General features: G+C 73.3%; 42 protein-coding genes and 1 riboswitch (1 of these 43 running past the window's edge). Of the genes, 20 read left to right on the top strand and 22 right to left on the bottom strand.

What is annotated here, in order from left to right; all coding sequences use genetic code 11:
- From ACIRSU_RS07635 to ACIRSU_RS07650, 4 genes are all read left to right on the top strand, one after another.
- A protein-coding gene (locus ACIRSU_RS07635; protein ID WP_403789799.1) for an adenylosuccinate lyase family protein crosses the window boundary here: on the top strand, window positions 1–697 show its 3' end. Its footprint begins 830 nt before the window's first position; 697 of the gene's 1,527 nt are visible here — the last part of the coding sequence; its start codon lies beyond the left edge, outside the window; it ends in the stop codon at window positions 695–697.
- Window positions 698–714: 17 nt separating this feature from the next.
- Window positions 715–2,088, top strand: coding sequence for a cation:proton antiporter (locus tag ACIRSU_RS07640; RefSeq protein ID WP_403790211.1), 1,374 nt, complete (start codon window positions 715–717; stop codon window positions 2,086–2,088).
- A gap of 109 nt (window positions 2,089–2,197) precedes the next feature.
- Complete coding sequence (locus ACIRSU_RS07645; RefSeq protein WP_403789800.1) at window positions 2,198–2,968, top strand: SDR family NAD(P)-dependent oxidoreductase; 771 nt, start codon at window positions 2,198–2,200, stop codon at window positions 2,966–2,968.
- A 41-nt stretch (window positions 2,969–3,009) separates the two neighbouring features.
- A complete protein-coding gene (locus tag ACIRSU_RS07650) occupies window positions 3,010–5,121 on the top strand; it encodes a BTAD domain-containing putative transcriptional regulator (RefSeq protein ID WP_403789801.1) in 2,112 nt (703 codons plus the stop codon).
- Window positions 5,122–5,193: 72 nt separating this feature from the next.
- Here ACIRSU_RS07650 and ACIRSU_RS07655 read toward each other — a convergent pair whose 3' ends face one another.
- From ACIRSU_RS07655 to ACIRSU_RS07695, 9 genes are all read right to left on the bottom strand, one after another.
- Window positions 5,194–6,690, bottom strand: a complete 1,497-nt coding sequence (locus tag ACIRSU_RS07655) for an aminopeptidase P family protein (RefSeq protein WP_403789802.1) — start codon at window positions 6,688–6,690, stop codon at window positions 5,194–5,196.
- 58 nt (window positions 6,691–6,748) lie between these two features.
- A complete protein-coding gene (locus ACIRSU_RS07660; protein WP_403789803.1) occupies window positions 6,749–7,270 on the bottom strand; it encodes a MaoC family dehydratase in 522 nt (173 codons plus the stop codon).
- A gap of 102 nt (window positions 7,271–7,372) precedes the next feature.
- Window positions 7,373–8,743 (bottom strand): hypothetical protein, encoded by a 1,371-nt coding sequence (locus ACIRSU_RS07665; protein ID WP_403789804.1) that lies wholly within the window; start codon window positions 8,741–8,743, stop codon window positions 7,373–7,375.
- A complete protein-coding gene (locus ACIRSU_RS07670) occupies window positions 8,730–9,695 on the bottom strand; it encodes an ornithine cyclodeaminase family protein (protein WP_403789805.1) in 966 nt (321 codons plus the stop codon). The genes ACIRSU_RS07665 and ACIRSU_RS07670 overlap by 14 nt, the downstream gene beginning before the upstream one ends.
- The gene (locus tag ACIRSU_RS07675; RefSeq protein WP_403789806.1) at window positions 9,692–10,582 is read right to left on the bottom strand and encodes an HpcH/HpaI aldolase/citrate lyase family protein; all 891 of its coding nucleotides are present in this window, start codon (window positions 10,580–10,582) and stop codon (window positions 9,692–9,694) included. Before ACIRSU_RS07675 ends, ACIRSU_RS07670 begins: the two co-directional genes overlap by 4 nt.
- Entirely contained in the window at window positions 10,579–11,832 is a 1,254-nt protein-coding gene (locus ACIRSU_RS07680; RefSeq protein ID WP_403789807.1) for an aminotransferase class I/II-fold pyridoxal phosphate-dependent enzyme, read from the bottom strand. Before ACIRSU_RS07680 ends, ACIRSU_RS07675 begins: the two co-directional genes overlap by 4 nt.
- Window positions 11,832–12,698, bottom strand: coding sequence for a cupin-like domain-containing protein (locus ACIRSU_RS07685; RefSeq protein ID WP_403789808.1), 867 nt, complete (start codon window positions 12,696–12,698; stop codon window positions 11,832–11,834). Before ACIRSU_RS07685 ends, ACIRSU_RS07680 begins: the two co-directional genes overlap by 1 nt.
- 59 nt (window positions 12,699–12,757) lie before the next feature.
- Window positions 12,758–13,771: a 4-hydroxy-2-oxovalerate aldolase gene (dmpG, locus tag ACIRSU_RS07690; protein ID WP_403789809.1), complete on the bottom strand. Its 1,014-nt coding sequence runs from the start codon at window positions 13,769–13,771 to the stop codon at window positions 12,758–12,760.
- Complete coding sequence (locus tag ACIRSU_RS07695) at window positions 13,768–14,685, bottom strand: acetaldehyde dehydrogenase (acetylating) (RefSeq protein ID WP_403789810.1); 918 nt, start codon at window positions 14,683–14,685, stop codon at window positions 13,768–13,770. Before ACIRSU_RS07695 ends, dmpG begins: the two co-directional genes overlap by 4 nt.
- Before the next feature lie 427 nt (window positions 14,686–15,112).
- Here ACIRSU_RS07695 and ACIRSU_RS07700 point away from each other — a divergent pair, with 427 nt between their 5' ends.
- The 8 genes from ACIRSU_RS07700 to ACIRSU_RS07735 all read left to right on the top strand — a co-directional run bounded on the left by ACIRSU_RS07700 (window position 15,113) and on the right by ACIRSU_RS07735 (window position 26,359).
- Entirely contained in the window at window positions 15,113–16,378 is a 1,266-nt protein-coding gene (locus ACIRSU_RS07700) for an MFS transporter (RefSeq protein ID WP_403789811.1), read from the top strand.
- 57 nt (window positions 16,379–16,435) lie between these two features.
- Window positions 16,436–17,875 (top strand): hypothetical protein, encoded by a 1,440-nt coding sequence (locus ACIRSU_RS07705; RefSeq protein WP_403789812.1) that lies wholly within the window; start codon window positions 16,436–16,438, stop codon window positions 17,873–17,875.
- Between the two features lie 806 nt (window positions 17,876–18,681).
- On the top strand, window positions 18,682–19,401 hold the full coding sequence (locus ACIRSU_RS07710; protein WP_403789813.1) for a Crp/Fnr family transcriptional regulator: 720 nt from the start codon (window positions 18,682–18,684) through the stop codon (window positions 19,399–19,401).
- A gap of 153 nt (window positions 19,402–19,554) precedes the next feature.
- A complete protein-coding gene (locus ACIRSU_RS07715) occupies window positions 19,555–20,466 on the top strand; it encodes a hypothetical protein (RefSeq protein ID WP_403789814.1) in 912 nt (303 codons plus the stop codon).
- Window positions 20,463–22,853: a hypothetical protein gene (locus ACIRSU_RS07720; protein WP_403789815.1), complete on the top strand. Its 2,391-nt coding sequence runs from the start codon at window positions 20,463–20,465 to the stop codon at window positions 22,851–22,853. The genes ACIRSU_RS07715 and ACIRSU_RS07720 overlap by 4 nt, the downstream gene beginning before the upstream one ends.
- 63 nt (window positions 22,854–22,916) lie before the next feature.
- Entirely contained in the window at window positions 22,917–24,182 is a 1,266-nt protein-coding gene (locus ACIRSU_RS07725; protein ID WP_403789816.1) for a PE-PGRS family protein, read from the top strand.
- Window positions 24,179–24,769, top strand: coding sequence for a Pycsar system effector family protein (locus ACIRSU_RS07730; protein ID WP_403789817.1), 591 nt, complete (start codon window positions 24,179–24,181; stop codon window positions 24,767–24,769). The genes ACIRSU_RS07725 and ACIRSU_RS07730 overlap by 4 nt, the downstream gene beginning before the upstream one ends.
- A 78-nt stretch (window positions 24,770–24,847) precedes the next feature.
- Complete coding sequence (locus ACIRSU_RS07735; protein ID WP_403789818.1) at window positions 24,848–26,359, top strand: M48 family metalloprotease; 1,512 nt, start codon at window positions 24,848–24,850, stop codon at window positions 26,357–26,359.
- 27 nt (window positions 26,360–26,386) lie between these two features.
- On the opposite strand, the gene ACIRSU_RS07740 is transcribed toward ACIRSU_RS07735, so the two are convergent.
- From ACIRSU_RS07740 to ACIRSU_RS07770, 7 genes are all read right to left on the bottom strand, one after another.
- Complete coding sequence (locus ACIRSU_RS07740) at window positions 26,387–28,252, bottom strand: complex I subunit 5 family protein (RefSeq protein ID WP_403789819.1); 1,866 nt, start codon at window positions 28,250–28,252, stop codon at window positions 26,387–26,389.
- 12 nt (window positions 28,253–28,264) lie between these two features.
- A complete protein-coding gene (locus ACIRSU_RS07745) occupies window positions 28,265–28,642 on the bottom strand; it encodes an NADH-quinone oxidoreductase subunit K (protein ID WP_403790212.1) in 378 nt (125 codons plus the stop codon).
- 62 nt (window positions 28,643–28,704) lie between these two features.
- Window positions 28,705–29,433: an MnhB domain-containing protein gene (locus ACIRSU_RS07750; RefSeq protein ID WP_403789820.1), complete on the bottom strand. Its 729-nt coding sequence runs from the start codon at window positions 29,431–29,433 to the stop codon at window positions 28,705–28,707.
- Window positions 29,430–29,852 carry a Na(+)/H(+) antiporter subunit B gene (locus ACIRSU_RS07755; RefSeq protein ID WP_403789821.1) on the bottom strand — a complete coding sequence of 141 codons (423 nt, stop codon included), beginning with the start codon at window positions 29,850–29,852 and terminating at the stop codon, window positions 29,430–29,432. Before ACIRSU_RS07755 ends, ACIRSU_RS07750 begins: the two co-directional genes overlap by 4 nt.
- Complete coding sequence (locus tag ACIRSU_RS07760) at window positions 29,849–30,157, bottom strand: monovalent cation/H(+) antiporter subunit G (protein WP_403789822.1); 309 nt, start codon at window positions 30,155–30,157, stop codon at window positions 29,849–29,851. Before ACIRSU_RS07760 ends, ACIRSU_RS07755 begins: the two co-directional genes overlap by 4 nt.
- 55 nt (window positions 30,158–30,212) lie before the next feature.
- Complete coding sequence (locus ACIRSU_RS07765; RefSeq protein WP_403789823.1) at window positions 30,213–30,533, bottom strand: MrpF/PhaF family protein; 321 nt, start codon at window positions 30,531–30,533, stop codon at window positions 30,213–30,215.
- A complete protein-coding gene (locus ACIRSU_RS07770) occupies window positions 30,530–30,994 on the bottom strand; it encodes a hypothetical protein (RefSeq protein WP_403789824.1) in 465 nt (154 codons plus the stop codon). The genes ACIRSU_RS07765 and ACIRSU_RS07770 overlap by 4 nt, the downstream gene beginning before the upstream one ends.
- 223 nt (window positions 30,995–31,217) lie before the next feature.
- Between ACIRSU_RS07770 and ACIRSU_RS07775 the strand changes: the two genes are divergently transcribed.
- The gene (locus tag ACIRSU_RS07775; RefSeq protein WP_403789825.1) at window positions 31,218–33,041 is read left to right on the top strand and encodes a glycoside hydrolase family 15 protein; all 1,824 of its coding nucleotides are present in this window, start codon (window positions 31,218–31,220) and stop codon (window positions 33,039–33,041) included.
- Window positions 33,042–33,283: 242 nt separating this feature from the next.
- Here ACIRSU_RS07775 and ACIRSU_RS07780 read toward each other — a convergent pair whose 3' ends face one another.
- The 4 genes from ACIRSU_RS07780 to ACIRSU_RS07795 form a co-directional block, all read right to left on the bottom strand.
- Complete coding sequence (locus tag ACIRSU_RS07780) at window positions 33,284–33,781, bottom strand: hypothetical protein (protein ID WP_403789826.1); 498 nt, start codon at window positions 33,779–33,781, stop codon at window positions 33,284–33,286.
- 6 nt (window positions 33,782–33,787) lie between these two features.
- Entirely contained in the window at window positions 33,788–34,918 is a 1,131-nt protein-coding gene (locus tag ACIRSU_RS07785) for an SDR family oxidoreductase (protein WP_403789827.1), read from the bottom strand.
- Window positions 34,919–34,964: 46 nt separating this feature from the next.
- Window positions 34,965–35,120, bottom strand: a complete 156-nt coding sequence (locus ACIRSU_RS07790; protein ID WP_403789828.1) for a hydrophobic protein — start codon at window positions 35,118–35,120, stop codon at window positions 34,965–34,967.
- Window positions 35,121–35,210: 90 nt separating this feature from the next.
- Entirely contained in the window at window positions 35,211–35,897 is a 687-nt protein-coding gene (locus ACIRSU_RS07795; protein WP_403789829.1) for a UdgX family uracil-DNA binding protein, read from the bottom strand.
- 335 nt (window positions 35,898–36,232) lie between these two features.
- Window positions 36,233–36,423: riboswitch (cyclic di-AMP (ydaO/yuaA leader) on the top strand.
- A gap of 4 nt (window positions 36,424–36,427) precedes the next feature.
- On the opposite strand from ACIRSU_RS07795, the gene ACIRSU_RS07800 reads away from it, so the two are divergent.
- The 4 genes from ACIRSU_RS07800 to ACIRSU_RS07815 all read left to right on the top strand — a co-directional run bounded on the left by ACIRSU_RS07800 (window position 36,428) and on the right by ACIRSU_RS07815 (window position 41,266).
- Window positions 36,428–37,246, top strand: a complete 819-nt coding sequence (locus ACIRSU_RS07800) for a transglycosylase SLT domain-containing protein (protein ID WP_403789830.1) — start codon at window positions 36,428–36,430, stop codon at window positions 37,244–37,246.
- Window positions 37,247–37,315: 69 nt separating this feature from the next.
- Window positions 37,316–37,945 carry an RNA 2',3'-cyclic phosphodiesterase gene (gene thpR, locus ACIRSU_RS07805; protein WP_403789831.1) on the top strand — a complete coding sequence of 210 codons (630 nt, stop codon included), beginning with the start codon at window positions 37,316–37,318 and terminating at the stop codon, window positions 37,943–37,945.
- Between the two features lie 84 nt (window positions 37,946–38,029).
- Entirely contained in the window at window positions 38,030–39,316 is a 1,287-nt protein-coding gene (locus tag ACIRSU_RS07810; RefSeq protein ID WP_403789832.1) for a cytochrome P450, read from the top strand.
- A gap of 102 nt (window positions 39,317–39,418) precedes the next feature.
- Complete coding sequence (locus ACIRSU_RS07815; protein ID WP_403789833.1) at window positions 39,419–41,266, top strand: ABC transporter ATP-binding protein; 1,848 nt, start codon at window positions 39,419–39,421, stop codon at window positions 41,264–41,266.
- Window positions 41,267–41,389: 123 nt separating this feature from the next.
- On the opposite strand, the gene ACIRSU_RS07820 is transcribed toward ACIRSU_RS07815, so the two are convergent.
- Together ACIRSU_RS07820 and ACIRSU_RS07825 are read right to left on the bottom strand one after the other, a co-directional pair.
- Window positions 41,390–44,731 carry an ABC transporter substrate-binding protein gene (locus ACIRSU_RS07820; RefSeq protein WP_403789834.1) on the bottom strand — a complete coding sequence of 1,114 codons (3,342 nt, stop codon included), beginning with the start codon at window positions 44,729–44,731 and terminating at the stop codon, window positions 41,390–41,392.
- Window positions 44,732–44,798: 67 nt separating this feature from the next.
- On the bottom strand, window positions 44,799–45,482 hold the full coding sequence (locus tag ACIRSU_RS07825; protein WP_403789835.1) for a class I SAM-dependent methyltransferase: 684 nt from the start codon (window positions 45,480–45,482) through the stop codon (window positions 44,799–44,801).
- 552 nt (window positions 45,483–46,034) lie between these two features.
- Here ACIRSU_RS07825 and ACIRSU_RS07830 point away from each other — a divergent pair.
- The 3 genes from ACIRSU_RS07830 (at window position 46,035) to ACIRSU_RS07840 (ending at window position 49,740) form a co-directional block, all read left to right on the top strand.
- Window positions 46,035–47,447 (top strand): family 2B encapsulin nanocompartment shell protein, encoded by a 1,413-nt coding sequence (locus ACIRSU_RS07830; protein ID WP_403789836.1) that lies wholly within the window; start codon window positions 46,035–46,037, stop codon window positions 47,445–47,447.
- Between the two features lie 77 nt (window positions 47,448–47,524).
- Complete coding sequence (locus ACIRSU_RS07835; protein WP_403789837.1) at window positions 47,525–48,820, top strand: family 2 encapsulin nanocompartment cargo protein terpene cyclase; 1,296 nt, start codon at window positions 47,525–47,527, stop codon at window positions 48,818–48,820.
- 35 nt (window positions 48,821–48,855) lie between these two features.
- Window positions 48,856–49,740, top strand: coding sequence for a geranyl diphosphate 2-C-methyltransferase (locus tag ACIRSU_RS07840; protein ID WP_403789838.1), 885 nt, complete (start codon window positions 48,856–48,858; stop codon window positions 49,738–49,740).
- Window positions 49,741–49,866 lie beyond the last annotated feature (126 nt).

Genomic DNA, 49,866 nt, shown 5'->3' on the forward strand with positions numbered 1-49,866 from the left:
GTACGCCTCCGTCCTCGCCATGGTCGCCGGCACCATGGGCCGGGCGGCCGACGAGATCCGCACCCTGTCCCGCCAGGAGTTCGGCGAGGTCTCCGAGGCCTGGAGCTTCGGCAAGGTCGGCAGCAGCACCATGCCGCACAAGCGCAACCCGGAGCGGTGCGAGCAGGTCGTCGTCATGGCCCGCCTCGCCGCCGCCCAGGTGTCCACGGCCCTCACCGCGATGATCGGCGACCACGAGCGCGACTCCCGTTCGCTGCGCCTGGAATGGGCCTGCGTCCCGGACGTGGCCCACCACACCCTCGCCGCCTGCGAGATCTTCCGGCAGATCGTCAGCGGTCTCATCGTCCACGAGGACCGCATGCGGGAGAACGTCACCGCCGTCGCCCACCAGGTGACCACCGAGGCCCTCATGCTCACCCTGGCGCAGCGCCTGGGCAAGCAGGCCGCGCACCATGTGGTGTACGAGATCAGCCAGACCGCGCGCGAGGAGGGCGTCCCGTTCCGGGAGGTCCTGGAACGCCACCCGAAGGTGGTCTCCGAACTCGCCGACCTCGACCTCGACCACGTACTCGACCCGGCCGAACACCTCGGCGCCTCCGCCGCGTTGACCCGCGACGTCACCCGCAAGGCCGCCGACTACCTGCACGGCAGGGGCACCGGGACGCTTCCGCCGCAGAAGGGCACCGCACACTCATGAACCTCGCCGCCGTGACCATGCCAGGGTTGCCGGCACCCCAGCTCATGGTCTTCCTCCTCCAGGTGGCCGTGCTCCTCACCCTGGCGCTGCTCTTCGGACGCCTGGCCGGACGCTTCGGGATGCCCGTCGTCGTCGGCGAACTCCTCGTCGGCGTCCTGGTCGGTCCTTCCGTCCTCGGCAACGCCGCCCCCGGCCTCGCCGAGCACTTCATCCCCGGCGGCCCGGAGCAGGCCGCCCTGCTCGACGGGGTCGGACAGCTCGGGGTGATCCTGCTCGTCGGTATGACCGGCGGGCACCTGGACATGGCGATGATCAGACGGCACACCCGGTCGGTCGGGATCACCGCCTTCGCCGGCCTGGTGCTGCCCTTCGGACTCGGCATCGCGGCCGGCTACCTCGCCCCGGAAAGCCTGATGCCGGACAGTCTGGCGGCGCACGGCGGGCGCACCGTGTTCGCCCTGATGATCGGCGTGGCGCTGGCCGTGAGCGCCCTGCCGGTCATCGCCAAGACGCTCGCCGACATGAACCTGCTGCACCGCAACACCAGCCAGCTCACCCTGGCCGCGGGCATGGTGGACGACGCCGCCGCCTGGTTCGCGCTGTCGGCGATCGTCGCCATGGGTACCGGCGGCAGCATGGCGGCCGCCCTCGGCCACTCCGCCCTGTCGCTCGTGCTGTTCACCGGCGGCGTGGCCCTGGCCGTCAGGTTCCTGGTCGCGCCCCTGCTCAAGCGGCTCCCGGAGCGCGACTCCGGCGCCGGGGGCACGACCGGCCGGAACAGCGCCGTCCTGGTGATCCTCCTGCTCCTGGGCGCGGCGGCGGCCGTGTCGCTGCACCTGGAGGCGGTGTTCGGCGCCTTCGTCGTCGGCCTCGCCACCATCTCGCTGCTGCCCGCCGCGAGCCTCGCCCCGCTGCGGACCATCGTCATGTCCGTGTTCGCCCCGGTGTACTTCGCCACCGCCGGCCTGCGGATCGACCTCACGGCGCTGGCCCGGCCCACCGTGCTGCTCGCCGGGCTCGCGGTCCTCGCGATCGCCATCGTCGGCAAGCTGGGCGGCGCCTACCTCGGGGCCCGGCTGAGCGGACTCCCGCGCTGGGACGCCTTCGCCATCGGCGCCGGGCTCAACGCGCGTGGCGTGGTGCAGATCATCGTCGCCAACGTGGGGCTGCGCAGCGGCATCCTCAGCCCCGCCGTCTACACCCTGCTCGTGCTGGTCGCCGTCGTGACCTCGATCATGGCCGCGCCCATGCTGCGGGCGGCGATGCGCCGCACCGTACCCACCGAGCTGGAGCTGGGCCGGGAACGCGAACTGGCCGCGTGGCAGATCGAGGACACCCCCGCGGTACGCGAACGGGCGGAACCCCTGGTGGCCGGCCGCGCCGCGGATTGACGCGCACAGCGCACGACCGGCACAGCGCACGACCCGTACAGCGCACGACCCGGAAAGACGACAAGGGCCCGGTCCAAGGCGACGGACCGGGCCCCTTCGAGGAGCAGATGTGAACGCACCCAACGACGCCCACCGCACCCCCCGCCGCGTGGTGATCTCCGGCGGCGGCACCGGCATCGGCCTGGTGACGGCCGAGGACTTCGCCGCCGCCGGCGACGAGGTGATCATCATCGGACGGCGCGAGGACGTCCTGCGCGACGCCGCCGCCGCGGTGAACAAGCGCCACGACACCGACCGGGTCAGCTGGATCCGGGCGGACCTCTCCCTCCCGGCCGACACCGCCGAAGCCGCCGCGCGGATCACCGGCGACGGCCCGGTCGACGTGATCGTCACCAACGCCGGCGGGAACGTCGCCCCCGACGCGGGCGGCACCCTGGAGCAGATCGCCGACGGCTACCTGCGCAACTTCAAGGCCAACACGCTGACCGCCGTCCTGCTCACCGAGGCCCTCCTGCCCGCGATGCGCCGCCCCGGCGGACGCGTCGTCCACCTGTCCTCGATCGCCGCCGTACGCGGCCCGGGATCCTACGGCGGATCCAAGGCGGCCCTGCACGCGTACGTGTACGAACTCGCCCAGCGCGTCGGCGCCGAGGGCATCACCGTGAACGCCGTGGCCCCCGGCTACGTCGCCGACACCGAGTTCTTCGGGGAGCGCGCGACGCCCGCGTTCGTCGCCTCCCGGGTGGACGCCACCCTCACCAAGCAGGGCGGCACCCCGCAGGAGGTCTCCGCCGCCATCCGCTACCTGTGCTCGCCCGAGGCCGCGTACGTCCACGGGCAGATCCTGCATATCAACGGCGGGGCGATGCTCGGCCGTTGACGCACGACGCCACCGAAGAACGCCACTGAAGGCAGAAGTCGATGAGTGCACCAACCCCCCACGCAAGCACCGGCAACAGCACCAGCACCAGCACCGGAACGACCGGACACCGATACCGGGTCCTCGGACCCTTCGAGGTGCACACCGACGGGGAGTGGACGGGCATCGGTGCCGCCAAGCAGCGCACCCTCCTGACCCTGCTCGTACTCAACGGCAACCGGGTGGTCCCCTCCGAGCAGCTCATCTCCGAGCTGTGGGGCAACAACCCGCCCGGCAGCGCCAACCGGCTCCTCGCCGGATACGTGTGGCGGCTGCGGCGCCTGCTCGGCGACCCGCTCGGCGAACACCTGGTCACCCGGGCGCCGGGCTACCAACTGGTCGTCCGGCAGGGCGCCGTCGACATCCACGAGTACGAGTGCCACGTCCGCACCGGACGCCGCCGGATGGAGGCCCACGACCTCGGCGGAGCCGTCGAGAGCTACACCGCCGCGCTCGACCTGTGGCGCGGCAGCCCGCTCCTCGACGTACCGCTCACCCCGTCGGTCATGGCCGAGACGGCCCGTCTGGAGGAGTCCCGGCTGTCCGTCATCGAGGCACGGCTCGGCGCCCAGGTCGGGCTCGGACAGCACGAGGCCGTACTGCCCGACCTCAAGCAGATCGTGTCGCAGTACCCGCTCCGCGAACGCCTCCACGAGCACCTCATGCTGGCCCTCTACCGCACCGGCCAGCAGGCGGACTCCCTGGGCACCTACCACGACCTGCGCCATCTGCTCGTCAAGGAACTCGGCATCGAGCCCAGCAAACCGCTGCGCGACCTGCACCAGCGCATCCTCCAGGAGGACCCCGCCCTGCTCCTCCAGGCCGAGCCGGCCCCCGGTCCCGCGGTGCGGGCCGAAGGGGCGGAGCCGCCCCGGCTGCCGCCCGAACCCACCTTCCTCGTCGGCCGGGACGAGGAACTCGCCACCCTGGTGCAGCGCCTGCGCGCGGGCGAGACGCTCTGCGCGGTGCACGGCGCGGGCGGCGTCGGCAAGACCGCGCTCGCGCTGCGCGCCGGGCACCTCGTCGCCGACCGCTTCCCCGACGGCCAGGTCTACCTCGACCTCGGCGGCAGCTCGCCCCGCTCCCCGACCACCCCGCTCGGCACGCTCCACGGGCTGCTGCGCGCCCTCGGCCTGCCCGACGAGGAGATACCCGCCGACCTCGACGGAGCGGCGGCCCGCTGGCACGCCCTCGCGGCGACCCGCCGGATCCTCGTGGTGGTCGACGACGTCGTGGACGCCGACCAGGTACGGCCCCTGCTCTCGGGCAGCAGCGAGTGCGCCGTCCTCGTCGTGGGCCGGCCGGCACTGGCCGTCGCCTGCGGCATGAACCAGATCTGGCTCGGCCGGCTCAGCATCGCCGACACCGGTGAACTGCTGCACCGCTACGCCGGCTCGAACCGCGCCGGAAGCCGCGCCGCCCTGGCGGCCGTCGCCCGGATGTGCGAGTACCTTCCGCTCGCCCTGCGCATCGCCGCCGCCCGGCTCGCCCGGCGGCCCGACTGGTCCGTGGACGTCCTGGCGACCCGCCTGGCCGAGTCCAAGGACCGCCTCGACCTGCTGACCTTCGACCGGTTCAGCATGCGCGCCAGCATCTGCGCCGGAGTGCGCCTGGTCCGCCGCATCGGCACCCCGGCCGCCCTCGGGACGCTGTGCGTGCTCAGCGAGCTGGACGTGCCCGTCGTCAGCGGCGACGCCCTGGCCGGGCTGCTCGACTCGAAGGCCGAGGCCGACACGGTCGCTGAGTCGCTCATCCACGCGGGGCTCGTCGAGGCGCTGGACGGCGACCGGTACCGGGTGCCGCAACTGGTCCGGCTGTTCTGCCAGGACTGGCCGGAATCCGTCCTCGGCCCCTACCCGGCCGACTCCGGCAAGGAGATCCAGCGCCTGGTCAGCCACTACACCGGCGTCCTGAGCGCACAGCTGAAACTCGCCGACCACCGCGCGGTCCGCGAGAGCACCCTCGCCTGGTACCGCCAGGAGCTCGACCTGCTGCGGGTCCTCGTCGGCCACGACCCGACCGGCCGTCTGCTCGACCTGCTCACCGAACTGCGCGCCAGGCTCACCGGCAACCCGTCCGGCAGTCTTCCGGAGCCCGCCCGCCGGTCGGCCTGAGCCACCGGAAGAGACAAGGGTGCCCCTGCCGGAACACCGGCAGGGGCACGACTCGCTCGTAGGGGTGCGGTGCTAGCGCGACACCCGCGCGATCCACTCCTCCACCTCGTACGAACCGCGCGGCATCGCGGCGGACAGGTTCTCGTAACCGTCCTCGGTCACCAGCACGTCGTCCTCGATGCGCACACCGATGCCGCGGAACTCCTCCGGCGCGAACAGGTCGTCGGCCTTGAAGTACAGGCCCGGCTCGACCGTGAGGATCATGCCCGGCTTCAGCTCGCCGTCCATGTACTCCGAGCGCAGCAGCAGCTGGCAGTCGTGCACGTCCATGCCCAGGTGGTGGGAGGTGCCGTGGACCATCCAGCGGCGGTGCCAGCCGCCGCGCTCCGGGTCGAGGGTCTGCTCGAGCGTGACCCCCTCGGGCAGCAGCCCCCACTCGTGCAGGCGGCGGGCGATGACCCGGTTCGCGGCGGCGTGGATGTCGCTGAACCGGTTGCCGGGCTTCACCGCCTCCATGCCGGCCTGCTGCGCCTCGTGCACCGCGTCGTAGATCTTGCGCTGGACGTCGGTGAAGCGGCCGGACACCGGCAGGGTGCGGGTGATGTCGGCGGTGAACAGGGAGTCGATCTCGACGCCGGCGTCGACCAGGATGAGGTCGCCCTCCCGGACCTCGCCCGTGTTCCGCGTCCAGTGGATGGTGTTGGCGTGGTCGCCGGACGCGCAGATCGACTCGTATCCGACGCCGTTGCCCTCGTGCCGGGCGTACAGACCGAAGATGCCCTCGACCCACCGCTCGCCGCGGCCCTTGCGCACCGCCTCCGGCAGGGTGGCGATGATCGCCTCGAAGCCCTTGTGGGTGGCGGCGATCGCCTTGCGCATCTCGCCGACCTCCCACGCGTCCTTGACCAGCCGCATCCCGGAGACGTGGCGGGCCAGCTCGTCGTCGGCCTCCTCCTGCTCCGGGCCGGTCAGCGTCGACCCGGCCTGGGTGCGGGTGGCGTCGACGAGCTCGGCGAGCCGCGGGTCGGCCGACCGGACCACGCGCAGCCGGGCGGCGGCCTCGTCCTTGGCGAGGTCGTCGGCGAGCGAGTCGATGTGGCGGGCGGTCAGCCCCAGCCGCGACTCGAGGTCCGCGAGGGTCTCACGGGAGCCGACCCAGAACTCGCCGTACCGCGAGTCGGCGTAGAACTCCTCGCTGTCCCGCGGCGCCGGCGGACGGGTGTACAGGACGGCCTCGTGGCCCCCCTCGGGCCTGGGATCGAGGACCAGGACGCTGTCGGGTTCGGCGTGCGCGCCGAGCCCGGACAGGTGGGCGAAGGCCGTGTGCGGCCGGAAGGTGTAGTCGGTGTCGTTGCTGCGTACTTTCAGGCCGCCGCCGGGGAGGACGAGCCGCTCGCCGGGGAAACGCTCGGAGAGAGCCGCCCGGCGGCGGGCCGCGGGGTCGGCGACCTCGTCACGGGGCGTCGGCGGGCGGTCGTCGGTGGCCCACCCGGAGGCGATGAACTCGCGGAACTCGGCGCTCGCGGGGATACCGCGGTGGCCGGCCTTGGGTTGATTCTCGCTCGGCATGCCCAACATCCTGTCAGGCCCGTCGACTTCACGAGCACCTGACCATGAAAAATGGCGATCACAAAACCGTAGCGTCTTCCCCGGCCGGGTCGTGCCCGTCACGGCAGCGCACCATGAACGACCGCTCGAAGACGATGACGGTCTCGCCCGTCGACTTCGTGCCCGTCGTCTCCACCGTGATGATGCCCTGTCCCGGCCGGGACTTCGACAGGCGCTTGCCGAGGATCCGGCTCGTCGCGTAGAGCGTGTCGCCGACGAAGACCGGCTCCTTCAGCCGGACCCGGTCCCAGCCCAGGTTGGCCACCGCCCGCGCGGACAGCGCCTGCACGGTCATCCCGCCGATCAGGCACAGCGTGATGCCGCTGTTGACCAGGACCTTCCCGTACTCGGCGCCGGCCCCGTAGTGCTGGTCGAAGTGCAGCGGGTGCTGGTTCATCGTGAGCAGGGTCAGCCAGGTGTTGTCGGCCTCGGACAGGGTGCGGCCCGGCCAGTGCCGGATCACCATGCCGGGCTCGAAGTCCTCGTAGTCCCCGCCGTGTTCCTCGACGTACTCGTGGTCATTGACGCGGCGCAGGGTCATGCGGTGTCACTCCGGTGATGTGGGTGAAGGGCTCCCGGCGCGCGGGGCGCGCGCCGGGAGGGAGAGGCGGGGGCGATGCGGGACACGGGCGGCGGCACGCCGTCAGACGGCCACCGTCACGTTGTCGGAACTGCTCGTGTGCCCCCGGACGCTGACGATCCCGGCGGAACCGTCGCCGAAGAAGCGGCAGAACAGCCCGGCCGGGCGGCCGCCGAACAGCAGCGGGCCGAGCACCGGGGCGACATCCGCCTCGTACGGCTCGTCGCGGTCGTCGGCGATCAGCGCCACCCGGCAGGTCTGCGGCGCCACGAACTCCTGCACGATGCTCGTGCCGCAGGCGACGGCTTCGCCGACGGCGGACTCCCAGCCGGCCTGCTCGACCTCACGGCCGATGACCACCTGCTTGCCGCTCTCGCCGAGGCCGGCCTTGAGCACCAGCAGCTCCCGGTTCTCCAGGACGAACGGCAGCAGATCGACCGTCCGGCCCTCGCGCTCGGTCTTCCGCTCCGCGAGGACCCGCGTCCACGGCAGATACCGGTCGACGAGAGCGCGCTCGGCCGCCGTCATCCAGGGCCGCCCCTCCGAGAGCAGCCCCATGGTGACCTTGCTGTGCATGAAGGTCGACGTCTGGGTGCCCACCAGCAGACAGCCGTTGTCCAGGGCGTCCTGGACCGGCGCGGTGTCGAGACCGACCTCCAGCCAGTCCGGGATGGTGAAGTTCCGCAGCCCGATCCCGTGGCGCAGGTGCGGGGCGCAGTCCCACGCCTCGTGCAGCTCCTCCGGCTCGAAGAAGCGCGCGGTCAGCCCGTGGCTGTTGTAGTGGTCGGCCTCCATCTCGAAGTACCGCCGCTCCACGCCGTTCACCCGGGCGCTGCCGACGACGGCCACCCGCGGCGCCACCCCCCGCTCCGCGGCGAGCGACCGGAACATCCCGGCGCGCACGGCGAAGGGGCTGTGCGAGCCGAACGGCGTGCGGCCGTCCGCGTCGGCGTGCAGCCTGCGCCACACCGAGAGCCGGCTCTGCGTCTCGACGACGCCGCCGAGCGCGCCACTGACGTTGAACTCCAGGAACCGCGGCCCGTCGGGTCCGATGACCAGGTCGGGCCGGACCACGCAGTCGGCGTACCGCTCCTCGGTGAACGGGTCGGCCAGCCAGAGCCGGTCCTCGGTGCCGGGCATGCGGTAGGCCGCCAGCCGGTCGGCCGTGGTGGGTCCGGTCTCCAGGGCGGTACGGCGCAGCAGTTCGGTCAGCGCGAGGGCCGCCCGGAACACCTCGGCGTAGGACGCGCGCGGGATCGCCATCGGTGCCGCCGGCAGCAGCCGCTGGTACGGCCAGCCGGTGTCCCGGAGCTCGTGCCGCAGCATCCGCCGGATCGTCTCCGCCGGCGCGGCGGGCCTCAGCCGGTGCCGGCCGAACCACGGGTGCCCCACGTCGGCGTCCTCGACGAGGCCCAGGTCCTTATACGTGTCCATCCGCCACCCCTTCGAACAGCGCCACCGCGGCGGCGGTGTCCTCGATGGCCATCCCGACCGTGCGCAGCACCGACGTCCGGCCCACGACGTCGGCCGTACCTCCCACCACCGAGCCCAGCTCGTACAGGTCGTCGGCCGTGATCAGGCCGCCGGCCAGCGCGGCCCGGACCTCACCCGCGCCGTCAAGGGCCGCGGCCAGCTCCTCGACGATCGTCACGGCCCCGGCGAGCAGGGCCGGTTCGACCTCGATCGCGTCCGGGTGCGTGCCGCCGATCACGTTCACGTGCGCCCCGGCGGCCACCCAGTCCGCCTCCACCACGGGCGTCGCGTCGTCGGTCGAGGTGGCCGTGCAGATGATCGCCGCGTCGGCGACGGCGTCCTTCACGGTGTCGCAGACCGTCACGCGGACGGGCCGCGACGCCGTCTCCCGTACCCGGTCGGCGAGTTGCTCGGCGCGGGCGCGGGTGCGCGAGTGGATCCGGACGCCGCGGATCGGGCGTACCGCCGTCACCGCCCGGATCAGGGCCTCCGCCTGCACTCCCGCGCCGATCACCGCGAGGTCGTCGGCGTCCTCGGCGGTGCACCGACGGGTCGCGAGCGCGGCGACCGCGCCGGTGCGGACGGCGGTGAGCTCGGCGCCGTCGAGCAGGGCGGTGATCCGCCCGGTCGCCAGGTCCGTGAGCGCGACGATCCCGTGGATCAGCGGCAGCCCGCGGTCCGGGTTGTCGGGGGTCAGCGTCGTGACCTTGACGCTGCCCACGCCGCGCTGCTCCCAGACGGCTGGGCTGACCAGGAGCACCCGCTGGTCGCCGTGCTCGACGACGGTACGGGCGGGGGAGCGGGTCCGGCCGCCGGCGAGGTCCGTGAACATCTCGCCGAGCGTGTCGATCACCCGGGTCATGCGCCGGACCCCGGCCATGTCGGCGGCGCCGACCATCAGCGGTGCGGTCATGCGGCGCCGCCCGTTCCGCCGTGGCCGTCGCCCTCGCCGCCGAAGCGGCTCGCCCAGGCGTCCTCGCGCGCCACGGTGTCACGGGACCGGCGGGCGAAGGGCGGGCCGACCATGTTGCCGTCGACCACGGCGATCCCGCCGTCGGCCGCCGCCACCGCCTCCGCGACCCGCCGGGCCAGCGCCAGCTCGTCCGGGCGGGGCCCCAGGATCCGGTTGATCACGTCGAGTTCGGCCGGGTGCACGGTCACCTTGCCGTGGAAGCCGAGGCCCTTGACCCGGGTGGTCTCCTCCGCGAGGACCTCCGGCTCGGCGAGCCGGAAGTTGGCGGTGTCGATGCACGCCGTCCCGTACCGGGCACAGGCCATGGCCATCGCCTGGCGGGCGGCCAGCATGGCCTCCCAGGTGATCTCGACGCCCAGCGTGGCGGCCAGGTCGGCCGAGCCGAGCACCAGACCGTCGGCCGCGCGCGCGATCTCGTCGACGGCGGTGACCGACTCGACCGTCTCCACCGTCACGTAGATCTCCGGATGCGCCCCGCCGGACGCCAGCATGCGCCGCAGCAGGTCGATCTCGGCGCCCGAGGTCACCATCGTCATCACGACGATGCCGGGCTTCACCGGGCTCTCGGCCAGCATCAGCACGTCGTGCACCGCGGCCATGCCGCCGAGCTCGTTGATGCGCACGCCGACGTTGGCCGGCCGCGGCGCCTTCTCCAGCGCGGCCCGGCAGACCGTGCGGGCGGCCGGCTTCTCGGCCGGCGGTACGGAGTCCTCCAGATCGATCAGGTGGACGTCCGCCTCGTACGACCAGGCCTTCGTCACCCGGTCGAGGGAGAGCGCGGGCGTGTAGAGGATGCTGCGCGGGATCGCCCGTGCCGGGCCGGTCACCGGGCCACCGACTCGGGCGCCGACGCCGCCGGGCGCGCCCCGGCCTCGATCAGCGCGGCGGCGAGCCGCTTGATCTGCTCCTCGGTCTGGCCCGCCCGCAGCATCACGCGCAGTCCGGCCGTGCCGCGGGCGACGATCGGGAAGAACACCGGCGAGGTGTAGAAGCCGGCCGCGAAGACCTGCTTGGCGGCGTCGACGACGGTCTCGTCGCTCATCGGCACCACGCGGATCGGGTACGTGCTCGCCGCCTGCTCGGTCGTGACCAGCGAGTCGAACAGCGCGATGTTGGAGCGCAGGCGCCCCTGCAGCTGCGTGAGTTCGTCGGTGCGGTGGATCTCGGCCGAGGCGATCGCCGCGCCGACGGCGGCGGCGTTCATCTTCTGCGAGTAGCCCAGCGGGCCCGCGAAGCGCTCGATCAGGCGCCGCGTCTCCTGCGGGTAGCCGTCGAGCAGGATCGCCGTGCCACCGGCTCCGAAGCCCTTGCTGAGCGTCGCCACGGTGATGGTGCGCTCGTCGAGGACGGGGGAGTGCGAGCGGACATAGCCGATGCCGCGCTCGCCGTACGCGGACAGCGAGTGCGAGTCGTCGTAGAAGACCATCATGTTGTACTTGTCCTGCAGTTCGGCCAGTTCGGCGACGGGCGCGTAGCCGCCGAGGCTGTCCGAGCCGTCGACCACGTAGCAGACGCGCTCGTAGGTGCGGCACATGTCCTCGAGGAAGTCGAGGTCGTGGTGGCGGCAGGTGACCACCTCGGTCTCGTCGGCGCAGCTCGGCTTGGCGTTGGCCATCGAGACATGGGCGTTCTTGTCGAAGACCATCAGCGGCCGGGTGCCGTTGCCGAGGTGGCCCGACGCGATGATCGGGAGCAGGCCGGTGCTGGCGGCGGCGGTGGATATGGCGCTGATCACCATCGCGCCGAACAGCTCCCCGAGCGACTCCTCCAGTTCGAGCAGCACCGGGGTCTGGACGCGGGTGCGCGGGATGCAGTGGTCGAGCACGCCGAAGCGGCGCAGCGAGTTCACGGCGCCGTCGATGACCTTGGGGTGGGTGTCCAGGTCCAGATAGGAGCAGACGGTGAAGTTGACGAACTCGTGCCCGTCGGGCATGTGGAACACGCCGTCCTCGAGGTCGCCGACGATGCCGGCGACCCCGTGCTCGTAGGACATGTTCCAGAACTCGTTGCCGATCCCGATAAGCCGGTCGTTGTTGCGGTACTTGTGCGTGGGGGTGATGGTCTTGCGCTCGCTCATCAGGAGTTCACCTCGGTGGGACGGTAGCTGTAGACGCCCTTCAATCTCCGGTAGGCGTACGTGTACAGCGCGACGCCGAGCACGTGCGGCCTGCGGAGGATCTTCTTCGACTTGAGCCAGAAGTTGACGTTGATGTTCATCTCGTCCAGCGACTCGGCCTGGTGCCACCAGCCGAGCGGCAGGTAGAGCATGTGGCCGGGTTCGAGGACGAAGTCACGGCGCTGGGCGAGCTTGGCCGCCAGCCTCGGGTAGCGCTTCAGGTCGGCGTCGTCGAGGTCGAACACCTTCGACTTGTCGCCGAACCCGCGCAGCACCGAGCGCGGGTAGTAGTCCCGCACGCCGGGCGGCGCGATGATGAAGCGCTTGCGGCCCTCCAGGGCGATGTTGAAGTTCTCGAACTCGTCGAAGTGGTTCTTCGTGAACACACCGCGGTGGCTGATCCACAGGTTGGCCGCGTACAGGCTGTCGCCGTAGCCGAAGAACTCCTCGGCGTCGAAGCCGATGACGGCGTTGACGTCGGCGGGGCTGCTGCGGATGTTCGACACCACGCGGTGCCAGGTGTCGGAGCTGTTCAGGAGCCGCTCGTCGGCGAAGAACTCGCGGAGCCTGATGTCCCGCGTCTCCCAGCGCCCCGGGTGGTTCTTGTCGCCCGGCTCGGTGAACAGGGTGACGGTCATCTCGGCGAGCCGGGCGGCCACTTCGTCGCGGCCGAGCCCCTGCACGCTCTTCGGCAGCTCGATCACCACCGGTCGGTCGGCCTTGTACAGCCCCTGCGGGCCGACGGCCAGGAATTCGTCGAACGACATGCGGGCGACCTCCACACCCGCCGACCCGTTCGACCCGGTCACAGCGTCCGGAACTGCCATGTCGTCTGTCCTCCCTTCGGAAAAGCCTTGGCCCCTGGAATGGGCCGGATCGGGTGCCCTCAGGCGGTCGCGCCGCGGCCGCTCAGCTCCGCCACGACGTCGACGATCAGGTCCTCCTGGCCGGCGATGGCCTGCCGCCGGCCGAGCTCGAAGAAGACGTCGCGCGGGTCCACACCGGCGGCCGCGGAGAGTTCCACGACCCGGTGCTTGAAACCGGAGAACACCCCGGCCAGGCCGCTGACGATGCTCATCGACGCGGTCACCGGCGGCGCCGGCATGAGCTCGCGCTCGGCGAGGTCGGCCGCGTCGAGCAGCCCGTACAGGTCGATGCCCGTCGCGAACCCGCTCCGCTCCAGGACCGGGACGAGCACCTCCAGCTGGGTGTTGCCCGCCCCGGCGCCGAAGCCACGGGCGCAGCCGTCGATGACCGTGGCGCCGGCGTCGGCGGCGGCCACCGAGTTGGCGACGGCCATGCCGAGGTTGTTGTGCCCGTGGAAGATCACCGGGACCGTGCCGACGGCCTTGACGATCGCGCCGATCCGCGCGGTGACGTCCGCCGGCAGGAAGTGCCCCGCGGAGTCCATGATCCCCACGCCCTGCGCCCCGTACCCGACGGCCCGCGCGGCCTCCTCGGCCAGCTCGTCCGGGGTGGCCATGTGGCTCATCATCAGCACGCAGTGGGCCTCGGCGCCGGCCTCCCGCAGGAAGCCCAGGTGGCGCTCGGCCAGCGACGTCTCGGTGGCGTGCACGCCGATCCGGACGACGTCGGCGCCGTGCGCGATCGCCTTCCGCAGATCGTCCGAGGTGCCCCAGCCGGGCAGCATGAAGACGCCCATCCGGCTGTTGCGCAGCGCCTCCCGGACGGTCGACAGCATCTCGTCGTCGCTCGCCGCGGCCAGGCCGACCTGCAGCGACGAGGCACCGAGGCCGTTGCCGTGGCCGACCTCCACCACCGGGATCCGCGCCGCGTCCGCCGCCTCCGCGTAGCGCCGGATGGCCGCCACCCCGAGCTGGTGCCGGACCGCGTGCTGGCCGTCGCGGAGCGTCGGGTCGTGGATCAGCACCTGCCTCATCGCGCCACCCCCGTGCGGGCCGCCCGGCCGAGCCGGGCCGCGTGCTGCTCGGCGACCATGACGGCCGCGGAGTTGATGATGTCGAGGTTCCCGGCGTACGGCGGAAGGACGTCGCTGTGCGCCGTCACCTGGACGGTGATGGTGACCCGGTCGTCGACCGCGGTGCAGGCGGTGACCTCGTAGCCGGGGGCGAAGGAACGTACCTGCTCGGCCACCCGGTCGACGACCGCACGCACCGCCGCCGGGTCGGCGCCGGGTATGAGGGCGTGGACGGCCGTGCGGAAGGTCGCCGGCGGCACCGCGGGACTGATGTTGAGGATCGCCTTGACGTCGGTGACGCCGGAGAACGCCGTCACGGCGTGGCCGGTGGTGGCCACGTACTCGTCGAGGTTCAGCCTGGTCGCGCGGCCCGCGACGTCACTGGCCACGGTGGAGACGACCTCGACGTACGAGACCGGGAACGCGGCCGCGAGCGCGTGCACGACCGGTACGGAGGCCTGGCCGCCGCAGCTGATCAGGTTGACGTTGCGCCCGGTCGGCGCCGACACCCCCGTCACGGTCGGCGCCACCATCTCCCCGACCTTGCTGGGCGTCAGGTCGATCACCAGCGTCCCGAGCGGTTCGAGCAGCGGCCAGTGGTCGCGGTGGGACGCGGCGCTGGTGGCGTCGAAGACGACGTCGAAGGGGCGCGCGGGCGCCAGCACGGCCTCGATGCCGGCGGCGCTGGTGGGGTAGCCGAGGCGCTCGGCGTATCGCAGGCCCGCCGACTCAGGGTTGCGCCCGGCCACCAGCCGGAGGTCGAGGGCGGCGGACCGGTCGATCTTGCTGACCAGGTCCCGGCCGATCGCCCCGGTACCGATGACGGCGACCGTCACCGGTTCGGCTACCTCAGGAGGCGCGTTCGTCAGGCCCATGGGCGTTGTCCTCACCGTTCGATGTGCGTGCGGCTGCTTGTGGCAGCCCTGACTGCAGGCACGGGGGAGCCGACGCCGGGCCGCGGGTCGCGAAGATGGCGCGAACCAGACGTCTTCACACAGTTTTCGAAAGCCCCGTCGATGACATGCCCCCCACGCAGACACCGCTCCGGCTGCCGTTTCAGCAGCCAGCGGCCGCGAACATACCAGAAGAGCGTTTGACTCAAACCCCCCTTACTTGAATGGAGTTCGAACGTGTTGCGGCTGGGATTCACAGGTGACAGGCTTGATCAACAAAGCGGATCTTTTCCTCGACGTGGCCCTCGGCGCCGGACTATCCTCGGCGAGCCCGTGTGCCTGCCGTGGCCGTACGGCGGACCGATGAGGGGGAGACCATGAACTGCCGGCTGCGCCGCCCCGCGGTGTCATGAGCGCGTCGACGACCGACACGACCGAGACGACCGGTCCCGAACGCCCGCGGCTGGGAGGCGACTTCTCCCGGCTGTGGTGGTCCGCCGCCGTGTCCTCGCTGGGCGACGGCGCGACGATCGCCGCCGCGCCGCTGCTGGCCGCCCGGCTGACCGACGACCCGCGCCTGATCGGTGCGGCCTCGGTCGCCTTCACCGCGCCGTTCATCCTCTTCGGCATCCCGGCCGGACTCCTCGTCGACCGCGTCGACATCCGCCGGATGATGGTGCGCGTCGACTTCACCCGGGCCTGCCTGCTCGCCCTGCTGGCCGCCGGGATCCTCGGCGGCTGGGGCGGACTGCCGCTGCTCTACGTGGTCATGTTCCTGCTCGGCACCGGCGAGGTCCTCTGCCGCAACGCCGCCCAGGTGCTCGTCCCCTTCATCGCCCCGCAGGCCGGGCTGGCCACCGCCAACGCCCGTGTCATGGCCGCGCAGGAGGCCGGCACCGGCTTCGTCGGCCCGCTCGTCGGCGCGCTGCTCTTCGGCGTGGCGATGGCCCTGCCCTTCGCCACGGACGCCGCCACCTTCCTCTGCTCCGCCGTCCTGGTCAGCCGCATCCGCCGCACCAAGCCGGTCGACGCCAAACCGGCGGCCGACGGCGTGCTGTCGGAGATGCTGGCCGGCGCCAAGTGGCTCTACTCGCACCACCTGCTGCGCAGCCTCGCCCTGATCTCCTGCCTGATCAACATGGCCGGGAACGCGATGCTCGCCGTGCTCGTCGTGCACAGCGAGCGGGTGCTGCACCTGAGCCCGTTCGGCTACGGCATCATGCTCGCCTGCCAGGCCGTCGGAGCCGTCCTGGCCTCGCGCTTCGCCCCGGCCCTCGCCGAACGCCTCGGCCGGGAAGGGGCGTTGTTCGCCACCGCCGTCCTGATCGCCACCAGCGAGACGGTGCTGGCCACCGTGCCCTCGGCGTACGCCGTCGGCGCGGCCCTCGCGATCTTCGCGTGCGGCACCGTGACCTGGAACGTCGTCGTGGTCGTCCTGCGCCAGACCCTGGTGCCGCAGCACCTGCTCGGCCGGGCCAACAGCGTGTACCGCCTCGTCGCCTGGGGCGGACTGCCCATCGGCGCGGCCGTCGGCGGCATCGTCGCCGCCGCGGTCGGCACCCGCGCCGTGTTCGGCGCCGGCGCGGTCGCCATGGCGGTCGTCGCGGTGGCCCTCCTCGCGGGCGCCCGCCGCCACTGGATCACCCGCGCCGAGCAGCGCGCCGAGACGGACTGAGGCGGAGCGGCCGCCCGGCACGCCGGGACCCGCGGCCGCCTCCGGAAAGGACCAGCGATGACGACCACGAGCCCGCCCGAGCCGCCCAGATCGCGACTCGGCCACGCGTACGGGGAGCAGTTCGCGCGGCACGCGTCGACGGTCCACCCCACCGCCGCCGCCCGGGACTCCGCCACGCTCACCCTCGCGTACCAGGACCGGTTCCTGAACGGCCCCGCCTTCCTCGGCGAGACCGAGCGCAGCACCGTCGTACGGGACCTCCACACCGTCTACGGGCTGCTGCGCTCCCTGCCGGAGCGGGTCTTCGGCGGCAGCATCACCGCCCTGGCGGAGGCGGTCGGCCTGGACCCGCTGCAGACCGCGCTGATCACGCGCAGCGCCCGGACCGGCTCGCTCCACCCGCTGGGCCGGGCCGACCTCTACCACGACGGCACCGGCTTCAAGCTCCTCGAGTTCAACATCACCAGCGCGCTCGGCGGCTTCGAGAACGCCGACATCAACCGCGCGATGCTCGCGTACCCGCCGCTCGCGGAGTTCGTACGGCGGCACCGGCTCCGCTACCGGGACACGATCGCCTGCATGGTGCGGACCCTGCGCGCCGAGTGCGCCGCCCACATCCCGGCCGGCCGGCCGCCCGTCGTCGCGGTGGTGGACACTCCGGAGAACTTCGCCGTCGTCGGGCCCCGGCTGCGGGTGCTCGCCGCGAAGCTGGCCGACCACGGAGTCGACGCGGTCGCCTGCGACCTCGCCGAGTTCACGTACCCGAACGGCCGCCCCACGGTCGCGGGCCGCGCCGTCGACGTCGTCTTCCGCTACTTCCTTCCCGAAGACCTCTCCGACCCCGCGGCGGCGGCCCTGCTGGAGCCGCTCCTCACCGCGACGGAGCAGGGCAGCGTCGGCCTGTTCAGCCGGCTGGACGCCGAGCTGTACGGCAACAAGGGCACGCTGGCGATGCTCTCCGACGACCGGCACCGCGCCCTCGTCGACGCCGCCGAACTCGCCTGCATAGACCGCCTCCTGCCCTGGACCCGTTACGTCCGCCCCCACGCCACCGACCCCGCCGGCTCACGGATCGACCTCCTCGCCCACGCCGTGGCCCACCAGGAAGAGCTGATCCTCAAGCCGACCCTGCTGCACGGCGGCCACGGCATCACCGTCGGCTGGCAGGTCGACCCGGCCGAATGGAAACACCGGCTCACCGAGGCCATGAACGGCCCGTACGTCGTCCAGCGCCGCGTCCGCCCCGTCGCCGAACCGTTCCCGGACGGCACCGGCGGCGTCCGGGAACTCTTCCTCAACTGGGGCATCTACGTGGGCGCCCCCGACGCCGCCGGCGGCGCCCATGACGACGACTTCGGCGACGACTACGACCACGGCGACGGTTACGGTGGAGGCTTCGTACGGGCCAGCGCCGACCCGGCGGTGGGCGTGGTCAGCATGGGCAGCGGCGCCACGGTGGGCTGCGTCTTCGACGGCGGCGAGGGCGGCGACGGCTGACGTCAGCGTGTTGTGCCCTCGGCGTTCCTGAAGGGGAGCAGCGGCCACCTGTTCGACAGGCGCATGGCCGACCTCGGTGACCGCGAGATCCCTCGACCCCGCGGCCACGCCGATCAGGGGCTCCCCCGCCGACCTGATGGCCGCCCGCAGCGGCCGCCCCCTGCTGAACGGAGAACGGCTCCGGGTCCGCGAGGCGGCCCTGGCCTGGCGCAACGGCCTGGGCGTGCTCCTCGCCGGCCTCATCGGCTTCGGTCTACTCAAAGGGTCGTACGGACGTCGGCTCGCCGGTACCGCCGTACGGAGCCCTGGTCGGCACCCTGCTGCCCGGCGCGCTGTGCGGCGCCGCCGGCAGCCTCCTGCTGCTGCGTGCCGCCCGCGGCCGCCCCGCCGCCTCCCCCTGCCCGCCCTCGTCCCGGGCACCCTGCCCGCCGGCCCGGTCACCGCCGCCCACGCCGAGGCCCTGCGTGCGGGCCCGCGCCCTGTCCCGCGGGGTCCGGGCCACCGTGTGCTGCGCCGTGCTGCTGACCGCCGCCGTCGCGCTTCCCTGGTACGGCCCGGCCAAGGACGGCTCCCGCCACCCGCACCCCGGCCGGCACCACCTGTGGCGAAGCGCAGCACACGGCCCGCGGGCGGCTCCTGCCGAGGACCGATACCGGCGACACGACGGTCGACCTGTCGACCGCCACAGCGGTACGGGTGGTCGCCTACGGCGCCGCACCGCCCGGGTGCCCCGTGACCATAAGCCGTCGGGAAGCCGACAGAGCTGAGCGGTGATGCGCTAACCTCACGGTTCACCGCGAGACCGGATGCGACCCGAAACGGGCGCCGGGGAGAGACAGTTGACGCAGTTCGAAGACCAGGTTCCCTTCGTGGTCCGACTGGACGGCGATGACCGCCAGGCGCTCTTCCGCAGCGGAAGTCCCCTGGCCTTCCCGGCGAGACAGGTCCTGCTCCGCGAGCACGAACCATCGACTCACGTCCTGGTGATCCTCTCCGGCTGGGCCAAGGTGACCTCGGCCGCGCCCAATGGGTACGAGGCGCTCCTCGCGCTCCGGGGTCCCGGGGACATCGTCGGCGAGCAGGCCCTGCTCAGCGGTCGGCCGCGCGGGGCGACCGTCACCGCGCTCGAACGGGTCGAGGCGCTTGCCGTCGACGCCGACCGGTTCGGCACCCTGATCGACGAACGTCCCGACATCGCACGCAAGTTGCTGGCCCTGACCGCCGACCGCACCCGTGACAGTGACCGCCGTCGCGTGCAGTTCGCCTCCCTCACGGTGCAAGAGCGACTCGCGCTGCTTCTGCTCGAACTGATCCGTACGCACGGCGAGGAGTCGGATGACGGCGTGCAGCTCACGGCCGGGCTCACCCAGAGCGAGCTCGCGGGCTCGGTCGGCGCCTCGCGCGAGGCGGTCGCGCGGCTCCTCAAGCAGCTGCGGGAGCGTGGCATCGTACGGACCGGACGGCGCGGACTCGTCGTCGTACGACCTGACGTACTAAGGAAGATGGCGCGTTCCGGAAATGGCTGAGCGTCGCTGCCGGAGTCGCTCCCAAGGGCCCGCTTCTGTGCACGTGGTCACATTCCGAGTGTGCTAGGTTCCGTCGCCCCGAACCCCCTGTCCCTGGCATCTTCGGGATGTCCAGAAGGCCCCGAGGGGCCATGTCACCAGCGGAAGGCGGCCATGCGCGAGCCTGTCAACCGGACCATCCTGCTCCTCGACATCGAGCGGTTCAGCCGTCGCGACGACGTGGTGGGGGCCGTCCTGCGGCGGACCCTGAACAAGATCGTGGACCAGACGCTCGAGACTGCCGGCGTCGAGGCCACCCAGCAATACCGCGAGGACCGCGGCGACGGCCTGATCGTGCTGCTCAGCGGGGACGTGGCGAAGACCCGGCTGCTGCGGTCGCTGCTCACCACCACCCCCGAACTGCTCCACGAGCACAACCTCCTGGCCTCGGACAGTGCCCAGATGCGGCTGAGGATCGTCCTGGCCGTCGGCGAGGTGGCCCACGACCCGCACGCCGGGACCACCGGGGGCGTCGTCGGGCACGACCTCACACAGGCCTGCCGGCTGCTCGACGCGGACGTGCTGCGGTCGGCCCTCGCCGCGCGCCGGGACGAGCACTGCGTCCTCGCGGTGAGCACACCGGTGTACGAGGGCGTGGTCCGGCACGGCCACCGGGGGGTACGACCGGAGCTCTTCCGGCGGACGGACGTCACGGTGAAGGACGGTGTGCTCTCCGCCTGGATCCACCAGGGTGCCGCACCGGACCGGACTCCGGGCGCCGCCGCCGACACACCGGCCGCAGAACCACCGGCCTCCGCTGCTTCACCTGGCCGCGAGCCGAGCGAGGGCCTGGCGTCCGTGCCGGCCCAGGACCGGACTTCCCCTCCGGCTTCCACCCCTGTTACCGCCTCCGCTCCGCAGGAGCGTCCCGCCGGAGCCGTCTTCCACTTCCACGGAGCGCCGGTGATCCACGGCTCCCTCGTCGGTGGCGACCAGCACGGGGTCAGTGGCGGCGAGGTCACCGGCGACGTCGTCCTCGGTGGCACCCGGACCGCGGACGGCACCACGGACAGGGGCAGGTCGTGAACGTCTCCCAGGACCAGCAGGCGGGCCCGGACGGTCAGGGCCCGCAGCCGGAGCAGGCCGGAGCGGCGCCGGAAGCGACCGACGAAACGGCCACCGGGGCCGCGGAGTTACCGGACGCCGAGGAGGAGACGGAACACGCCTGGGACTCGCGCCGCGACCTCTACCGGCACAGCCCCGGCATCATGCTCGGCCACTCCGCCCGCATCGGCGGCTCCCTCGTCGGCGGCGACCAGCATGGCGTCAGCGGTGGCCATGTCACCGGCGACGTCATCCTCGGCGGCAAGGTGGAATACCACCTGGGCGCCGACACCGAGGAGCGGTCCGGAGAGATCCCCGTCTCGGAAGTCGAAGCACTCGCACGGAACTTCGTCTATCCGGGCGCCCCACAGCAGGACGGCGACGAGGCCGAAACCGGCACTGGCACCGGCCGCAACGACTCCCACAGCGCCGACGTCAGCGCCGGCATCGGCACGGCGGTGCCGTTCGGCGGCCCGGACCTGGACGAACCGTGGGAGCCCGGCAGTCCGTTCGCCCTCGCTCTCGCCGGCCTCCGGGAGCACCGCGTGGCGGTTCTCTCCGGACCGGCCACCACCGGCCGCCGGGCGGCCGCCCTCATGCTGCTCCGTGCGGTCGGAACACGCTCCTACCGGGCCCTCGACCCCGCGCTCTCGCCCGGCCGGCTCACCGGCGAACTGCGCGAAGGCTGCGGACACATCGTCGCCGACTACGCCACCAGCGCCGAACGGCCCCTGCAGGAGCACCACATCCGCGCCCTCAGCGAGCGACTGCACGCCACCGGAAGCCACCTCGTCCTCGTCGTCGGACCCCACCCCGTCGTCCACGGTGGTGTGGCCCCTGTCCCTTGGCGGTCCCCGGCGCCTGCCGCACTGCTCGCCGGGCACCTCGCGAACAGGAACCTGGGCGGGCGCCGTGTGGACGAGCTGCTTGCCCTCGACGAGGTCCAGGCCGTCCTCGCCCACCACCGGCCGGTCGCCGACACTGCCCGCTTCGCCGACCGTGTCGCCGGCCACGCCCTAGGCACGGTGTCCCTTTCCGAGCTCGGCGCGTTCGGCCACTACGCCGCCGAGCGGCAGGTCCGCGAGTGGTTCGACAGCGGGGACCACACCCTCCACGACAAGGCGTTCCTCATCGCCCTCGCCACCTTCGACGAGGCCCCCTACCCCCTCACCGCCGAGCTGAGCGATGTCCTGTTCGGCCTGCTCCAGCGCATCGAGAACCCCGGAGAGCCAGCCAGGATCCCCGTCTTCGGCACCTCCAGCGCACTGCGGGTCGAGCAAGCGCTCGCCGACCGCTACCAGGAGCCGGAAGAGACCGAATGGGGTCCTGTGCTCCAGACCAAGGTGCAGTTCCGGGACCGGCTCACCGCCATCACCCTGCTGCGCGAGGTCTGGACCGGCCATCCGTCCGCCCGGCCCGCACTCATCGCCTGGCTGCGGCGCCTGGCCGACGACCCCCGGCCCGTCGTCCGCACCCGCGCCGCCGCCACCGCGGCCGTCATGGCCGAGGCCGACCTGCCGTCGGCCATGGCCCTGCTCATCGGATCCTGGGCCGCCGACCGCCGGCTGCGCGCCCGGCTCGCCGCTGCCAACGCGCTGGCCCTGGCGCACCACCTGGGTGCCCCGCACGTCTCCCGCATCCTCGCGGAGTGGTGCGTCGCACCGGACCACCGGCTGCGCTGGACCGCCGCCCGCGGTTACGCCCTGGTCGGCGACGCGTTCCCGCAGGAGGCGCTCGCCGCGCTCACCGACGCCGTGCGCGGCATGGAGAGCCGGGGCGGCCCCGTTCGCGGCTGGACGGGCGAGCGCGATGACCTCGCCCAGTCCGCCGCGGCCCTGCTGCTCGCCGCGGGACAGGAGGCAGCCGCACGCGACGACTGGAAAACCGCCGCCGGCCTCTGGGATGCCCTTCCCGGACTTGCCCGCGGCACCACCCGGGACTTCGTGCTGCGCGCCACGGTCCACGCCTGCGGTCCCACGGACGGGCCCGCGGGAACGGGACGCCCGTTGCTGCTCGATCTGTTCGCGCGCGCCGATCCGCGGCCGGGCACGGACGGAGCGGTGCTGCGGCACGCCTTGGCGGCTCTGTGGCGCGGCGTGCTCAACGACCCCATGGCCTCGGCATCGGGACTGCAGGCCCTGCGCCAGTGGGTCCGGGCCGCCGAGCACGACGGGGGAGCCGAGACAGCACTCGCCGAGCTCCTGCCCATGCTCGCCGTCTCCACCGAGGACCACCGGCGTCTCGCCTACCTCCTGGAGAACCTGCGCGGCGAGGACGACTCCACGCCGCCCGCCGTGGCCTCCCGGCTGCGCTCGCTGGTGGCCGCGCCGTCCTCGGACGCGCGTACCACCGCCGCCACGTTCCGGTGAACCCCTCGGCGTGCGCCTACCGGGTCACGCCGTTCGAACCGTCCTTTAAGGAGCAGCGTCACCATGATGAGCCAGCCGCCCCAATGGCAGCAGGACGCCAACCGCCATTCGGTCCTCGTCGACCCTGTGGTGACGATCCAGGAACTGTCCCGCTTCAAGCCGCTGCGCGCCACCCGCATCGACCACGCCCTCGTGTTCACCACGGCCCAGGGCGGCCTCGACACCTATCTCCCACCGCGCCGGCCGAGCCGGACCGAACTCGCCACCAGGCGCTGGACCAGTGTGTACGAGGTGGACATGGGCCGGCACGAGGCCGCCGCCCAGCTGGCGCTCACCAGCCAGAACGACGCCTTCCTCTTCGAGGTCGCGCTGAGCTGCACCTGGCAGGTCCTCGATCCGTCCGCCTTCGTCGCGAGTGGCGAACGGAACGTGCCGGCCATGGTGCAGCGTCTCGTCGAGGACGTCGTACGGCCCGTGCTCCGTGGCTACGGGATGGAGGAGAGCGCGGCGGCCGAACTCCACGCCCGCAAGGCGCTCGAATCCGCCGGGCCGCTGGGGGTGCGGGCCGGGCTCGACGTCCAGTGGGGCCTGCAGATCCGGCGCGACGAGGCAGCACTGGAACACGAGCGTCGGCTGCGTGACATCGCCTTCGCGCGCCAGCAGCTCGAACCCCAGCACGCACTGCTCATGAGGGAGGACGAGCTGGCCACGGAGCGTGCTCTCGTCCAAGGGCAGCAGCACCACCGCATCGAGGCCCAACAGCAGGAGCTCGGCCATGAGCGCACGCTCGCCCGCGGCCGACAGGAGCTCGAGCTGCAGGAGCTCGAGGCGAAGAAGATCGAGTACTACGCCTACTACCTCGAGCGGGGCGGCCCCGCCGCCATGGCCTTCCAGCTCGCCCGGCATCCCGAGGACGCCCGGATCGTGATGGAGAACCTGCGCCAGGATCAGCTGCTCGCCATGCAGAACCAGCTCGCGGTCGCCCTCCAGGCGCTCGGTGGCGGCCCCGGCGGCCTGGAGGAGCACCAGCTGGACGAGCCGCGACGACTCGCCGCCCATGTCATCAAGGAGGTCCTGAGCACGAAGCTCTCCCAGGGGCCCGCGCAACCGCTGCCAGCCGTCGCGGGGCCCGTGTCCCAGGACCGCGCGGAGGGCCACGAGACGGTGGCGTACGAAGGAGGCATGCCGCCGAAGCCCGGGCATGCGCCCGGCACCGGCACCCGCACCGGTGCTGACACCGGAGTCGGCGGCGCACCCGCGGACGCGTCTCCGCCCGCGTCGGAGGACGGCCCCGTCTTCGGCTACCCGTCGCCTCAGCAGGCGCGATGAGCGCCACCACCCCCGGGGAGGGATCCGCCCCCGAGCCCCGATCCGTGCCGGTGCCGGTACAGACTCCCCCACGGGCCGAACTGCAGGAGCGGCAGCCGCCTCGTGCGGCCGAGCGGCTCCTCGGCGAACTGCGCCAGGAGGCCGCCCGCGCCGACACCAAGGGTTCCGTCCTCGTCGCCGCCCAGGGCATGGCCGCCGCCGCGCTCGTGGGCGTGCTAGCCGCGCGCGCCTGGCGACCCTATGACCTCTCGGTGCTCGCCCAGGTGATGTGGTGGACGGGGGTCGCCTGCTTCCTCGTCTCACTTGTGGCCGTGCTCATGGCCGTCGTACCCCGCTACCGGACGGTCGACTGGCAGCCCGGCTCGCCTCTTACCCACTTCGCCGACATCCGGGGCGCCGCGCGCCAGGGGGTAGCGGTCCTGGAGGAGGCGCTGCGCGCGACCGAGCGGGCCCCCGGCACCGCCGTCCTCGCCTCGCTCACGGAGAACAGCCGGATCGTCTCGCTCAAGTACGGCTGGCTGCGGGCGGGCATGGCCGGCTTCACGGTGGCACTGGTGCTGCTGCCTGGCTCGCTGCTCGTCGGCTGAGTCCGGTCCGGTCCGCCGTACGCCGACCGGGCCGCCGCCGATGATCCGTAACGGAAGACCCTCAGGAGACACATCGTCATGTCAGACCACGAGGACATCCCGCCGCCGTACCCGGGACAGGACGCCCCGCCGCACCCGGGACAGGACGCTTCGCCCTCCTACCCGGGGCAGGCTGCCGTGCCGCCGTACCGGGTCGACGCGGGACCCCTGTACCCCGGTGAGGTTCCCCCGGCGTACCCCGATGAGGTCCCGCCCGCTTATCCCGGCGAGACCCCGCCGCCGGCCTACCCGGGCGAAGGGGTGCCCGCACCGAGGGCCGGGGACATGCCGCCGCCGGCGCGTGTCGCCGGGCACATGCCGCCGGTCGTGCCCGCCGCGCCCGCCGTGCCCGCCGCGCCCGCCGCGACGGTCCCGTCGGCCTCCCAACAGTCCGCGGCCATGCCGGTGCCCGCGCCCTCGTCGCCGCTCCAGCCGCCCGTCGTGCCGCCGCGGCCGGTGATGCCTCCGGCGCCGGCGGTCCCGTCCGTCGTCGATCACGACGATCTGGCCCTGGAGCAGGGCCGCAGGATGCTGAAGGCCGTACAGCGGGGCGTCGACGGCGCCGCGCTGTCCCATCTGCTGGTGACCGTGCCCATCGGGCTGATCAGCCTGTCCCTGGTCGCCTTCGTGTCCGCCGCGATCAACCCCGTCCTCGCGGTCCTCGTGCCGGCGCTGTGGCTGCTCTCCGGCCCGCTGATCTTCCACCGCAAGGTCGAATCGGCCATCGCCCGGCGCCTGTTCGGGATGCGCAGACCGACCCCAGAGGAGGCGCGGCGGCTGGACGTGGTGTGGGAGCAGGTGACCCGGCGGGCCGGGGTGGACCGCGAGACGTACGAGCTCTGGATCCAGGAGCGCGCCGAGCTGAACGCCACGGCCGCCGCCGGGCATGTCGTCGCTGTCACCAGGCACGCGATGGAGCGACTGCCCAACACCCGGCTCGCCGCCGTGCTCGCGCACGAACTCGGCCACCACGTGGGCGGCCACCCCTGGGCAGCGATGCTCGCCGACTGGTACGCCCTGCCCGCGCGGGCCGCGGGGTGGGCCGTTCTCGCGCTGCTGTACGGCCTCTTCCGCACCAAGCACTGGGTCGGGATCGCCTGCGGGGGCTGCCTGTCACTGGTGATCCTTCAGTTCCTCTTCGTCTACACCTTCGTGGAAGGCATGTGGTGGCTGGTCCTGCCGGTGGCGGCCGGTCCGCTGCTGCTCGCCTGGCTGCACAGACGGGCCGAGTTCCGTGCCGACGCGTACGCGGTCGGCCTGGGCTTCGGCGAGGCGCTGGAGAGCGTTCTCGTGGCGGAGGCAGAGGCCGCTGTGGTGCCGGGCGTTTCCCCGCACGGGGCGGCAGCGATGCCGCCGGGCGTACCACCCATCCCGCAGCAACACGCGGGGCAGCCCTACGCCGGACAACCCCAGCCTGCTCCACCGAACCAGGCGCCTGCACAGCCGACGGGCAGTGGCAGGCTCGTGGCCAAGGCCGCGCACACGAACACCGAGGCACGACTGCGCAATGTCAGGCTCGTCATGTCCCAGCAGTTCCGACGCCACGGCTGATCGCCGGCGCCCACGCCGGCCCCGCGCTCACCCCCACAGCGTGAACACCGCCGTCAGCGCGGTGAGTCCGGCGATCAGCCAGGCCACGTAGTCGCCCACGTGCCCGGAGTGCTGCCGCCGGACCGCCAGGACCAGGGTGCGGTCGACCGCGTCCGCGCACCGGCGTACCCCGTGGGCGAGCCGCCCCGACAGCGCGGGTCCCCACAGCGCTCCGGCCGCGAGGGCGGCCGCGAGGGCCGCCGAGAGGAGGCCCAGTGCGACGCCCGTCGTCGTCCAGGAGACGTCGGGCGCCGGGCCCGGCGGGACCGCGGGGGCCGCGCCGGTCACGACCGCCGTGTAGCCGGCCCGGTCGGTGAAGGCGGTCGCCGCCACCGCCGCGCGCCGCCACAGCGGGGGCAGCAGGCCCACGGCCAGGCAGGCCGCGAGCAGCAGCGCGGCGACGGCGGGCATCGTCGGCGGCACCACGCGGCGCGGACCGCTCACCTCGGGTTCCTCGCCGGCGCCCGTGGTCTCCGCGCCCGAGTGGCGCTGGTGCGGACGGGTCCCGGCCCCGGCGAAGACCCGGGCCGCCGCGCGCAGCACGGCGCCCGCCGTGACGGCGGGCACGAGCACGAAGAGCACCAGGAGCCACGGCCGCTCCTCCGCGGCGTGCTCCACGACCGACTTGCCGAGCCCCGTGCCGAACGGCGGCAGTCCGGCGAGCGCGAGACCGCCCGCCGCGAACAGCGCGCCCACCACGGGCATGTCCTTGGCCCGGCCGCGCAGCCCGTGCTCGTCGACCGAGGAGTGCCGGTCGAGCAGGATGCCCGTCAGACAGAACAGCGCGCCCTTGGCGCCGGCGTGCCCCGCCACGTACAGGGCCGTCCCGGCCGTCCCCTCGGGCGACAGCAGCCCGGCGCCGCACAGGAACAGACCCATGTGCCCCACCGTGGAGAAGGCGAGCAGCCGCTTGAGGTGCCGCTGCTGCCAGCACAGCAGCGCGCCCGTCAGCGCGGTGACCGCGCCCGTCGCGAGCAGCGTGCCGCGCAGCACGTACGGCGGGATGCCGCCCGGGCCGGAGAAGACGTCCGTGTACACGCGCAGCAGCCCGTACAGGCCGAGCTCCACCATCACGCCGGACAGCAGCACGCACACCGGGGTCGGGGCCTCGGCGTGCGCGTCCGGCAGCCAGAAGTGGAAGGGCACGGCCGCCGCCTTGACGAGCATCGCGCAGGCGACGAGCGCGCCCGCAACCGCCACCAGGGTGTCGGCCGGGTGCCGGGCGAGCTCCTGCCCGATCCGGGCGAAGGCCAGCTCGCCGGTGCGCGCGTACAGCAGCGCGACGCCGAGCAGCGCGAGATAGCCGGCGAGCGAGCCGGTCACGGCGAAGGCCAGCGCCCCCTGCAACGGCCGTGGCTCCTCGACCCGGTAGCCGGTGAGCGCGTATCCGGCGACCCCCATCAGCTCGAAGAACACGAACGCGTTGAACAGGTCCCCGGTGAGCGCGAACCCCGTCGCCCCGGCCTCGAAGAGCAGCACGAGGGCGGGGAAGCCGCCGCCGTGGCCGCCGGCCCGCTCCGGCTCGTCGAAGTAGCGCCAGGAGTAGCCGAGCGCGGCGAGCACGAGCGCGGCCACGAGCACGGCCAGGCCGAGTCCGAGGCCGTCGGCGGCGAGCACGATCCCCACGCTCCGGCCGTGGACCGGCGTCCAGCCGCCCAGCCATGTCACCGTCCGGCCGCCGCTGCCCGACGCCCAGGCCAGCCAGCCGACGAGACCGAGTTGGGCGGCGGCGCAGGCCGTCGCCAGCACGTCGGTCGCGGTGCGCGGCAGCAGGCGGCCGAGCACGGCGAGGACCGTCGCGGCCAGCAGCGGGCAGGCGACGGCGAGCGGCAGCAGGACGGACGCGTTCCGCACGGGGCCGGCCGGTCAGCCGCGCAGCCCGGTGAGGGCGTCGGGGTCGGTGGTGCCGTGCCGTTTCGCCGTCTGCAGCACCAGTGCGAGCAGCAGCGCGGTGACCGCGGCTCCGACGACGACATCGGTGAGCGCCAGGGCCTGGGCGATCGGGTCGACGACGGGTGTGCCGGGCGGGATGTCGACGAAGAACGGCGCGGTGCCGCCGCGCCGGTAGCCGACCGCGAGGAGCAGCACGTACGTGCCGGACTGCGCGACGCCGAGACAGCCGACGGCGTGCACGGCGTTGCGGCTGGTGACCAGGCCGTACGTGCCGACCAGCATCATCCAGCCCGCGGCGAGGTACGGCAGCAGGAGGAGCGGCGAGTCGGGAACGGGTGGCGCCAGGGGCATCGCGACGGACTTGAGGGGCGTGAGGGACGTGAGGGGCGCGAGGAGTGCGGTCGCAGTCGCGGTCATTCGGATTCGATCTCCAGGGCCTGGTCGATGAAGCCGGCGAGGAGGACGACCAGGGCCGAGCCGACCTCCACGCCCACGGCCGCGTTCAGCACGGGCACGAGTCCGCCGGAGGTCAGCGACCCGAGCGTGCCGAGCGGCAGGACGTTCTTCAGATACGCGGCCGCCTGCGCGAGCCCGACGAGGCCGAGGCCCGCGAAGGCCCCCGCCGCCACCGCTTCGGTGACCTCCAGCACGACCCGCGGCCGCACCCGCCGGAGCACGCGGTAGTCGGCGGCCAAGTACGCCAGGTGCAGCCCGGTCGCCAGGATCACCCCGCCCTGGAAGCCGCCGCCGGGAGTCAGCTGACCGTGCGCCACGATGTAGACGCCGGTGACGAGGGCGACCGGCAGCAGGACGGTGCCGGTCAGCCGTACCGTCGACAGGACCCGGCCGGGCCGCGGCCGCGTCACGTGCTCGTCGCGGGTGCGGCGCAGCAGCAGTGCGGCCCCGAGCACGGCCGTGAACAGCACGAACTCCTCGCCCAGGGTGTCGAATCCGCGCAGGTCGAAGTTGACCGACGAGACGACGTTCGCGGTCCGCCGGGCCAGCGCGGCCGGCACCGCCCGCCGCGCGTACGGGTGGAACTGACTGCCGAGGGGTGGCAGTTCGAGACAGGCGAGGACGTATCCGGCGCCGAACACGAGCGCCGCCGCCAGGAACAGCCGGGCGCGGACGGTACGACTCACCGGTCACCCGCCGGGCTCCGGTCACCGCTTCCGCCGCGGCCTCCGTCCCGGCCATCGCTGCGGCCTCCGTCCCGGCCCTCGTCCCGGCCTCCGTCCCGGCCATCGCTGCGGCCTCCGTCCCGGCCCTCGTCCCGGCCTCCGTCCCGGCCCTCGCCCGTGCGCCGGGCCGCCCGGCGGGCGATCGTCCGCACCGTGAGCAGGATCAGCAGGGGGGTGACCGCCGTGCCGACGGCCAGCTGGCTGAGGGCCACGTCCGGGGCCTGGAACAGGGTGAAGACCAGTGCGAGGACGAGCCCGAGCGCGCTCAGCACCACGGCCTGCCGCACCGGGTCGCGGGTGCGGACGGCGGCGGTCGCGACCGCCGCCGCGAACACGACCGCGACGCAGCCGAGCACCTCGGCGGGCTGCGGGGCCGTCACGGGGGATCCTCCCGGGGCACCCGTCCCTCGTACTGCGCGGTGGACCGGCCCAGGGCGATCGTGGTCAGCGCACCGCCGGCGGCCATGATCAGCGCCACCACGAGCAGTCCCGCCGAGCGGCGGCTCGGCCCCGCCTCGACCACGAGCGCCAGCACCACCAGCGGCCCGCCGAGCGACGTGGCGGGCGACAGCGCGTGCAGCCGCGCGTACGGGCCGGGCAGCACGTGCAGGCCGAGCACGGCGAGCAGCAGGACGGCGACGCCGGCGACGAGCAGCACGGCGGCGCAGACGGTACGGGCGCTCATCGCGACCCCGCCCTCGCCACCGGCGCCACCGTGGCGGCCCCTGTCCGTCCCGCCCTCATCCCCGGCCCTTCGTGTCCGGGGCCGGCGCCGTGCCGTCGACCAGCGGTCCGCCCAGGAACCGGGTGAAGACCAGGACCCCGACCGGGCCGAGGACCGCGAGGACGACGCCGAGGTCGCCGTACCCGTCCCGGCCGAAGCCCCGGGCGGCGAGCAGCAGGATCACCGTGCCGAGGGTGCCGGTCAGGCTCAGCCCGGCGAGGCGGGCCGGGGGAGTGCCGCGGCAGGCCGCGAGCAGCGCCGGCGGCAGCGCGAGGACGAGCAGCGTGCCGAGCGCGGCCAGCCAGCCGTTCCACTCCCCGCCCGGCGCGCCGCTCATCGCCGCCCGCCACTGGTCAGCGCGGACTCCAGGGGACCGGTCCCGCCGGGCAGGGTGTGCACGAGGGCCGTACGGTCCGGGCCGAGCGCGACCACGTAGAGCCCGGGCGTCGCCGAAAGGAGGCCGCAGGCCCAGGCCGGGCCCGTGTCGTGCGCCCAGCGGATCGTGCGGAACCGGCCGGTGACCCGGCGCCCGCGCAGCACCCGGCCGACGGCCCGGGCGAACCGCCAGGTGTCGGCGAGGAGCGCCCCCGGCCACAGCAGCAGGGCCGTTCCCAGGCGGGCCGTCGGACCCAGCCGGGCGTCGGCGGCGACCCGTACCGTACGGGCCGCGAGTGCGGCGAGCGCGGCGCCGGCCGCCGCCACCGCCAGCTCCGGCCAGGTGACCTGGCCGATCAGCAGCACCTGGAACCCGCACAGCGCCGCCCACCAGGTGAGCAGCTCCATCGCCGCCCGTCCCATCCCGCCTCCCCAGCCGCCACGGCCCGCTCCGGCCGTCGGGTTCGGGCCGGGTCTCGCGGATCAGACCTACCGCCTCCGGCCGCCCCGACCGGCCGACCCGCGCCGCGCGCGGGCCCGGTTGTCACCGGTCCGGAGCAGTCGGCGCGGCGCTCCGCCGAGTGACCGCCGTCCGAGTGGGTAGCCGCCGGGCAGGCGGCGGAGGGGGCCGGGAGGTGATGAGCCGATGGCGCAGTCGAACACGCCCTCGGTCCCGGCGCACCGACCGCGGCCGCTCGGCGACTACGCGCTGCTGGCCGACGGGGAACGGGGCGCGATCGTGGGGCCCGAGGGCGACCTCGTGTGGTTGTGCGTGCCGGGGTGGGACGACCCCGCCGTGCTGTCCGAACTGATCGGCGGCGCGGGCGCCTTCCAGGTGCGCCCCGTCGATCCGTGGCACGTGCCCACGGGCGCGTACCACGACGGCACCCTCGTCTGGACCTTCCGCTGGACCCTCGCCGACGGCGTGATCGAGTGCCGTGACGCGCTCGCCGCGCCGCCCGACCCGCACCGCGCCGTGGTGCTGCGCCGGATACGGGCGGTGTCCGGGACCGCCCGGGTGGCCGTGCGCCTTCATGTACGCGGCCGATTCGGCGAGGCGCCGCCCCTGGTGCCGCACCGCGTCGAAGCCGGGGCCGGGGCCGGGGCCGGGACCGGGACCGGTACCGAGATGTGGGAGGCGGCCGGGGGCGGGCTGCGGCTGCGGCTCAGGGGCGTCGCGAAGGCCCGGGTCGGCGCCGACGGCGAACTCACCGCGCGGCTCACCGTGCCGGAGGGCGAGGAGCGGGACCTGGTCCTCGAACTCTCCGACCGGCCGCTGCCCGCGCCCGAACCCGCCGACCGGGCCTGGCGGCGCACCGAGCGCCACTGGGCCGGGGCCGTCCCGGACTGCAAGGGGCTCCCCGCGGCGCGCGACGCCCGGGCGGCGTACGCGGTCCTGACCGGCCTGACCGTGCCCCGTACCGGCGCCATGGTCGCCGCCGCCACCACCTCGCTGCCCGAACACGCCGGCTCCGAGCGGGACTACGACTACCGCTATGCCTGGCTGCGCGACCAGTGCTACGCGGGCCTCGCCGTCGCCGCGCACGGTCCGCACCCGCTCATGGACGCCGCCGTACGGGTCGCCGTCGAGCGGGTGCTCGCCGACGGGCCCGGGCTGCGGCCCGCGTACCGCACCGACGGCGGCCCGGTGCCGCGGGAGCGGACCCTGCCGCTCAGCGGTTACCCCGGCGCCGCCGACCGCGTCGGCAACCGCGCCGGAAGCCAGTTCCAGCTCGACACCTTCGGCGAGGTCCTCGAACTCCTCGCCGCCGCGGCCCGCCAGGACCGCCTCGACGCGGACGGGGTCCGGGCCGCGCACACCGCCGTGGACGCCCTGGCGGCCAACTGGCACCGCCCGGACGCCGGGCTGTGGGAGCTGGAGCCGGCCTGGTGGACCCACTCCCGGCTGGCCGCCGTGTGCGGGCTGACCGCGGCGGCCCGGGACATCGACGCGCCGGGCACCGACCGCTGGCGGGAGCTCGCGGAGACCATCCTCGCCGAGACCCGCCGGCGCTGTGTCCACCCCGACGGACGCTGGCAGCGCGCCGCCGGGGACCCCCGCCCGGACGCCGCCCTGCTCCGCCCGCTCGTCTCGGCGTCCGAGCCGATGGCGTCCTGGCCGGGCGGGGACACGCTGCTCGCCGGGACCCGGCGGGCCGTCGAACGCGAGCTCGTCGAGGACGGTTTCGTCTACCGCTTCCGCCGCGACGACTCCGCACTCGGCGAGGACGAGGGGGCCTTCCTCCTCTGCGGCTTCCTCATGGCGGCCGCCTGCGGCGCCGAGCGCCGTCCGGTCGCGGCGGCCCGCTGGTTCGAACGCACCCGCACGGCGGTCGGCCACGCCGGGCTGTTCGCCGAGGAGTACGACGTGACGCAGCGCCGGCTGCGCGGGAACCTGCCGCAGGCGTTCGTCCACGCGCTGCTCCTGGAGGACGCGGTCCGGCTCCCGCTCGACGGCGGCCCCGACTGACCGCCTGACCCGACTGGCCACCTGACCTGACTGGCCGCTGACCACCTGACCCGTCTGACCGCCTGAGCGCCTGACCCGCCTGACCGCCTGACCGGAGCGGACTGACCGCCTGACCGGAGCGCGCCGACACGGCCAGGAGCCTCCCGGCACGGCCAGGAGCCTCCCGGCACGGCCTGGAGCCCCGCCTCGCGGAAGCCGGCCGGCGGTTTCACGAAACGGGGCCCCAGGCCGTGCAGGGATCCTCAGGCCGCCGGGTTGGTGAGCTCCCGGCCCGGCGGCGTGGCGGGCGCCGGCGCGGCGGCCCACCGCTTGTGCGCGGCCGGCTGGTGCGTGACCCGGATCCGGTGCCGCTCCACGGCCAGTTCACGGTCGTCGTCGCCGTCGCTGAACCGGCCCGTCACCACGTACACCCCGCAGTGCGTGCGCCCCACCGGCAGCCGCTCGGGCGGCAGCCGCACCTCGTACGGTCCGCCCGGCCGGAAACCGCCCAGCGGCGTCCGGTTGGTCCCGAGCACCGCTCCGTCCCGCTCGCGGGTGTCCTCGAAGACCACCGTGTCGATCGCCCGGCCCAGCCGGAAGGTGAGGCCGACGCTCACCACCGCGCCCTCCGGCAGCTCGACGGGCTCCGTATCCTCGGGGTCCAGCAGGGGGACGACGAAGGTCCCCAGCTCCTCGGTGTGCAACGAGACGTCCACCAGCTCGAAGTCCGTGGAGTCCGTGAAGTCCCTCAGGTCGCTCACGGCGGCTCACCGCCTCTCGGTACGGGGCCGGTGTGCCGCGGCCCGTTGGCCCCGTCCGCGCAGGCTGCGCGCGAGGAGCGCCGTCGCCCCCGCGGCCGCGCCCGCCGTCGCCCCGACCGCGGCCGGGTGGCGGGCGAGCGCGCTGTACGGGGAGTGTGCGGCGGCCTCGGCGTCGAAGGGCCCGTGGGCGCCGTGGTCCCGTCCGCCGTCGCCGTCGAGCGGCACCCAGAGGTTGTGCGGGGCGCCGGCCGGCGCCGGCTCGTCGGTCTGCTGGGAGTCGTATCCGGTGCGGGCCGTGTAGCGGTCGAGCAGACCGGGCGCGAGCCGGTGCGCGAGCACCGCCGCGGCGGTCGAGGCGCCGACCAGGTACTCGCGGCGCCGTGGCCGGCGCGCCGCGTGCAGCACCGCCCGGGCCGCCACCTCCGGCTGGTACACCGGGGCCACGGGCCGGGGCCGGCGCGGCAGCCGCGACAGGACCCAGGAGAACTGCGGAGTGTTGACGGCCGGCAGCTGGACGACGGTGACCGCCACCGGGATCTTCTGGTGCAGCAGCTCCATGCGGACCGAGGCGGTGAACCCGTTCACGGCGTGCTTCGCCCCGCAGTAGGCCGCCTGCAGCGGCACCGACGCCTCGCCGAGTGCCGAACCGACCTGGACGACCGTGCCGGAGCGGCGCGGCACCATGCGGCGCAGGGCCGCCCGGGTGCCGTTGACGCAGCCGAGGTACGTGACCGCCGTCACCCGCTCGTACTCCTCCGGGCCGACCCCCAGGAACGGGGAGAACACGGAGGTGAAGGCGGAATTCACCCAGACGTCCACGGGGCCGAGCCTACTCTCCACGCGGTCCGCCGCCTGTTCCACCTGCTCCGGCACGGACATGTCCACCGGCACGACGAGGGCCTCGCCGCCTGCCCGCTCGACCTCGTCGGCCGCCGCGTCGAGCCCCACCCGGCCCCGGGCGAGCAGCGCCACCCGCGCGCCCGCCGCCCCGAACGCACGCGCGGTCGCCCGCCCCACGCCGGCGCTCGCGCCGGTGACGACCACGGTGCGTCCCGCGAACGGCAGCGACTGGCGGCGCACGTTCCGTCGCACGGCGAGACCCTCCAGGAACGTGACCACATCGGACGTGCGGATCATGGCGGCTCCTCACGCGCTCGGCAGGGGGACATCCGGTGGTGCCGCCTCACCAGCGGTACCAGCGGTTGCCCGAGCCGCGCACCAGGAAGCCCAGCAGCCAGATGACGAGCACGGCCAGGGCGATCCACCACAGCACGTGGGCGGTGAATCCGACGCCGAAGAGCACGAGCAGAAGCAGAAGGACGAGGAGCAGGGCGATCATGACGCGCCTCCTTCGATGACACGTTCGGTAGCGCTTGGCTGCGCGGCTACCCGCCCTCGGTGTCCGTAACCCCTTCAACCTCCCCCGCGGTCACAGGGCGTCGGCGGCGGTCCGCAGGTCGGCGACCAGACCCGCGTACAGCTCCTCGCGGTCCCCGCCGCCCCCCGCCCGCAGGACGGCCGACGGATGGACGGTCGCGAGCACCCGCAGCTCCCCGTTCCCGGCGCCGTTCCCCTCGTCCGGCAGCGGACGCGGTACGCCCCGGTCGGTGCCGACCCGGAACGACGGGCCGAGCAGCGCGCGGCCCGCCGTCGCGCCCAGCGTGACCACGAGCTCGGGCGAGACCAGCCGGAGCTCGGCGAGCAGCCAGGGGCGGCAGGCGAGGGTCTCGCGCAGGCTCGGCGCCTTGTGGATGCGGCGCTTGCGGGTCTCGTCCTGGGTGAACTTGAAGTGCTTGACCGCGTTCGTGAGGTACACCTCGTCCTCGTCGATGCCCGCGTCGCGCAGCGCCCGTGACAGCAGCCGGCCCGCCGGCCCGACGAACGCCTCGCCCTCCCGGTCCTCCTGGTCGCCGGGCTGCTCGCCGACCAGCATCAGCCGCGCGTGCGCGTCGCCGCGCCCGAAGACCGTCCCGGTCGTGTTCTCGAACAGCGGACAGCCCCGGCAGTCCGCCGCGGCCCGCCGGTGCGCGGGCATGCCGCCGCGCGCCGGCAGGAAGGGGGTGGCGTCGTACGCCTCGGGGCCGGGGCCGGCGCCGTCGTCATGGGTGCCGTTCATGGCAGTACCTCCCGGAGTCGCGGCTACCCCGAATCGCACTGGGCAAATCGGACGATAATCACCCATTCTCTTCAAATAGAGAAATGCGGATGAGTGGCCCCATGAGTGCATTTAGTAGATAAGGCGGGGCGAGGGTGGCGCGGGTGATTCGGGTCACGCTCGAACCGGCCCGCCCGATGCTGGCGCGGCGTCAAGTCCGTACTTTCCGTAAAGGGTTGGGGAATCGGGTCCAGGTAAGCGGAATGATCCTTTTGTGTTTCCGGTAAAGGTCATTTTCGGGCCGCTAATTCCGTCTTGTTTTCGCCGTTTGTTTTCGCATACGGTCACGCCGCAACCGGACGGAAACGCCGAATCCTGCCACCGCCCGGTCACCGCACTCACCACACTCGTCCGGCAGGAGCGGGGGACCCAGGTTTGCCGCCGGTCCCGGGATTCCGGGCCGGCTCGGGGTGAAGCCGTGCGCGCCGCGGCCGGGCATCTCCTGCCCGAACCCGACAGCTCACCTCGCAGGCGGAGGAGAGGAATTCGCCATGCGTGGACACGGGAAGCACCGACGCCCCAAGCGCACCCCGCTCGCTCGCTCCCTCGCCGTCGCCGGCCTCACCGGCAGCGCCGCACTCGCCGTGCCGCTGGCCGGGGCGTCGAGCGCCGTGGCGGCCGAGCCGCACGCGGCACAGACCGTCGCAGTCGAAAAGGCCGTGACGCAGACGGCCGTACGGAAGGCCGTGCAGGCCGGTCCGGTCCGGTATTCCGTCGTCGTCGGTGACTCGCTTTCCGGCATCGCCGAGAAGTACGCGGTCAGGGGCGGCTGGAAGAAGCTCTACCAGGACAACCGCCGGGCCATCGGCCACGACCCCCGGCTCATCCGGCCCGGTCTGAAGCTGACCGTCGACCCGACGTCGAAGCAGGCCCCGACGGCCCCGCGCCTCACCGGCGCCGGCGCGAGCGAGGCGGGCACGGCCACCGCGGTCCAGGCATCCGCCCCGGCCCCGGCCGCGGCCGCCACGACCGGCACCTCCGGCACGTACGCGAACAACCTCGACGGATGGATCCGCGAGGCCCTCGACGTCATGGCCCGCAACGGCATCCCCGGCAGCTACGACGGCATCTACCGCAACATCATGCGCGAGTCCTCGGGCAACCCGCAGGCCATCAACAACTGGGACTCCAACGCCGTCGCCGGCACCCCGTCCAAGGGCCTGCTCCAGGTGATCGACCCCACCTTCCAGGCGTACCACGTGGCCGGCACCTCCGACGACATCTACGACCCGGTCGCCAACATCACCGCGGCCTGCAACTACGCCGCCGCCAAGTACGGCTCCATCGACAACGTCTTCGGCGCCTACTGAGCCCTTCTCTTCCGTGCCGCCCGGCCCCCGAATGGACCGGGCGGTACGAAAAGAGGTACGAAGTCCTGCGTGAAGGATCAACCTCAGGGGCCGCAGGAGCCCCAGGAACCCCAGGACTCCCGGAGCGCGACCGTCCGGGTGTTCATCGCCCTGGCGCCGCCCGACGAAGCGAAGGACGAGCTGGCCCGCGAGCTGCGGCCCGCCTATGAGGCGTACCCGACCCTGAGGCAGAACCGCATCGAGGACTGGCACATCACCCTGGCCTTCCTCGGCGAGCTCCCCGCCGCGGCCGTCCCGCCGCTGCGGCAGCCGCTCGCGGAGCTCGCCGCCGCCCGCCGGCCCCTGGAGCTCGCGCTGCGCGGCGGCGGCCACTTCGACGAGCGGGTGCTGTGGAGCGGCATCGCCGGCGACCTCGAAGGGCTGCACCTGCTCGCCTCGGACGTCCGCGCCCTCGTGAAGGCCTGCGGCATCCCCTTCGAGGACCGCCCGCTGCGCCCGCACCTCACCCTGGCCCGGGCCCGCCGCGGCGACACGGCCTCCGTGGCCGCCGTCGCCGCCGGTCTCGCCGGCTTCACCGGCCGCCCCTGGCGCACCGAACGCCTGCACCTCGTCGGCAGCGACTTCGGCCGCGGTCCCGCGCCCATCCGCTACCGCGACATCGAGTCCTGGCCTCTCGGCGAGCCCGCCGAGCAGCCCTGACGGGCTGAAAGAGGGGGTGTCGCCCCGCGTGGCCACTCTCCTACAGTGCGTGATGCACCCGTCCCGCCGAACCAGGAGCAGCCCGTGGCCGCAGCCCCGCGTGAAGTGCCCGAACTGGACGCCGCCGCCGTCGAGCGGTGGCGGGCCGGCGGCGGAGAGCTCGTCGACCTCTTCGCCCAGGCGCGCGACGCACACGGCGGTGTCGCCGGGGTGCGGATCGGGGAGCGGCCCACCGTCGTGGTGACCGGCGCCGAGGCGGTACGGCAGGTGCTCGCCGTGCGCCCCGACAGGTACGTGAAGCGCTCGCACCGGGCCCGGCTGCTCGTCGGTGACGGGGTGCTCTCTGCGACGGGCGAGGCGTGGCAGCGTCAACGCCGCATGCTCCAGGCTCAGTTCACCGGGCGCGGGATGCGCCGGTACGAGCAGCGGATCGCCGCGGCAGCCCGGACGACCGCGGCGCGCTGGGACGCGTACGCCCGCGCGGGGGAGGTCTTCGACCTCGGCGAGGAGATGCGGCGCTTCGCCCTGGACACCATCTGGCGCTCCCTCACCGGGCACGCCCTCGACGCCGCCACGGAACGCGAACTGGCCAGCCTTCCCGAGGTGGTGGCCGCGATGCCGAGTCTGCCCGCCGACAGCGCCACCGCGCGGGAGGCCGTCGCCGCCGAGCTGGCGCGGATCGACGCGGTGGCGCACCGCGCCATCGCCGCCGCCCGCGACGGCGGCGCGGGCCCCGACGGGCCGGGACTCCTGCACGTCCTCGTCGAGGCCGGCCACACCCGTCCGGAGTACACCGACCGGCTGATCCGCGACGAACTCGTCACCCTGATGCTCGCCGGCCACGAGACCACCGCCACCACCCTCACCTGGCTTCACCTCCTCCTCGACCGGCATCCCGAGGAGCGGGAGCGAGCGCTCGCCGCCGGGCCCGAGGGCTCACCCGAACGGCAGCAGGCGGCCTCCGCGCTCGTCCACGAGACCCTGCGGTTCTATCCGTCGGCCTGGATCCTGCCGCGCTGCGCGGCCGAGGACGACGTCCTCGACGGATACGCGGTGGCGGCGGGCACCGATGTCGTCGTCTGCCCCTACCTCACCCACCGCGACCCCGAACTCTGGGAGAAGCCCGAGGAGTTCGACCCCACGCGCTTCACCACCCCGGGCCGCCGCCCCGCCCACCCCGGAAGCTACTTCCCGTTCGGCGTCGGGCCCCGCGCCTGCCTGGGCCTGCAGTTCGCCCTCCGCGAGTCCGTCGCGCTCCTCGAACTCCTGCTCCCGGCGCACGCCCCGCGCTTCCGCTCCGTCCCCGAACGCGCCGCCTACGGCCTCACCGTACGGCCCGACGGGCCCACCCCCGCCGTCCTGGCCGGTTAGCGGCGTCGGCCCGCCCGTCCGGAGAAAAACGCTTGGACCGCGCGGCTGTCCTCGCGGGACACTGCGGACCCTGTCCAGTCGGTCCGACAAAACAGGGTTGTGATGGGATTGTCTGAATCGAGCGGCAGTACACCGGGCAAAGGCCCGGTACTGCTCGCCCTCCGCTACTACGGACGTGAGCTGGCCAGGCTCCGTCGCATGACCGTGCCCGCGATGCTGCTCCCGGCGCTGGGCAACATCGGCATCGCCTACATCGCGCCACTGATCGTCGCCAAGCTCGTCGCGCGGATCGCCGACGGCGGCGCGGGCGGCGCGGGTGGCCTGGGAGGCGGGGGCTGGACCGGCGCCATGCTGCCGTACGTCCTCGGCATCGGCGGCGTGCTGCTCTTCTCCGAGGCGCTGTGGCGCGTCGGACTCCACTGTCTGAACCGCGTCGACGGGCTCGGCATCGAGCACCTCACCGTCGTCGGAATGGACGAACTGTTCGCCAAGGACGCCACGTTCTTCCACGACAACTTCGCCGGCTCGCTCACCAAGCGGGTCATCGGCTTCGGCAAGTGCTTCGAGGACTTCGTCGACACCCTCACCTTCAACGTGCTCGGCAGCTTCGTGCCGCTCGGCTTCGCCTGCGTCGTGCTGTGGACGTACGAACCGCTGCTCGTCGTCGGCCTGTTGGTGATGATCCTCGTCACCGCCTTCGGCGTGACCCCGCTGATCCGCCGCCGCCAGGCCCTCGTCGCCCGGCGCGAGGCGGCCATCGCCCGGGTGTCCGGCCATGTCGCCGACAGCCTGGGGAACATGGACACGGTACGGGCCTTCGCCGCCGAGCGGCGCGAGGCAGCCGAGAACCGCTCCCGTCTCGCCGAGGCGCGGCGGGTCACCCTGCGCTCCTGGGACTACGGAAACCTGCGCATCGACACGGTCGTCGCACCGATGTCGGTGCTCACCAACGTCCTCGGCCTGGTCCTCGCCCTCGCGCTCGGCGCCGGTGACCACGGCGTCGAGGCCGTCGTCGTCGCCTTCACCTACTACAGCAACGCGACCCGCATCATGTTCGAGTTCAACCAGATCTACCGGCGTCTGGAGAGCTCGATGACGGAGGCGGCGCAGTTCACCGAGCTGCTCCTGGAGCCGCCGACCGTGCTCGACCCGGAGTCGCCCGAGCCGTTGCGCTCGCGCGCCGGGGACGTGCGCTTCGAGAAGGTGCGCTTCGCGCACGGCGGCGGCAGGCCGCTGTTCGACGGCCTCGACCTCGACGTGCCCGCCGGAACGAAGATCGGCCTCGTCGGCCGGTCCGGCGGCGGCAAGACCACGCTCACCCGGCTGCTGCTGCGGATGACCGACGTCGACGCCGGCCGGATCCTCGTCGGCGGCCAGGACATCAGCCGGATGACCCAGTCCGACCTGCGCGGCCTCATCGCGTACGTGCCGCAGGAACCGGCGATGTTCCACCGCACCCTGCGGGAGAACATCGCCTTCGCCCGGCCGGACGCCACCGACGCCGACATCCGGCGCGCGGCCGAGGCGGCACACGTCACCGAGTTCGCGGACGCGCTGCCGGACGGCTTCGACACCATGGTGGGCGAGCGCGGCGTGAAGCTCTCCGGCGGCCAGCGGCAGCGGGTCGCGCTCGCCCGGGCGATCCTGCGCGACGCGCCGATCCTGCTGCTCGACGAGGCCACCAGCGCCCTCGACTCGGAGAGCGAGATCCTCGTCCAGGACGCGCTGTGGCGGCTGATGGAGGGCCGGACGGCGCTGGTGGTGGCGCACCGGCTGAGCACCGTCGCCGGCATGGACCAGCTCGTGGTCCTCGACCGGGGACGGATCGTCGAACAGGGCACCCACCAGGAGCTGCTCGACGCGGACGGCGCCTACGCCAAGCTGTGGCAGCACCAGTCCGGCGGCTTCCTCGAAGCCGACGACACCCGGGAGGGGGCCGACGTGCACTGAGCCCGGCACCGGCCCCCGCACCCGGTCAGCGGGCGCTCGTCAGCGGGCTGCCGACGCCCGCCGCCGTGTCCTCGCCGTCCTCGCCCACCTCGACGCGGAGCAGGGCCTCCCCTCGGCTGCCCGCTAGGACGTGACGCCGAGGGCCTGGAGGTCGACCATTCCGTACGCCTGGTTGACGTACACATTGGTCAGCCGGGGGCCGCGGTAGTTCAGCGTCTTGCCGGCGGCGACCGGCAGGTAGTAGGCGCCGTCGGTGAGCTTGTGGTTGATCTGCCGGTAGATGCCGTTCGCCTTGCCGGTGTCGGCGGCGGCCTTCGCCTGGTCGAACAGGGTATCGATCTCGCGGTCGTTGACCTGGGCGAGGTTGCTGTTGCCGCCCGGGGTGATCCGGCGGCTGTCGGCGAGGGGCTGGAGGAAGGTCGCGCCGAACGGGTCGTCGGCGAGCCAGTTGGTCAGCACCATGCCGATGCCCTGGTTCTTCGTGGTGCTCGGGGAGCCCGCGACGTCGAAGAACTCCGTGACGGGCTTCTGCGCGATCTCGACGGTGATGCCCACGGACCTGAGCGAGCTCTGCAGCGCCTGTGCGGTCTCCATGTCCTGGGGCCTGCCGCTCTTCACGAGGATCTTGGTGGTGAACCCGTTGGGGCGGCCGCAGTTCGCCAGCTCCTCCCTCGCCTTGACGGGCTGCGGCTTTCCGGCGGTCAGGCCGTACGGGTCGTACGCGTCGGCGCCCGGAACGGTCGGGGGCAGCAGGTTCCCGTGCGGGACCCCGGAGTTGGGGCCGCCGCGGGCGTTCTGCAGGGCGGTCGTGTCGGCCGCGTACAGCACGGCCTTGCGGCAGTGCGCGTTGTCGAAGGGAGCGGTGGGAGACACGAGCGCGACCAGGTTGAGGCGGCCGTTGAAGGGCGCGTCCGCATGGGCCTTCAGCCGCGTGTCCTGCAGCACCCGTGACGTGGCCGCCGTCGACAGGCCGGCCTGCTGCGCGTCCAGGTCGATCCTGCCGTCGAGCAGCGACGCGGACACGCTGTCGGCGTCCGTGGTGATGTTCAGCTTGATCCGGTCCGGCAGCGCCTTGCGCAGCGGGTCGGTGGCCTGATCCCACTTGTCGTTGCGCACGAGGACCAGGGACTGCCCGGGCGTGTACGACGCGAACCTGTACGGCCCGGAGGAGACCGGCTTCGCGGCGTACTGGGCGCCGGTGTCGTGAGCCTCCGGCACCGGGGCCGTGACCCCCGAGGCCAGCAGGTACGGGAACCGCGAGTCGGGCTTCGCGAGCCTGAAGACGAGCGTGCGCTCGTCGGGGGTGCTGACGGAACGGAGCCCGGTGGCGGACCTGTCCTTGAACGGGCCCTGGTAGTTCTGCCCCTGGTCGAGGGCGTCCCTCAGGTCGACCGGGCCGCCGCTCAGGACGTCCTGCGCGAAGCTCCGCTCGATCGCGTACTTCACGTCCTGCGCGGTGATCGGCGTGCCGTCCTCGAAGGTGAGGCCGGACCGGAGCCGGATGCTGTACGCCCTGCCGTCGAACGACACCTCGGGCGGGGCCTCGGCCAGGTCGGGCACGAGCTCGGTGCCCGCCGCGCCCGGCTTGGCGGCGTAGGTGAGGAGCGTACGGGCGTAGAGGCGCTGGAAATTCCAGACCCAGCCGTAGTAGGAGCGGCCCGGATCCCAGGAGTCGGCGTCGTACGCGCTGCTCAGTTCGAGCGTGCCGCCCTTCTTGGCGGAGGCGTTGACGACATTGCCGGTCGCCGCGTCGAAGCCGCTCGCGGAGCCCTTGGAGCCGGACGAGTTCGAACCGCCGCCCTCCGCCGTGTTCTCGTCCCCCGGCTTCTTGCCCTGGTTCATCAGGATGGCCGTGGTGACACCGCCACCGGCCACGAGGGCCGCCGCGACGGCGATCGCCACGATACGGCGCCTCTTGGCCCGGCCGGTCCGGCCCGCGCCGGTGGTGGCGGAGGCGGTGGACGTGGCCGGCGAGGCGGGCGACCAGGCGGAGGAGACGAGCGGAGGGTCGCCGTTCGGCAGCGGCGGCGCGTGCTCCGGCATCGGCGGCGCGACCGGTACGACGGCCGGAGCGGGGGTCGCGGTCGGCGGCGGTGTCGCCGGTGCGACCGGAGGGGCTATCTCCGCCGGTGCGGCGGGAGCCGGGGTCGCCGGGATCTGCCGGGCGGGGGCCTCCGGAGCCGGAGTCTTCGCGGCGGGGGCCGCGGCGGCCGTGGGCCACTGGGCCAGGGCGTCCCGGGGGTCCGGGGGAGTGGTCGCCGACGCGCGCGCGGCCGCGGGGCCGGCGTCGCCCGTACCGGCGCCGTCCGCGCCCGTGCCGTGCGGCCCGGCGTCGGCCGGACCGGCGCTGTCCGCACCCGTACCGGCCCGCCTGGCGCTGTCCGCACCCGTACCGGCCCGCCTGGCGCTGTCCGCACCCGTACCGTCCCGCCTGACGTCGTCCGCGCCCCTGCCGTCCGGCCTGGCGTCGTCCGCGCCCCTGCCGTCCGGCCTGGCGTCGGCCGAACCGGCATGGCCCGCACCGGCGTCGGCCGAACCGGCGTGGCCCGCACCGGCGTCGGCCGCACCGGCGGCGTTCCGGCCGGTGAGTGCGCCCGCGACCTGCTCGGGCAACCAGTCGGTCTCCTTCGGCAGCCCGGCGCCGTAGGTCTGCTGGCCCGTCTCGCCGAGCAGGTGCGCGAACTCGGTCAGCAACTCGGTGACGGTCGGCCGCTGTTCCGGCTCCTTGGCGAGGCAGCGGGCGACGAAGTCGGAGTCCGCGGGCAGACCCGAGAGGTCCGGATCCTCGTACACGGCCCGGAAGTTCACCGAGTGCGGCGCACCGATCCCGAAGGGCGGTGTGCCGGTCCCGGCGAATGCGAGGACCGCGCCGAGCGAGAAGACGTCGCTGGCCGGGCCGACCTGCCGGCCCGTCACCTGCTCCGGCGACATGTAGCCGGGCGTGCCGATCACCATGCCGGTCTGGGTGAGGGCGCTCGTCTCCGTGGCGAGGGAGATGCCGAAGTCGATCACGCGCGGACCGTCGCTCGCGAGCAGCACGTTCGACGGCTTCAGGTCACGGTGGACGAGCCCGGTGCCGTGGATCGCCTCCAGGGCCTCGACCAGACCGGCGCCCAGGTAGAGCAACGAGCGCCGGGGCCAGGCCCCATGGGCGTGGACCGCCGCGTCGAGCGGCAGACCGGGGACGTAGGCGGTGGCGAGCCAGGCGGGGTCGCCCTCGGGGTCGGCGTCGACGACGGCCGCGGTGAAGAAGCCGGTCACGCGCCGGGCCGCCGCCACCTCCCGGGCGAACCGGCGGCGGAATTCGCCGTCCTCGGCGAGTTCGGCGCGGACCACCTTGACCGCGACCATCCGGCCGCTGGTGGAACGACCGAGGTACACCCGGCCCATGCCGCCCGCGCCGAGGCGCGCGAGGATCCGATAGCGCCCCACCTGCTTCGGGTCGGTCGCGGTCAGCTCTTCCAACGTTCCCCCCGCCGGTGGCCCCACCTCCGGGGGCCGTCCGGTGACGATTACACCAGACCCGGACGCCTCATCGGCCCGTCCCCTCACTCTCGTCGAGGCCCTCGGCGGGGCGGCGCGCGTAACAGAACAGGTGCTCCTCCGGCGCGGCCTCGGGATCGTCGGGCCGGAAGACCGAAACCGCCTGGTGGACGACGTGCAGTCCGCATTCCTCGCGGAGCAGGCGCACGTACTCCTCGGCCGCGAAACTGGAGACGCGGACCCGCCGGCCCATCCAGACGATCTCCAGGTCCTCGATGTCCGCCGGGACCGTGGCGCTCACGAGGAAGCCGCCGGGGGCGAGCCAGGACGTCATCCGGCGCAGGGCGGCGACGGCGTCCGCGCGGCTCATCATCAGGAGCGGGAAGAAGGCGCAGACGGCGGCGAAGGAACCTTCCGGGGCTTCGAAGTCCCGTACGTCGCACTGCTCGAAGCGAGCCCCCGGCACCTGCTGCCGCGCCAGCTCCACCATCGTCCCCGACACGTCGATGCCGGTGACCTCGTGCCCGGCCCGGGCCAGCAGGCCGGCGACCGGGCGGCCGGTGCCGCTGCCGACGTCGAGGACCCGCGAGCCGGCCGGGAGGCGCGCGGTGAGCCAGTCGACCGCCGCCAGCTGCTCGGGCAGCGTCCCGAACGCCTTCTCGTACTCCGCCCCGAGCCCGTCGAACAGCTGCGCCGCCGACAGCGTCCGCTCCCCGGCACCCTCGTCGCTCATGTCGCCCCTTCCCGTGGGCCTGGCGGCCCGGTCCCGGGCCGCCTACCCACGGGAGGGTCGGCGCATGTCGGCCGGGCGCTCACTACCGCGACGTGGCCCTCGGGCTGTTCTTCGGCTCGGCCTGAGCCGCCCTCCGCCACCTGCCGCCTCCCCGTACGGCCCGTTCCTGGCCGGAAACCTGCGCACCCGCCGGCGCCCGAGGCACCCGGCCGGCGGGCGCGCCGTCGGGCATGCCCCGGAGCTCGCGAGCATTTCGCACTGATGATGCGTCATGTGGACCTGTTTCCCTATGAGTTGGCGGGGGCGCGCGTCAAGGGAGCGTGCGCCGGGCGCTCGTAGGACCGGATGGCTCGAATGTCATAGGTCGGGCGAATAAACCCCGGGCGCCACAAGATCACTGCATCGAGGTAATGCCCCCGGTCTGGCGCCGTGCTCGGGGAGCGAGGCCGGTTACTGTTCCCCCGGATCTGGACGGATTCCCAGGGATTGAGTGGGAATCCCAGAGATTGTGTCGGTTTTTCCGCTTTTCCTCTTTCAAGGAGCGCTCGCCCCATGACCGTTGAGACCGGCCCGGACACTCAGCTGGAGTCGCCCCGGCCGCAGTCCAGCCTGAGCACCGCGGCTGCCCGGAACCTCGCCACCACCACCAAGTCCGCCCCGCAGATGCAGGAGATCACCTCCCGGTGGCTGCTGCGCATGCTCCCCTGGGTGGAGACGAAGGGCGGCGCCTACCGGGTGAACCGCCGACTCAGCTACACCGTGGGTGACGGGGTGATCGAGTTCGTCCAGGACGGCGCCACCGTCCGGGTGATCCCCCGCGAACTCGGCGAACTGGCCCTCCTGCGCGGCTTCGACGACGACGAGGTGCTCGCCGCCCTCGCCGGCCGCTGCGTCCAGCGCGACTTCCGCGCCGGCGAGGTCATCGTCGAGCGCGGCAACGCCGCCGACCAGATCCACCTCATCGCGCACGGCCGGATCAACCAGACCTCCGTCGGCAAGTACGGCGACGAGGTCTCCGTGGCGACCCTGGCCGACGGCGACCGGTTCGGCGAGAACGCCCTCCTGGACGCCGACGCCACGTGGGACTACACCGCCACCGCCGAGACCCCCGGCACCCTGCTCACCCTCTCCCGGGCCGACTTCGACGCGGTCAAGGGCCAGGCGGCCAGCCTGCGGGCCCACATCGAGGAGTTCAGCGCGCTGCCCGAGCAGCGGCAGAACAAGCACGGCGAGGCCGAGATCGCCATGTCCGCCGGCCACGTCGGCGAGGCCACCCTGCCCGGCGCCTTCGTCGACTACGAGCTCAACCCGCGCGAGTACGAGCTCTCCGTCGCCCAGACCGTCCTCAAGGTCCACACCCGGGTCGCCGACCTCTACAACGGCCCGATGAACCAGACCGAGGAACAGCTCCGGCTCACCATCGAGGCGCTGCGCGAGCGCCAGGAGCACGAGCTCATCAACAACCCCGAGTTCGGTCTGCTGCACAACGCCGACTTCAAGCAGCGCATCCAGCCGCACTCGGGCGCGCCCACCCCGGACGACCTCGACGACCTGCTGTGCCGCCGCCGCGGTACGAAGTTCCTCTTCGCCCACCCGCGGACGATCGCCGCGATCGGGCGCGAGTTCAACTCCCGCGGCCTCTACCCGGACCACGTCGACGTCGGCGGCCAGTCCGTCCCGGCCTGGCGCGGCGTGCCGATCCTGCCCTGCAACAAGATCCCGATCAGCAAGGAGCAGACCAGCTCCATCATCGCCATGCGTACCGGCGAGGACAACCAGGGCGTCATCGGTCTGCGCCAGACGGGACTGCCGGACGAGTTCGAGCCCGGCCTCTCCGTGCGCTTCATGAACATCAGCGAGCAGGCGATCATCTCGTACCTGGTCACCACCTACTACTCGGCCGCCGTCCTCGTCCCCGACGCGCTCGGCGTCCTCGAGAACGTGCAGATCGCCCGCCGCAACTAGCGCGGGGGGTTCGCAGGCCCGATCCGGCCCGGACCCCGTCCGGGCCGGGCCCCATCCATCCCAGCAAGGAGACACGGATGCCCGACACCGGGCTTTCCCCTGGGCAGTCGAGCCTGCCCGCCCTGCCCGGCCCGCCGGCCGCCCTGTTTCCCGCCACCGGGACGGCGGCCGGGCCGGAGGCCGCGGCCCCGGTCGTGGCCGCGACCACGGCCACGGCGACCCGTTCGGCGCCGGCGTGGATCCTCCACGGACCCAGCGGTCTGGGCACGTCGAGCCTCTCCCTCGCCCGCCGCGCGGAGCCGGCCCCGGTGCAGGTCGTCGAGGCCCTGGCGCACGTCGCCTCGGAGCCGGTCGCCTCGGAGCCCGTGGCCCCGGAGTCCGTCGCCCCGACGGCAGGCACCCCGATCCCCGGCCTCTACTACCACCCGGTCGCGGAGCCGGACCCGGCCCGGGTCGAGGAGCTCAGCCTGCGCATCAAGGCATGGGCGGTCGACGAGGCCGAGGTCTACCCGCCGGAGTGGGAGGACCAGTTCGACGGCTTCTCCACCGGGCGCTACATGGTCGCCTGCCACCCGGACGCGCCGACCGTCGACCATCTGATGGCCGCGGCCCGGCTGATGGTCGCCGAGAACGCGGTCGACGACTGCTACTGCGAGGACCACGGCGGCTCGCCCGTCGGCCTCGGCAGCCGGCTGCTGCTCGCGCACACCGCGCTCGACGCGGTGCACACGACGAAGGAGTACGCGCCGGCCTGGGCGGAGTCCCTGTACTCCGACGCCCCGCGGCGCGCCTACCGCTCCGCCATGGAGTACTTCGTCCAGCTGGCCACGCCGTCCCAGGCCGACCGGTTCCGGCACGACATGGCCCGGCTGCACATGGGGTACCTCGCCGAGGCCGCGTGGGCCGAGACCGAGACCGTGCCCGAGGTGTGGGAGTACCTGGCGATGCGTCAGTTCAACAACTTCCGCCCCTGCCCCACCATCACGGACACCGTCGGCGGCTACGAACTGCCCGCGGACCTGCACGCCATGCCCGCCATGCAGCGGGTGATCGCCCTGGCCGGGAACGCGACGACCATCGTCAACGACCTCTACTCCTACACCAAGGAGCAGAAGAGCCCCGGCCTGCACCTCAACCTGCCGGTGGTGATCGCCGCACGCGAGGGCGTCTCCGAGAAGGACGCCTACCTGAAGGCGGTCGAGGTCCACAACGACCTCATGCGCACCTTCGAGGCCGAGGCCGCCGAGCTGGCCGCGACCTGCCCCGTACCGACCGTGGCGCGCTTCCTCAAGGGCGTCGCCGTCTGGGTCGACGGCAACCACTACTGGCACATGACCAACACGTACCGATACAGCCTGCCCGACTTCTGGTAACCTGCCCGACTTTATTAAGAAATGGACTTCTCTCTGTGACCAGCACCGAGTTCACCACCGCCGAAGGCACCTCGACGTTCGTCCCCGCGCCGGCGACGCCGTACCAGGGTGACATCGCCCGCTACTGGAACGCCGAGGCCAGGCCCGTGAACCTCCGCCTCGGCGACGTGGACGGGCTCTACCACCACCACTACGGCATCGGTGACGTCGACCACGCGGCCCTCGGCACCCCCGAGGACAGCGAGTACGAGAAGAAGCTGATCGCCGAGCTGCACCGTCTGGAGTCGGCGCAGACCGACGTCCTCCTGGAGCACCTCGGCCCCATCGGCCACGACGACACGCTCGTCGACGCCGGTTGCGGCCGCGGCGGCTCCATGGTCATGGCCCACCAGCGCTTCGGCTGCAAGGTCGAGGGCGTCACCCTCTCCGCCAAGCAGGCCGACTTCGCCAACCGGCGCGCCGAGGAGCTGGGCATCGCGGACCACGTCCACGCCCGGGTCTGCAACATGCTCGACACCCCCTTCGAGACCGGCCAGGCCGCCGCCTCGTGGAACAACGAGTCCAGCATGTACGTCGACCTGCACGACCTGATGGCCGAGCACTCCCGCATCCTCGCGGTCGGCGGCCGTTACGTCACGATCACCGGCTGCTGGAACCCGAAGTACGGCCAGCCCTCCAAGTGGGTCTCGCAGATCAACGCCCACTTCGAGTGCAACATCCACTCCCGCCGCGAGTACCTGCGCGCGATGGCCGACAACCGCCTGGTCCCCCAGGCCGTCATCGACCTGACCCCGGAGACCCTCCCGTACTGGGAGCTGCGGGCCACGTCCTCCCTGGTCACCGGCATCGAGGAGGCGTTCATCGAGTCGTACAAGGACGGCTCGTTCCAGTACGTGCTGATCGCGGCCGACCGGGTCTGACGGCGGCCGGGTGAAACGCCGGGCGGGGGGGGGGGGGGCCCCCGGGGGGGCCCCCCCCCCCCCCCCGGCGGGGGGGGGGGGGGGGGGGCGCCCCCCCGGGGGGGGGGCCGGGGGGGGGGGGCCGGC

This window comes from Streptomyces sp. NPDC101160, assembly GCF_044768205.1.
Lineage (GTDB): Bacteria > Actinomycetota > Actinomycetes > Streptomycetales > Streptomycetaceae > Streptomyces.

Coding starts and splice junctions, on each gene's coding strand:
- ACIRSU_RS07640 (WP_403790211.1), top strand. CDS start 715: ATGCCAGGGTTGCCGGCACCCCAGCTCATGGTCTTCCTCCTCCAGGTG.
- ACIRSU_RS07650 (WP_403789801.1), top strand. CDS start 3,010: ATGAGTGCACCAACCCCCCACGCAAGCACCGGCAACAGCACCAGCACC.
- ACIRSU_RS07655 (WP_403789802.1), bottom strand. CDS start 6,690: ATGCCGAGCGAGAATCAACCCAAGGCCGGCCACCGCGGTATCCCCGCG.
- ACIRSU_RS07660 (WP_403789803.1), bottom strand. CDS start 7,270: ATGACCCTGCGCCGCGTCAATGACCACGAGTACGTCGAGGAACACGGC.
- ACIRSU_RS07665 (WP_403789804.1), bottom strand. CDS start 8,743: ATGGACACGTATAAGGACCTGGGCCTCGTCGAGGACGCCGACGTGGGG.
- ACIRSU_RS07670 (WP_403789805.1), bottom strand. CDS start 9,695: ATGACCGCACCGCTGATGGTCGGCGCCGCCGACATGGCCGGGGTCCGG.
- ACIRSU_RS07680 (WP_403789807.1), bottom strand. CDS start 11,832: ATGAGCGAGCGCAAGACCATCACCCCCACGCACAAGTACCGCAACAAC.
- ACIRSU_RS07685 (WP_403789808.1), bottom strand. CDS start 12,698: ATGGCAGTTCCGGACGCTGTGACCGGGTCGAACGGGTCGGCGGGTGTG.
- dmpG (WP_403789809.1), bottom strand. CDS start 13,771: ATGAGGCAGGTGCTGATCCACGACCCGACGCTCCGCGACGGCCAGCAC.
- ACIRSU_RS07695 (WP_403789810.1), bottom strand. CDS start 14,685: ATGGGCCTGACGAACGCGCCTCCTGAGGTAGCCGAACCGGTGACGGTC.
- ACIRSU_RS07700 (WP_403789811.1), top strand. CDS start 15,113: ATGAGCGCGTCGACGACCGACACGACCGAGACGACCGGTCCCGAACGC.
- ACIRSU_RS07705 (WP_403789812.1), top strand. CDS start 16,436: ATGACGACCACGAGCCCGCCCGAGCCGCCCAGATCGCGACTCGGCCAC.
- ACIRSU_RS07710 (WP_403789813.1), top strand. CDS start 18,682: ATGCGACCCGAAACGGGCGCCGGGGAGAGACAGTTGACGCAGTTCGAA.
- ACIRSU_RS07715 (WP_403789814.1), top strand. CDS start 19,555: ATGCGCGAGCCTGTCAACCGGACCATCCTGCTCCTCGACATCGAGCGG.
- ACIRSU_RS07725 (WP_403789816.1), top strand. CDS start 22,917: ATGATGAGCCAGCCGCCCCAATGGCAGCAGGACGCCAACCGCCATTCG.
- ACIRSU_RS07730 (WP_403789817.1), top strand. CDS start 24,179: ATGAGCGCCACCACCCCCGGGGAGGGATCCGCCCCCGAGCCCCGATCC.
- ACIRSU_RS07735 (WP_403789818.1), top strand. CDS start 24,848: ATGTCAGACCACGAGGACATCCCGCCGCCGTACCCGGGACAGGACGCC.
- ACIRSU_RS07745 (WP_403790212.1), bottom strand. CDS start 28,642: ATGCCCCTGGCGCCACCCGTTCCCGACTCGCCGCTCCTCCTGCTGCCG.
- ACIRSU_RS07760 (WP_403789822.1), bottom strand. CDS start 30,157: ATGAGCGCCCGTACCGTCTGCGCCGCCGTGCTGCTCGTCGCCGGCGTC.
- ACIRSU_RS07765 (WP_403789823.1), bottom strand. CDS start 30,533: ATGAGCGGCGCGCCGGGCGGGGAGTGGAACGGCTGGCTGGCCGCGCTC.
- ACIRSU_RS07770 (WP_403789824.1), bottom strand. CDS start 30,994: ATGGGACGGGCGGCGATGGAGCTGCTCACCTGGTGGGCGGCGCTGTGC.
- ACIRSU_RS07775 (WP_403789825.1), top strand. CDS start 31,218: ATGGCGCAGTCGAACACGCCCTCGGTCCCGGCGCACCGACCGCGGCCG.
- ACIRSU_RS07785 (WP_403789827.1), bottom strand. CDS start 34,918: ATGATCCGCACGTCCGATGTGGTCACGTTCCTGGAGGGTCTCGCCGTG.
- ACIRSU_RS07790 (WP_403789828.1), bottom strand. CDS start 35,120: ATGATCGCCCTGCTCCTCGTCCTTCTGCTTCTGCTCGTGCTCTTCGGC.
- ACIRSU_RS07795 (WP_403789829.1), bottom strand. CDS start 35,897: ATGAACGGCACCCATGACGACGGCGCCGGCCCCGGCCCCGAGGCGTAC.
- ACIRSU_RS07800 (WP_403789830.1), top strand. CDS start 36,428: ATGCGTGGACACGGGAAGCACCGACGCCCCAAGCGCACCCCGCTCGCT.
- ACIRSU_RS07815 (WP_403789833.1), top strand. CDS start 39,419: ATGGGATTGTCTGAATCGAGCGGCAGTACACCGGGCAAAGGCCCGGTA.
- ACIRSU_RS07825 (WP_403789835.1), bottom strand. CDS start 45,482: ATGAGCGACGAGGGTGCCGGGGAGCGGACGCTGTCGGCGGCGCAGCTG.
- ACIRSU_RS07830 (WP_403789836.1), top strand. CDS start 46,035: ATGACCGTTGAGACCGGCCCGGACACTCAGCTGGAGTCGCCCCGGCCG.
- ACIRSU_RS07835 (WP_403789837.1), top strand. CDS start 47,525: ATGCCCGACACCGGGCTTTCCCCTGGGCAGTCGAGCCTGCCCGCCCTG.